Origin of the sequence: Psychrobacter sp. Ps2 (genome assembly GCF_022129405.1) — a bacterium.
In the GTDB taxonomy this organism is placed as follows: Bacteria; Pseudomonadota; Gammaproteobacteria; order Pseudomonadales; family Moraxellaceae; genus Psychrobacter.
In genome coordinates this window covers 1-57671 of record NZ_JADQAM010000061.1, presented here as the reverse complement: position 1 = coordinate 57671, position 57671 = coordinate 1, and the positions used below count along the sequence as shown (strand labels likewise).

Below are 57671 nucleotides of genomic sequence, written 5' to 3'. Positions count from 1 at the left end.
AAGTTTGGATTATTGATAAAGTAGGATAGCGGCATTTTTTTATTGAGTAATTTTTTCTTAAAGATCAGCTTATTAAAAGATAGCTTGTTTGACTTCACTCCCCATGGCCTATCTACTGGGTACAACACTCGCATGGCATGATGGTACGTTCGCATAATATCAGGGTGCGTGGTGGCCATCGCTTCAAAGACAGCTAACGTTGCATATAGAGGTTGCCCTGTATAGTACTGCTGTAAAATCTCAGGCTGATGATTGATAAAGCGCGCATCACTGATGACGTAACCAGCAATATCGGTAAACTGATGCTGCCCAACCAGGCTGATACTGCCATTAACAAAAATAGTAGGCGTATCTAGGAGCTCTGCTAACGGCAGCTGCTGTATAGATGGTCCTGAGGCGATAATATTGACGTCTTTTCCATGCAGGCTTTGTTCAGGTTCATTGGCATTAAAAGCATTGATAATGATGAGCTCATTATCAATGTTGAACCCAGCGGTAGCAGGTAATCTCAAATATAGCGCCATACTATTTTCCAGTCGTTTATTTCACCTATCTTATATCTTAATACACTGCCTTTACGCTAATTATAAATTGCCTACATATGGTTAATTACTAAGCATTTATTGCCAATGGTCTTTCAACCATGGGCTTGGCTTCACATGCCGATACCATTTACCGCCACTACCAGCAATTGCATCGGGCGGGTTAATCTCACCGTGGAAGATAACGATTTTTGCATCATCCGGCAGAGTAGGTGTGCGCACAAAGTTAAAAGGAATCGGCGCAATACATTGGTACTTAAAGCTGACACACCATGTTTTGTCCCAATACTCTAGGTGATGATGCTCACGCAAATAGTTAGAGAGGTAAGCCTGCTCGTGACGTACTTGGGTGCGAATGGTTTCAAAGTTCCGCTCAAAATTGGACAGCAAATCAGGATAGGTATTCATGCCAATATTAAAGCGGTAGACGGAGCTGTTGCCAATCATGCGCCAAGGTTTTTTCCAGTCGCGGATGATGACGACACTGTCCTCATGCTCAGCTTGATAAGTAAAAAACGCATCGATATTATCGACAATGACGATATCAATATCTAAAAATAGGGCCACACCTTTTAAATCATACAGCTCAGGCTTAAAGGTAGTCAGTTTTTTCCAACCACGTTCAGGACCTGCTGGTAAATCCATGTCAGGTATCGGATAGCAGGCAATCGTAGGGTCAATACCTGTGCTGTCATCGGTCAAGCAAACCATTTTAAAATCCAAGGTTAGATGTCGACTAACCATGTTGTAGAGACGATTGACATATTCAGGACCATATTTGTCGCCCCATTTCATACAGATGATATAACGCTGTTCAGCAGCATTTGTGATGGTTTGATGAGGGTCTATAGATGAGGTCTTAGTTACGTCAGATGTCATAATGCACTCGTATTGAGATAATAGTCAGATAAATGAAGGACTAATAAAAGTAAAAGAATATAGAGTTCAGCCAATATTAGCATAGCTGTGACTGATGGTACGTCTAAATAGTGCAACGCTAGGTTGGTTATGACTAATGATTGTCGAGCTTAGTGTTATCATTTTTAACAGTACTATCGTTTTCAACATTGTCGCTTTCAACATTGTCATTTTTAACGCTATCGTTGATATTACTATCAGAGCGACTAGAAACGTTAGAATGGTGAGATTGAATAAAGGCTGCTAAAGTCTCTTTATCTTTTCGGTAAGGATTGCCTAAGTCTGGTATACGCTTAAAACGTCGATAGCCCCACATATAATGACTGTAGTTGTCTGTAATCATACGCTCCATGGCCTGATTGAGAGCATGAGTTGCCACTTCAGCATTACGGTCATACAAGGCTGGATCGTTGAGTTTGTAGCAGTAAATATCAAAACCGCGTCCATCGGTACGGCGAATACAAGATAAGCCAACCAGCGCACATTTGGTCTTGCTCGCCAATTTTGAGGCAAGGGTACTGGTCAATGTTTTGATACCAAAGAACGGAACAACAACACCGCCTGATGGCTCTGGAACGTGGTCGGGCAATACAATACTAAAACCACCTTGCTTGAGTGTTTTAAACACGGCTTTAACGCCGCTCCCATCAGTAGGTACCAAAGTGGCATTAAGTCGCGCTCGACCCTGAAGGATAAACTCGTTAGCGAATTTGCCGTCAACTGGCTTATACATAATGGTTGGCGCACCAAACTGGTTGAGCCAAGCATTCATCATCTCCCAAGTGCCGAGATGCGGGACGATAGCAAGCATGCCATTTGGATTGTCAAGACCTTCTAAAAAAATGTCTTTATTATGGACATCACAAATCTGAGCGATACTCCACTCAGGAGGCATCGCCCAGCTTTTTATAGATTCAATACTGGTCAAACATTGATGATAGATGATGTCTTTGGTCAACGCACGTTTTTGCTGCTCAGACAGTGTGTGAGTAATCAGCGCCAGATTGATCTGAATGGTACGCATGATACTTAGACTGGGTATCTTAATGATAACCCACGCAACAAAACGTGCCAGCATCTGCAGTACAGACAATGGCACGACTTTGAAAATATGATACGGATTCATGACCACTCACATGGTAATGAATCACATAACAAGCACTGTAGACAGCAACCGCGCATCATCAAACGATTTATTCAGCAGGCTTGTTAGTATCAGCTTGTGCTTTTTCACGCACACGGATACCAAGCTCACGCAGTTGTTTGCTATCAACGCCAGCAGGTGCTTGGGTCAATGGGCAATCAGCTGTTTTGGTTTTTGGGAAAGCGATAACGTCACGGATAGAGCTTGCGCCTACCATCAACATAATCAAACGATCCAAACCAAATGCTAGGCCGCCATGCGGTGGTGCACCGAATTTTAGGGCATCAAGTAAGAAACCGAATTTGTCTTCAGCTTCTTGCTCACCAATACCCAAGGCTTCAAGTACAGCTTGCTGCATATCGTAAGTATTGATACGTAAGCTACCACCACCAATCTCAGTACCGTTCAATACCATGTCATAGGCGATAGAAAGGGCAGACTCTGGATTGTTTTTCAACTCTTCAACTGAGCCTTTAGGCTTAGTGAATGGATGATGCATCGACGTCCAGCGACCATCGTCAGTCTCTTCAAACATCGGGAAGTCGGTCACCCAAAGTGGGGCCCATTCACAAGTCGTCATTTCAAGATCTAGACCGATTTTTTGGCGTAATGCACCAATTGCATCATTCACGACACTGGCTTTATCTGCACCAAAGAAGATAATGTCGCCATCTTCTGCAGCAGTACGCTCGATTAAGCTCACAAGTACGTCATCAGTCATATTTTTGATGATTGGAGACTGTAGGCCAGACTCTTTATCCACACCATTGTTGATACTGCTAGCGTCATTGACTTTGATATAAGCCAAACCGCGTGCGCCATAAATACCAACAAACTTGGTATAAGCATCGATTTGCTTACGGCTCAATGAAGCGCCACCAGGAATGCGTAGGGCAGCGACACGACCTTTAGGATCGTTAGCAGGACCGGCAAATACCTTAAAGTCGACGTCTTTCATCAAGTCTGCAACGTCAACCAACTTTAGAGGAATACGTAAGTCAGGCTTGTCTGATGCATAGTCGCGCATTGCTTCTGCGTAAGTCATGCGAGGGAACTGCTCAAACTCAACATCCATCATGGTCTTGAACAAATGCTTGATAAGACCTTCGTTGATGTTCATGATTTCTTCTTCGTTCAAGAAAGAAGTCTCGATATCCACCTGAGTAAATTCAGGCTGACGATCGGCACGTAAATCTTCATCACGGAAGCATTTAGCAATTTGATAATAACGATCAAAACCTGACACCATCAATAATTGCTTAAATAGCTGTGGTGACTGCGGCAGGGCAAAGAAGTTACCTGGACGGGTACGTGATGGTACAAGATAATCACGCGCACCTTCAGGCGTTGCACGAGTCAAGATAGGTGTCTCAACATCCAAGAAACCATGATCGTCTAAATAACGACGAATCGCTGACGTTGCCTTGGCACGGAACACCATACGCTCTTGCATTTGCGGACGACGCATATCAAGATAACGATATTTTAGACGCAAGTCTTCAGATACAGTCGTTTTTTCGTCATTCAATGGAAATGGCGGTGTTTCAGACTTAGCCAGTACTTCAATTTCTTTGCCCAATAGCTCAATTTGGCCACTGGTCATATTATTATTTTCAGTACCTTCATAACGACGACGTACGCGGCCAGTTATCTTTAGCACGTATTCAGGACGTACAGCATCAGCAGTCGCAAATGCTTCAGGGGTATCAGGGTCGACCACGACCTGTAAGATACCAGCGCGGTCACGCATGTCTAAGAAAATCACGCCACCGTGATCGCGACGACGATGTACCCAGCCTACGATACTAATGGTTTGCTCAAGCAAGCTCTCGGTTACAGCTCCGCAATACTCGTCTCGGTATTCGCTATGCGTCATAGTGCTTTGCGTCATAATATGGTTATCCAGTTATCAGCCCAATTCGAAGTACAATAATGCAGCCATTGTTGTGCGTTTCAAGCTATTTGCAAAAAAAACACACAAACAACGCGATTAAGACATATGGTCATCACGTTGGCTGCAGAAAATTTGATATAAACGCATATTATGCCTAATCTGCCTTTGTTATACAACCGGCTGAGTTCAATCAAAGAACGGGAGTCTGCAAGTATCTGAGGTATTTATTCTGCGTTATTTATATTGGGTTAAATATTGTCATCATGCTTGAAAACACCACTTAGTGTGCACATATCAACCGCACGTTAATAAAAACAGCCATATCAATATATTTAATATATTTACTGACTTGAGGATTTGTAACCATGCTATTTCATCCCCCTAAAAACCCTGTTGAGCTTAAAATACGCCATTTGAATGATGCTCAAAAGCAGCGCCGTGAAGATTTGATGGAAGCCACCCAAGGTAAAGCTGCCCTCAAACAGTTCAAAAAAGTCATGGCCAAAAAAGCCAAGCAAGCATTAAAAGCAAAAACTAAAAATAAGAAAAAACATACTGATGACAAGGCACAAGTTTTTGTGCTCGATTTTGACGGTGATATCAAAGCAACTGCGGTCAAACATTTGCGTGAAGAAATCAGTACTTTAATTAGTACCGCAAATAAAGGTGACGAAGTTATCGTCCGTCTCGAATCAGGCGGTGGTTTGGTACACGGTTATGGTTTGGCCGCAGCGCAATTGGTTCGCCTAAAAGATGCTGGTTTAAAACTGACGGTCTGTGTTGATAAAGTGGCGGCAAGCGGTGGTTATATGATGGCCTGCGTTGCAGACAAGGTAATAGCCGCGCCATTCGCTATCATTGGTTCAATTGGTGTGGTGTCGCAATTGCCAAACTTCCATAAATGGCTAAAAAACCATGACGTCGATTATGAAATGTTTACTGCTGGTGACTATAAGCGTACGGTGACTGTATTTGGTGAAAATGATGCCGAAGACCGTGCCAAATACCAAGAAGAACTAGAGCAGACGCATGAGCTATTCAAGCATTTTGTTAATACATATCGTCCAGAACTCGATGTTGCCAAAGTAGCTACGGGTGAGCATTGGTATGGCGAAGATGCGTTAAAGCTTAACTTAATTGACAGTTTACAAACTTCAGACAGCTATATTTTAGAGCGTATGGAAGACAACGAAGTGTACGCACTTTATTCACGTCAGAAGCCGACGTTAGCAGAAAAGCTAGGATTGGCTCAAGCAGCAGAAGCGACACTGAGCATGGCTGTAGATAAATTACCTGATGCACTTGCACGTTTTGATTTGAACAGCCGCCTAAATATTCTGAAATAATGTTAGTTATCATTATGATAGTTAAATAATGGTATTTCAGCGCTCAGAAGTTTTTGGATACATTGTTTATATTTTGTAAAAGGCGTGGCCTAGCTGGTCGCGCCTTTTTGCTGTTTATTGACAATTGCTGTGTTATAAATGTAGCACACGGAAAACAGTATACGTGCGTGCACTAAAGCTCTAGTAGAGCTTTTTATCAACATTTGATTTAGAAAATCAATAAAGAAAAGGAAGTCATTTATGTCTAACGACAATTTAATGTTTACCGCAACAGAACATGGTCAAGCCATGCATGCCAAAGTCAAAGCGTTTATCGAAACGAATATTGAGCCTATCGAAGCCCAATTCTGGGAAGATTGTCATAAGAAAAACCCTGATGGTAATTGGGAAAACTGGGAATGGCCAGAAGCCTACGAAAACCTGCGCAAACAAGCACGTGAAGAAGGCTTATGGAATTTATTCCTGCCAGATGACACACTAGGTGCAGGACTGTCAGTCACTGATTATGCGCCTATTGCAGAATTGACTGGTCGTAGTTTGCTAGCACCTCATGTATTTAACTGTAATGCACCTGATAGCGGTAACATGGAGCTGTTATGGCGCTACGGTACTCAAGAGCAGCAAGACAAGTGGCTGACCCCAATCCTAGAAGGTAAGACACGCTCTGTATTCTGTATGACTGAGCCTGACGTGGCGTCAAGTGATGCAACCAATATGCAAGCAACCGCCGTAGTAGATGGTGATGAGATTGTCATCAATGGTAGCAAGTGGTGGTCATCTGGTCTTGGTGATCCAGCGGTTGATGTCCTGATTGTGATGGCATATACCGCGGATGAAAGTGCAGACCGTCATCATCAGCATTCGATGGTGCTTGTGCCAGTCAACACACCAGGTGTGAACATCAAACGTATGCTTAAAGTGTTTGGTGATTATGATGCACCGCACGGCCATGGTGAGATTAGCTTCGAGAATGTGCGTGTGCCAGTCAGCCACTTTATTGGTGGACCTGGTAAAGGTTTTGAGATTGCACAGGGTCGTCTAGGGCCAGGCCGTATTCATCATTGCATGCGCTGTATCGGTGCTGCCGAAAAATCTCTTGAGTTAGCGGTCAAGCGTGGTATGTCACGTACTGCCTTTGGTAAGCCATTACTACAATTGGGTGGTAACTTTGAGCGTATCAGCGAAGCCCGTATCAAAATCGACCAAGCACGCTTGCTCACATTGTACGCCGCCCAAAAAATGGATGCTCAAGGCACCAAAGCCGCATTGACGGAAATCTCTGCTATTAAAGTAGTGGCGCCAACTGTGCTACAAGAAGTCGTCGATATGGCGATTCAGATTCATGGTGGTATGGGCGTGTGTCAAGATACCTTGCTACCGAATTTCTACGCGCAAGCACGTGTACTACGTTTGGCAGATGGTCCAGATGAAGTACATAAAACCATGATTGCCAAACTAGAACTAAAACGTCAGGGCTTTAGTCGTTCTGCTAAATCTGACAAAGCTTAGTCTTAAGCTTAATCTTAACAAACGGTTGTGTGAGTTAGTTTTGATTTGCTCACGCAACTATCAAGAATAAGCCAATCAAAATGCTAATTAAGAATTCACTATTAACAACTTAGTAGTGAATTTTTCATCACTAGAGCGAGTCCTCATTTCAAAAATAGCGAGAAGAATGAGATAAATTGAATTGAGAACTGGCTCGCATATCTGTTATAAAAATAAATGACCACATGATAAGGAATGTCTCATGGCAACTGATAATAAAGTACTAGACAAAGGCGGTGCCGTACGCGAGGGTGAAGAGCTTGATGCTAAAGCAGTCAGTGAATGGCTTCGCGGTCAAGGTGTCGACGTGATAGGCGAGCCTACGGTCACTCAGTTCTCAGGCGGCGCATCAAACTGGACGTATCGACTACAGTATGAAGGTGAAGATAAAAACCAAGACCTCATATTACGTCGTCCACCAAAAGGTACCAAGGCAAAATCTGCCCATGACATGGTGCGTGAGTACACCGTTCAAAAAGCGTTAAAAGATGCATATCCTTATGTGCCTGAGATGATTGCGCTATGTACGGATGAAGCTGTTATCGGCGCTGACTTTTATGTGATGGAGCGGATGGAAGGTATTATTCCTCGTGCAGAATTGCCAGAAGGTATCGATCTAAATCCTGAGCAAACGCGTCTGCTTTGCACCAATGTATTAGACGCTCTGGTAGAGTTACATCAGATAGACTATACCGAGCATCCTGATTTGGTTAATTTGGGTCGCGGTGAAGGTTATTGCGAACGCCAGATCAGTGGTTGGGATAAACGTTATGTTAAAGCAAAGACGCCAAACGTACCAAGCTTTGCGCTGGTCAGACAATGGCTTGCTAAGCACACGCCTGCTGATAGCAAAACTTGTATCATTCATAATGATTGGCGCTTTGACAATGTCATACTTGATGCGGATGAGCCGACCAAAGTTATTGGCGTGCTCGACTGGGAGATGGCAACCCTTGGCGATCCATTGATGGACTTGGGTAGTGCGTTGGCTTACTGGATTGAAGAAGATGACAATATCATCATGCAGCAGTTCCGTCGTCAGCCAACACATTTAGAAGGCATGATGACGCGTGATGAAGTGGTTGAATATTATCTAAAACAGTCAGGTTTAGAGATAGATAACTGGACCTTCTATGAAGTGTTCGGATTGTTCCGCCTCTCAGGCATTATTCAGCAAATCTACTATCGTTATTATCATAAGCAAACCACCAATCCAGCGTTCAAAAACGCTTGGCTCGTTATACATGTCATGCATGCTAAATGTTTGAAACTGATTGCGCAATATGAAGGCGAAGCCTTATTCAATGCGCATGTGCAGCCGCATTTAGAAGACATAGGCGTAGATGCTGCTGCTATCGAGCAGTTGCCAAGCCCTGTTCAAAAAGTGGTCAAAAGTATTTTACCAAAAGGTTATTTTGCAAAAGCACCTGACTCTCCTGAAGCGTAAGCATTCAGCAAACCGTACTTTAGCAAATATGATAAAAGGTAAGAATTTATGACAACCATACTTTTAGCACGTCATGGCCAAGCGTCTTTTGGACAAGAAAACTATGATCAACTCTCAGAACTAGGCACTGTTCAGGCACAAATGCTAGGTCAGCACTATGCAGCTACGCAGCGCCGCATCGATGCCATATTTACTGGTAGGTTGGTTCGGCAGCAAGACTCAGCACGTCATTTTTGGGAGCGTTACCAATCATCCGTACATGTTAATAATAGCAATGGCACAGCTGTTGCGCCCGCAATCAACTTTGATCAGCCTGATAGTTATATTTTGCCGCAATTTGATGAATTTAATCATAAAGACGTGTTTGTTAAGTCAGCAGAGGCATCGGGAAATCGATCTGACATCTCAGCTGAAATCGCCAAAGCAGAATCGCCAGCTACCCGACTGGCTGAGCTATTTGATCAAGCGATGCAGCGCTGGCATGCTGGTGACAATGATCAAGACTATCTTGAAAGTTGGCCACAGTTTAATAATCGTGCACAGCAAGCCCTTGAACAAGTACGTACGAAAGTAGCAAGTATGAGCTTAGATCAGGACAGCACCGTACTCGTATTTACTTCAGGCGGTGTCATCGCTGCAATAACTGCACAGTTATTGCGACAAGGCAGTCAAACCGCTTATCAGCTGAATAAAAGCTTGGTTAATACGGGTGTGACCTCTATTACTTTAAAGAATCAAAGTTCTCGCTTATTGTCTTTAAATGAATACAGTCATTTATTTTCTGATGGTAAACCGTTTGTGACATGGCGGTAAATTTACACATGATTTGCGGATAATGTAGTGTCATATCTGCTTAAAGTATAAGCCTTATAGACGTTTATACTAAAAAGTTACCAATTTGATTCTGTACAATATCGATATACAAAGGACGGTACATGCAAAATAAATTAATAAAATTGGTTGCTAAAAGTGCGCGCCATAGCAAAAACCAGATAGTAGGCGCGGTTCGACCTGCAAGCTATCTAAAAGACCTGAGTAAGCAGCAAGTAGGCACAGGTAAAACGGTGCTTATCACAGGGGCCAGTTCAGGTCTGGGCGAGGGTATGGCCAGACTGTTTGCTAGCCTTGGCTACAACTTGGCCATATGTGCGCGTCGCATTGATCGTTTAGAGCATTTAAAGTCGGAGATGATGGACAAGTATCCTGATATCCGAGTCGAATACCAAGCGCTAGATGTGAGTGATTATGATGCGGTTTTTCAAGTGTTTGATGCTTTTTCAGATGACTTTGGTAGTATTGAGCGAGTAGTGGTCAATGCGGGTATTGGTGATAGCCGCCGCATTGGTAAAGGGCATTTTGAAACCAATCGTCGCACTGCTGATGTCAATTTTGTCGCCGCATTGGCACAGTGTGAAGCCGCCATGAATATCTTCCGTGCTCAAAACAGCGGGCATTTGGTCGTGATATCTAGCATGTCAGCCATGCGCGGATTACCTAGGCATCTGACGACCTATGGTGCAAGTAAAGCTGGCTTGGCTCACTTAGCAGAAGGCATTCGTGCTGATATGCTTTTGACCAATTTACCTATTAAAGTTTCTACAATTTACCCAGGTTATATTCGTACTGAAATCAATGAAGGCTCTAAGCCATTACCATTTGAAGTTGATACAGATACTGGTACCAAAGCAATTGTCGCGGCTATCGAAGCGGGTGTGGATGAAGCCTGTGTGCCGAGCCTACCTTGGTCCATGGTCAGTCACGCGATGAAGCACTTGCCATTACAGGTAATGAATAAACTAAGCTAATCAAATCAAATTGGTTTTCCTAAGGTAGAAAAGAAGAAGCCCACTACAATAATAGTAGGCTTCTTCTTTTATTTACTCTAAATAGCAGGACAAGTATTACAAGGTTTGAGGGTTGTTTGACATATGCTGTTCACGCAATTTTTGACGCAGTACTTTACCAACGTTACTCTTTGGTAGTTCACTAACAAACTCAATATGACGTGGACACTTATAACCAGTCAAATTGTCTAGCGCAAATTCTTTAATGACTTCTTTAGTGACATTGTTATCGGCAGGTACGATATAAATTTTAACCGCTTCACCTTGATTTTCATCAGGAATACCGATCACAGCACAATCGACGATGCCATCACAATCGAGCATAACTGACTCGATCTCATTCGGGAATACATTGAATCCTGAAACCAAAATCATGTCTTTCTTACGATCTAGTAGAGTAAAGTAGCCTTTCTCATCCATGCTAACGATATCGCCAGTGCGGAAGTAGCCATCGCGAGTAAAGTCATTGCTATTGTCTTTATTAAAGTATCCTGACATGACGTTTGGACCTTTGATACACATCTCGCCTGCTTGATGCATGCCAACACGCTCACCGTTTTCGTCAATCACGATAATATCGACACTCGGTACAGGTATACCAATAGTACCGTTGAACTTGCGGTCAGTGATAACGTTGGCAGTACCACCAGCCACGCCTTCAGTCATACCCCAACCTTCAACCATAGGGCAGCCAGTCACTTCTAACCAACGTGCTGCGGTTTGCTCAGTAGCAGCCATACCACCAGCTTGAGTGATACGTAACGAGCTAAAGTCCAAGTCTTTAAAGTTTGGCTGGTCAAGTAAACCTTTAAATAGAGTGTTCACAGCAGGGAAGATGTGGAACGGTTGTTTTGATAAGGTTTTGACAAAACCTGGCATATCGCGCGGATTAGGTACTAGAATAAAGGTATAACCTGAACGCATACCGAGCAAACTCAGCATAAAGGCAAAAATATGATACAGCGGTAAGGCCATAACCATATTGATGTATACTTCGTTGATACCTGAGGTCACAGGGCGATACCATGCCTCTGATTGCATAGCAGCAGCAACGACATTACGTTGTGTTAGGACAGCACCTTTAGATAACCCAGTCGTACCACCTGTATATTGCAAAATCGCTTTTTGTTGTAGGGTGGTTTTTGGTGCTTGAATCGGTAGGTTTTTTCCCTTTTTCAATACTTCAGGGAATTTAGTGACATTGTACTTAGGATCATTTAGATTGTATTTTGGAACCAAGCGTTTGACCTGACGAATGACCGTATTGACCAAAATACCTTTTAGACCCATCATATCGCCCATTTTCGATAGCACGATACGTTTGATATTGGTCTCTTCAATGACTTGCTCTAAAGCCTGCGCAAAGTTATCCACAACAAAAATAACCTGAGCGCCCGAGTCGTTCAATTGATGACGTAGCTCACGGCCTGTATATAGCGGATTGATAGGTGTACAAACGTAACCTGCACGCAGAATACCAATCATAGTCGGTAGGTATTGTGGAACGTTCGGCATCATGAGAGCCACTACGCTACCTTTAGGTAAACCTTGAGCTTGTAACCATGCTGCGACTGCCAGTGAAGCGTTATCAACATCACCATAAGTATGCGTCACACCCATACAGATAGTCATCGGATGCATACGAAAGCGGTTAAAACACTCTTCATATAACTCTATGAGGCTTTCATACTGATCAGGATTAATCGTCTTGGGTACATTTTCTGGGTATTGAGCAAGCCAAGGTTTATCTACAGTCATGATTAGCGTCCTTAAATATTAAAATAAATTAAGGCTCTATAAAAAAGTAGTCACATCCATGTCAACAATTTAAATCGCTGTTCCGTTAGCAAGAAATTGTCGAGTGCTATCCTATATGTTCACATACTGCTAAAATACGGGGCCCTTATAAAGTTTGATTTAATCACAGAGCATAAATAGCTCATCAGATTAAAAAACCAATTAATGTTTTGGTAATGAAAATAGCTACTAGTAATGCTGCTAATCAATCGATATGAATCATAATTGTATAAGATTAAAATAACAGAAAGTATAGTGACACATTTTGGCAATACATTAACATAACTACAACCGTGCCTGTTATTCTTATACAAGAACTTGATAGTTTACAGTTAAACTTGATAAATGAAATAATATATGTTGAATAATCAGAAAATACCTAGACAAATAATTTACTTTCTTATCAAGTAATTAACATGAAATTTATTCAAAAAATGTCATATAATTGGATATGAAAGTAGCTTTGTAGTAATTATAATAGAGAAATTTTATAGTTGAATGACAGAAAATAAATATACAAAAGGGCATCTTACAATTACTGTAAGATGCCTTTAGTAAAAATAAATTCATGTTTTTAGAATTTTTTAAAAATTGTCTCTATTTATACTTGAGGGTAGTCTGCATTGTGTTTTTCACGCAATTTTTGACGCAGTACTTTACCGACATTACTCTTTGGTAAGTCGCTCACAAACTCGATGTGGCGTGGACACTTATAACCCGTTAGATTGTCTAACGCAAAGTCTGTAATCACTTCTTTGGTAACATTATTGTCTTCAGGTACTACGTATATTTTGACCGCTTCACCTTGATGACTATCAGGAATACCAATGACCGCGCAGTCAAGAATACCATCACAATCAAGCATCACGGACTCAATTTCGTTTGGAAATACATTGAAGCCTGAAACCAAGATCATGTCTTTTTTGCGATCTAGCAGTTTAATATAACCCTTGTCATCCATGCTGACGATATCACCAGTGCGGAAATAACCATCACTAGTAAAATCAGCACTACTGTCTCTATTCAGATATCCAGAGGTTACGTTAGGGCCTTTAATACATAGCTCGCCCCCTTCGTTTAGATCTACATGCCTGCCGTCTTCATCGATAATAATAACATCGACACCAGGGGCTGGCACACCGATAGTACCGTTAAACTCACGATTGGTAATAACGTTGGCGGTGCCGACTGCAACGCCTTCTGTCATACCCCAACCTTCGATCATCGCGCAGCCAGTTACTTCTAACCAGCGATTCGCAGTTTGCTCGGTAGCCGCCATACCACCAGCTTGTGAGATACGTAAAGAGCTAAAGTCCAAATCTTTAAAATTAGGATTATCGAGCAGCCCCTTAAAGAGGGTATTTACTGCAGGGAAAATATGGAATGGTTGTTTTGATAAAGTTTTAACAAATCCAGGAATATCACGTGGATTAGGTACTAGTATAAAAGTATAGCCTGAGCGCATACCAAGTAAACTCAGCATGAATGCAAAGATATGATACAACGGCAGTGCCATCACCATATTGATATACACTTCGTTAATTTCTGATGTGATAGGGCGAGTCCATGCTTCTGATTGCATCGCTGCTGCTACGATATTACGCTGTGACAAAATAGCGCCTTTCGAAAGACCTGTGGTACCGCCTGTATATTGTAAAAATGCTTTTTGATCCAAAGACATTTTTGGTTGCTGAAAAGGTAAGTTTTTACCTTTTTTCAATACTTCAGGGAATTTAGTGACGTGGTACTTAGGATCATTAAGATTGTACTTGGGTACTAAGCGTTTGACCTGACGAATAATCGTATTGACCAAAATACCTTTCAAACCCATCATATCGCCCATCTTCGATAGGATGACACGTTTGATAGCTGTTTCTTCAATGACTTGCTCAAGCGCTTGGGCAAAGTTATCAACCACAAAAATTGCTTGAGCACCAGAATCGTTCAGCTGATGGCGTAATTCTCGGCCAGTATATAGTGGGTTGACAGGGGTGCACACATAGCCTGCACGCAGTATCCCAATCATGGTTGGTAGATACTGTGGAACGTTTGGCATCATGAGAGCGACGACACTACCTTTTGGCAAGCCTTGGTTCTGTAGCCAAGCAGCGACTGCCATTGAAGCGTTATCAATATCACCATAGGTATGAGTCACTCCCATACAGATGCTCATTGGGTGCCCACGGAAGCGATCGAAGCATTCTTCGTACAGCTCCATAATGCTGCTATATCTATCGGGATTAATGGTTTTTGGCACACCGGCTGGATATTGAGAAAGCCAAGGTTTGTTCGATATCATAGTTAGCATCCTTGCGATTTGATATAGGCTAAAGTATTTTGAAAAGGTAGTTATCAATCTATCAATAGTACAAACCACCACTTATTTAGGTGGTATATACCGTAATCAATAGCATCCCTGTCTATTGATTAATAGCTAGTTTTTTTGCTGCTATTACAGCATTCTATTTAATGAGTATTTATACAAAGCATTAAATAGAACAAATAAATAAAAAGTTCAATAATAAAAATAATGCTCGTTCTAAAGCTATTTATCTGCTGCTTACCAATAAAGTATCAAAAAAACGATACATTTGAGCAATACATTAGCATGAATTTAGTCCAAAACAATAACAGTAAGCAATACTGATCAGTACATATATTAACTTATAAGAATATACCAACTTTGTTGGCTGACAAAAGAAGGATTAGATAATTAACATTGATGAGCTAACAAAAAACACATGAATGTAGATGCTAAGACTATTGCGGTAAAATGAATTGATCTTTTTTATTAAAGAAACGTCGATAGATGAGTAATGCACTGATAGTGCAGCCAAGCGTGCTGCTGACACATATCAGGAACATAGTGACTATTTGGTAGCGTACGGCTTGAGTGGGATCGGCGCCCGCTAGGATTTGACCCGTCATCATGCCTGGTAAGCTAACAATACCGACGACTAGCATAGAGTTTAAAGTTGGAGTCATGCCATTGGTGATAGCTGCTTTTATCTGCTCATGGACGGCTTCGAATGGCTTAGCAGATAGACTGAGCATCATTTCTACGCGCCCTGATTGCTCATGAAAGGATTCAATCAATTGATTGCTCGTCAACGAAATGGCAGTCAGAGAGTTCCCTAATATCAGACCCAATATAGGAATAATGAATTGCGGTGTATACCAAGGCTGCACATTCAAAATCGCTATAATCGCAATCGCCGTTACTAGTATTGCTGAGATACCGACTGCCAATAACGTATCTGTTAATAACCCTTTATAGCTGCGTTTAACGCGATTTTTGGCGGCACTTCCTGCAATTAAAGTCATGACCGTTAAGATAAGTAGCACTTCATACCATTGTTCACGTGCAAAAATCCACGCCAGTATCAGCCCAATAAAGCTCAGCTGTATGATCGTACGAAATGCCGCTATCAAAAGGGTCTTGCTTAGTTTTAAACGTAAGCGCCAAGAGATGAGTAATACAATGATAATTAGGCTGCTAGCAAGAGCAATATCACTATAAGTGAGAAAAATTTGCATATCATTCGTACCACTCATATGAGCTTATTTAGGAAGTAATTATAGTAATAACACACGGTGAGGATTAAGGTTATTAACGAGCCAAATTTCTTAGCAACTAAGCGACGACTTAATCACTTGATTAAATATTTCTGAATAAAAGTTATTCAAGAGTCTGTGGTAAGTACACCTGCTTGCATATGCCAATGTCTATTTGCCAAAGGCATAATATCTTTTGTGTCGTGAGTTACCCATAGGAGTGTGCGCTGTGCATCTGTGTGCAACCAGTTGATAAGTAAATTGACTAGCTGTGCTGAAGTGTCCATGTCCAAAGCGGCAGTTGGTTCATCTAGCAATAGAACTTGTGGACTGAGTTGTAATAGACGCAATGTATTGACCAGTTGGCGCTCGCCACCAGATAAGTGCTTGGCGTCTTGTTGCAAAAAATCTGCACTTCTATCTAAGTGTTCAAGCTGAGCAATATGCCAGTCTCTATCAAAAGTCTGCGATTGATGAGCATGCAATTGATAAGGCATTTGTAAGTTTTCAAGGACACTGCCGTCTAGCAACTGTGGATGCTGAGCGAGTAGGGCAACTTGCTGGCGCCACAGTACAGGTGCAGTTTTGTGAATATCATAGTAATCACTACTCAACTTGCCATCATTGCGCAAACGAACAGTACCGCTGCTCATGGGAAGTAACCCTGCCAATATTCGCAACAGTACTGATTTACCGCTACCAGACGCTCCTGTCAAAACAGTAACTTGCCCTGACAATAGCGTACCGCTCGCACCGCTTATTAGCGTTCGATCAGGAGTTGATGGCTCTTTATCCAGTGAAGCGTCTGCGGTTAGCTTGCTTGCCCATTTTTGATAAATGCTAGACGGCATAGAGATTTTATTCGAGGCTTCTTTGCTATTTTTAATGCTTTGAGCATTTATCGTCCGTTGGCTATGTACCCATAGGTTATCAAATTCAAGCAACACTCTATCCGTATCTATGCTCATAGCGTTCTACTGCTGACCATTTACTTGCTCAGAGATAGCCTGTTCGATCGTAACGCGCAGTTTTTTTGGTACACGAATAGGACGCATTGGTGGGGTTGTCGCTGCAGTATCTTGTTTATCGCTGCCTATTTCATCATTACTCATTGGCTCTGGTTTGACGAGGTTTTGTACGCAGGCAATAACGATTTTGGTGCTGCTTAGGAGCTGGCTATCATCTGTTTCGTTAGTACTATGATTTGGTAGATTGCGATAGATACTTTGATAAAATATGATGCTGGCAGGTTTTAGCTCCACTTTATCAATACGTACGCTAATTACCTCATCTAATAGAATGGCTCTTTTGTATTGCAAGTCCGCCTGACTCACGACAAAATGCTGTACTTCACCACTATCAGTCTGTAAAAAATACCCATTTAATCCCAGTTCAGTAAACCAGTCGCGTCGGCAGTTTTCAAAAAACACCAAATGATTGGCGTGATAGACTATACCGCCAGCATCAGTATGGTTAATATAGACGTTATAATCTTTAGCAAATAATGGTTTGGTCTTATCATTCATGGTTGGTGTCGTATTTTTTTGCTTCATTGTTGTCATAGTGATGCTCGATATTTTTAATAAGTATTGTTGAATAAAAGTGTTTCAGATAGACCAATAATAGATAGTGCTTATAATAGAGTTACTCTAGCTCAAGATATCAGGCCATGCAACCGCTAGAACCGCTTACATTTGTTATCATAGCCGTTTATATTTCCCCCATTTATAGAGCGCTATATTCTAACCAATCAGTATAGGACAGTTTATGACCCGTTTTGTCAGTTTTAACATCAATGGTATCCGTGCACGTCAGCATCAGCTCGAGGCGGTGCGCGAGGTAATCGATCCTGATGTCATGGGCCTACAAGAAACCAAGGTGCATGATGATCAATTTCCGCTTAGCGATATCGAAGGGCTGGGCTACCACGTAGAGTACTTTGGACAAAAAGGGCATTACGGCGTTGCACTCCTATCCAAAGCTGCACCTGTATTTGTACAAAAAGGCTTTCCTGGCGAAGATGAAGAAGCCCAAAAACGCTTTATCCATGCACGTTATGAGTTTGAAGGTCGTGAAGTGGATGTGCTCAATGGTTACTTTCCGCAAGGAGAGAGCCAAGATCACCCGACCAAATTTCCAATGAAGCGCGCTTATTATGCCAATTTGATGGCTTATATTGATACGCTAAAAGCGGAAGGTCGTTCGATTATCGTCATGGGTGATATGAATATCGCACCAGAAGATATCGATATTGGTATTGGTGAAGTCAATGCTAAGCGTTGGTTGAAAAATAGAAAAACCTCATTTCTGCCAGAAGAGCGCGAATGGTATTCAGCATTGATGTCGCGTGAGCTGACAGATACTTACCGTCTGCATTATCCAGAGAGCACCGAGTTATACAGCTGGTTTGATTATCGCAGTCGCGGCTTCAATGATGAGCCTAAGCGCGGTTTACGCATTGATCATATCCTATGTACCTCAGATCTAATTGATAAATGTATCGATGCTGGTATCAGCTATGAGCTACGTGCTATGGAAAAACCATCTGACCATGCACCAATTTGGTCAGCATTTGACCTAAAGAAACCGTAATACTTATATACCGTGATACCTACATATAGTCAATTATCATGTCAATTAGATACGATGATTAGCTTGTTCAGTCTGCTTATTGTAGTGCTGCAGCTAGTTCTTCTTGGATCTGAACTGTCTTGAACTGACTGTAGTGTTTATCACTTAGTATTCCGTAAATAACGATAAAAATTGAAAAATAAGGATTTTATTATGGCTGTTGGAAATGTATCAGTACCTGACGTTATCTATCCTATCGATGGTATTAAGCTCAGTGCTACGGCGGCAGGCGTTCGCTATAAAGACCGCGATGATCTAGTCGTCATCGAAATATCTGACAAGGCTACTACCGCGGTTGTCACCACTAAAAATACCTTTTGCGCTGCGCCAGTGCGAGTATTGCGTGAGCACTTTGCTAAAGTTAGCCCACGCTATTTAGTCACCAATACGGGTAACGCCAATGCAGGTACGGGTGCTGATGGCAAGCGCCGCGCCCTTGATATCTGTACAGCATTGGCTGAAAAGGCCGGTGTAGATACCAATACGATATTGCCATTCTCTACTGGCGTGATTGGCGAGCCGTTAAATAGTGATGCGGTCATCGCAGGTCTGGATAATGCATTGGCTAATCTAACGCCTGATAGCTGGCTAGCCGCTGCTAATGGCATTCGCACAACAGATACCATTCCTAAATTAGCCAGTCAAAAAATTGATGTGGCAGGTACTAGTTATCATGTCACTGGTATGTCTAAAGGCTCAGGAATGATACGCCCAAATATGGCGACTATGCTGGGCTATGTGGCGACAGATGCTAATATCGCTGCTGACTTATTACAAGAAATGCTAAGCGCTATCAATGAGCAGTCATTCAACCGCATTACTGTCGATGGCGATACCTCAACTAATGATTGTTGTGTGTTGATTGCAACAGGTGCTGCTAGCTCAGAGGTGATTGATAGTCCAGAGCATCCACATTATCAGCCTGTATTCGATGCATTAGCCGACGTATTTGTCCGTCTGGCACAACTGATTGTGCGTGATGGCGAAGGCGCTACTAAATTTATGACAGTCAAAGTGACTGGCGGTCAAACCACGCAAGAATGCTGCGATGTGGCTTATGCAGTCGCACATTCACCTTTAGTAAAAACGGCATTCTTTGCCAGTGATGCTAACTGGGGACGCATATTAGCAGCAGTGGGCTATGCTGGTATCGAAAATTTAGATACAGAGCAAGTTGATGTGTATCTAGACGAGGTAATGATTTGCCAAAATGGCGGTGTTGCACCTGACTATACAGAAGAGGCGGGAAAAACAGTCATGAGCCGACCTGAGATTACCATTCATATAGACCTTGCACGTGGCGATGCTAGTGATACCGTATATACCTGCGATTTATCATACGATTATGTCAAAATAAATGCTGATTATCGTAGCTAGTCATTCTTAACAAAACAGAATTTGCATAGTTGTATAAGAGCTAGAACAAATATTGTTCTGGCTTTTTAATGTCAATCATCTCCTCAGTAGCAAATAACGCCGCTATTTAATACGCTTCATTAACATCAGTTGCAAAAGCTGACGTTACTTTACAAAGCAGTCATAGAGGGCAAGACGACTAGCGACCTATACTGGTTTCAGTAAAAAGCAAACAACCTTATTAGCTTGTAGCAAAGCAATAGAAGGTATTCAAAATAATAAGTTTATCTAAGTAACAATGAATTATTAGCTAAATCAATAGATAAGCCAGTAACTAAGCTATCAATAAAGAATCAATAACAATTATCTGAGGATTGAATAATGAAGAAATTAGCACTTGCAGCATTGATGACAACTTTTGCCCTTTCTGGTTGCTCTACGATGAGTATGGATGATGAGCGCACGATGGTTGTTGAAGGACAACCTATGAATGTAAAAGTAGTAAACATCCCAAGTTTTGAAGTAGAAATTGCACCGCGTAAAGCAGTATGTGACTTAACTGCTACTGATGGCAGCATGGTCGAATCACAGTGCTTGCAGTATCGTCAAACTTATCAGAAAAACTACACCACGCTAAACGGTAATATTCAAGGCTTTACCTATGAGCCGAACTATCGTTATGTCCTAGATGTACGCCAAGAAGCAGTAACCGCAGAAGGCTCAAATGTCGTACAGCCAGTTTGGATTCTAAATGAAGTGGTATCAAAAACTGCTGAATAATATTGATATCAATACATAGACGATAAACCAGTTGTACATGACAAAAAGGCCTCTAATTCGTTAGAGGCCTTTTTGTTGTTTTTGTTGTCAGTAAATCATTTTTAAGGGAGTCAACCTAGCACTGACTATAATTAACACTGACACCGCGTGTTGCCGTAGGGATTCTATTATCAGCATAAACCGCCAGGCCGCCTCGTGCCGTCTCTTTATATTTATCAGACATATCGGCACCTGTTTGCTTCATCGTCTCTATCGCTTTGTCTAAAGAGACGAAGTGTTGACCACTACCTCTACAGGCTAGACGTGCTGCATTGATTGCCTTGACTGCACCCATCGCATTACGCTCGATACAAGGCACTTGTACCAGTCCGCCAATAGGATCACAGGTAAGGCCTAGATTATGCTCAATTCCAATCTCTGCTGCATTTAGGCATTTGGCTGGCGTACCATTCATTATTTCTGCCAGTGCAGAGCCTGCCATTGCACACGCAGAACCAACCTCACCTTGGCAACCGACTTCAGCACCAGAGATTGAAGCATTTTGCTTGATAAGGCTACCGATAGCAGTGGCGTTTAGCAAAAACTTACGAACGCCATCTTGGCTGTAGTTGGGCAAAAAATCACGATAGTAGTGCAGTACGGCAGGAATGATACCTGCTGCGCCATTGGTTGGAGCCGTGACTACTTTGCCGCCATTGGCATTTTCTTCATTGACGGCGAGCGCGTACAAATCGACCCAGTCCATAGCGGCTAACTTATCAGTCTTGGTGATAGGTTGGTCTTTTTCAGCACACAGCTGCGTATGCAAATCTTGGGCACGGCGTTTTACATCTAATCCACCCGGTAGGATACCGCCATTTTCACAGCCTTGTTTGACGCAGTCTTGCATGACTTCCCAAATGCTATCTAAGTAAGCAAAGACTTCTTCTTTGGCATGGAAGTGACATTCGTTTGCCAGTACCAATTCGCTGATACTCAAATCATGCTCACGACATTGCTCTAGTAGCTCTGCTGCGTTATTGAACGGATAGGGAACTCTATCGATGGTCGGGCTGGCATGATCTTCGTCTGGGTTAGTTGCATCTTCTTCATTAATAACAAAACCGCCACCGACTGAATAATAAGTCTGCTGATAGCGAACGCCTTCAGTTGAGATAGCGCGTAGCGTCAATGCATTAGGGTGATAAGGCAGCACAGTATCGTCATACCAGTAGATATCTTGCTCTGTATCAAAAGCAATCGTATGCGTGCCTGATACATTGAGAATTTTGTCAGAGAAGATAGGAGATAGGTAGCTGCTGGTCATGCGTGTGTCTATCGTGCTAGGCGTATGTCCAAGCAGTCCTAATAAGATAGCCGTATCTGTTGCATGGCCTTTTCCGGTCGCTGCCAAAGAGCCATATAGTTCAATCTCAATGGTCTTAACCGCAGTCAGTTCCATCTGCTCAGTTAGCGAGGTCAAGAATAAGTTTGCAGCGACCATCGGTCCGACTGTATGCGAACTGGATGGGCCAATGCCGATTTTAAACAAATCAAAAACACTGATCATAATAAGTCACCAAAAATTTTAAGCGCTTTAGCCTATTTTATCTATGGCATTGGGCGCTTTTATGAAAAATATAATAGACAGCCATCGCTCCTAGTCACCATTGATAGGTGGGCGCGAGACACTATTTATGAAGGTTATAAGGTAAATGAGCACTGAGGGCAGTTGAATAATAACTTTTATTTATTTTGAAACTCCGTTATCATGCTCGCAGTCAACAACTATGTAACATCCTGTAAGTTGGTTATCATCGTAAAATAAGACGGATTAAAAAAAACTAAATTTTTCAGTCAGACATATCCGTATTCATACATCTAGCAAGATATGGCTATCATACCAAATAATACTTTTGGTTTGTCATATTACAACATAAATGAATGAATTGGGATGACATATTATAGATAGGAAGACTTAACGTTCTTCTATTTATACAAGCCCTTAGAAATATGTCCATTTATTAATATACTTATTTTATCAGTTATTCTAGCCTATTACTTTAGCTTAGCTCACATAGGACAAGCGCGCATGCCATCTCAAAAAGACCCTTCATCAGCGTCAGACAATAGCGCTCAAGATCTATCGACTCAAAATGCCTTGGAGTCTGCAGGCATTGATTCAGCCGCTATCAATTATCCGCACAATCCAGACTTTGAAAATGGCCGTTGGTTCCCGACGTGGCGTCCTTATAAGGGCGATTTGGATCGTGATCCAGTCGGTATCAACGACTATCTAACTCCGTCAAAAAGCGTATTGCTCGGTATACAGCATACATTTGCGATGTTTGGTGCAACCGTACTTGCACCTTTATTAATGGGGTTTGATCCTAACTTAGCTATCTTGATGTCTGGTATCTGTACGGTAATGTTCTTTATGATTACCGGTGGGCGCATGCCGAGCTACTTGGGATCAAGCTTTGCTTTTATTGGTCCAGTCATCGCGGTGACCGCTTATGCAGGCGCAGGGTTTAATGACAATCTAAATGTTGCGCTAGGCGGTATTATGGCCTGCGGTATCATTTATGCATTGATTGGTCTGCTAGTGATGAAGACGGGTACAGGTTGGATTGAGCGCTTGATGCCGCCTATTGTGACGGGTGCGATTGTCATGATTATCGGTCTTAACTTGGCGCCAGTGACCATTCAAGGGGTGTCTGCCAATCAATTTGATGCTTGGATGGCTACCTTGACCGTATTGCTCATTAGTGGTGTGGCAGTATTTACTCGCGGTATGTTGCGTCGTCTGTTGCTACTCGTCGGTCTGGTTCTATCGTACGTTGCTTACTTTGTCATGACCAATATTCTAGGCTTTGGTACAGCGATTGATTTTAGTACAGTAGCTGCCGCTTCATGGTTTGGACTACCAGGCATTCATACGCCTCGTTTTGAGCTGAGTGCTATTATCTTAATTGCACCTGTGGCCTTTATTTTGGTTGCTGAAAACTTGGGTCACTTCAAAGCAGTAGAGGGCATGACCAAGGCTCGTGTGACCCCTTATATGGGCCGAGCATTTTTTGCTGATGGCTTGGCAACGACTTTTTCAGCAGGATTTGGCGGTACAGGTGTGACCACTTATGCGGAAAATATTGGCGTTATGGCTGTCACAAAGGTATATAGCACGACGATATTTGTTGTCGCAGGTGTGGTCGCTATTATATTGGGACTGTCACCAAAATTTGGCGCAATTATCCAAACGATACCAGCCGCTCTATTGGGCGGTGCCTCTATCGTAGTATTCGGTTTGATCACGGTAGCTGGGATAAAAATTTGGATCGACAGTCATATCGACTTTAGTAAAAATAGTAATTTAATCATTGCTGCAGTGACCGTCATTATGGGTACAGGTAACTTTAGCTTGCACTTAGGTGGTTTTAATTTGGGTGGTATCGGTACTGCTACTTTAGCAGCTATCGTGTTAAATGCTTTGTTCAACCAAAGTTCTGAAGCGAAATAAGTAATGCTTATGAGATTGAAGTTTGTGCCTATCAAATAAAAATGGTCAAAGCATATCTCATCTAACAAAAAGCGCCCATACTATCGAGAGCATGGGCGCTTTTTTGTATGGCAGTGTTGAGCAACAGTAGTAGCGAACTACTTATAGTCACGCTTATAAAATCTTGAAAAAAAACGATAGCGGCGAAGGGCGCGTGGCTTTGGCTTCAATGAGCCTAAGTAAATAGCAAACATCGTTAATAGTGCGCCACTCCACTGTAGAGTGTTAATCGGTTTGTCCAGCCAACTATAGTCAATGACAAGGGCTGCAATAGGTTCAGTTAACAATAGCAGCCCAGTCAGTGCCAGAGATAGCTTAGGAATAGAGTAGGCAATCAATCCCCATGCCAGACACTGCATCACCGTACCATAGATAAGTACCCAGCCAATCTCAGACCATGTATTGGGTAGGATATTACCTGTGTCAAATACAAACATCGGTATAATCATGGCTAAGACGCCGCCGATACTGATCAGCTGCATTAGCATAAATATAGGCGTCGGTTCAGTGTCGTGCGTTTTGCGGATAAAGGTCATTGATGCAGCTAACATGGCACCCGATACAATACCAGTGACAAAGCCCCAAGTCGCAGCGGTGTTGTGTGCGAATTCAGGGCTACCTATCATTGCCACGCCTATCATGGCTAAAAACAAACTAATAAGCTGTACGATAGACTGACGCTCATTGAAATACATAAACCCAATCGCGGCCAAGAAAAATATTTGCAGACTATTAAGCAGCGTCGAAATACCAGGCCCAACCGCATAAATACTCTCATGCCACAGTGCCAAATCTAAGCCTAAAAACGCCCCTGATAGTAGCGCATAAAAAATGGCCCGTCTTGATTTGGGCATTCGTTGGCCCATTATCTTAGCCAATGCCGCAAATACAATACCAGAAACAGCCAATCGCCAAAACGACATGGCCCAACCACCAATATCGACGTGAGCGACAATTAAGCTGCCCAATCCAAAAATGATACAACCAATGACTAAGCCAATAGGTGCAGATCGCGTTGAAGCAATAGCCATAATTTGTCCTTATAACAGTATTTGAATAACAGCACTTTGAATAACAGCACTCTTATTATCATTGCATCATGTCAGAACTTATGTTGACATAGAGCCATATTGTCGTAGTTTTAAGTGCAAAATGAAATGGTAAAACCACAATTTATTACGGTGAATACAGATACTATCGCTATGCGGAAAATTATTGAGCATGTTAGACGTAAATAAATAATCAAAGTTTTTGATATGGCTGCGTTTTTCGCAATAGACTTATGACAGTTGGGCAATAGTATTTATATCAAAATATTTGTATCAGGGCGCCGATTCGTAGGAGTATGAAAGAGCATAATGTATGCAAGTGATATTTCTGCACGGAGGATATGTGTGTAGCACTTTAAGCGACATTAACGCTGCAACACATGTATAGTAGATTGACGATATAATGTACTTAACGTCTGATTTGTTATACCAAACAATCTATATTATTTGTCTAGGTTTATTTATGCTTCAACGATTGCTATCAAAAAAACAGCCACATACACTGTCTGGTTTGCTACCAAAAATATCGCAATACAGTGTCGTCGTGACGATGCTATCTAGCGCATTGTTTTTAATGCCTAGCGCACATGCGGCTAGTTGTAAAGTCCCAAAAAGTTATTACAAAAACGTCTCCTGCACGGCCAGTAGTAATTATTTTTTGGCGATTAAAGACTTTGGTGCGCCGGTGGCTTTAATTGATAAAAAAGGCAAACGAGTCGTTGATTTATCGCGTTATCAAAAAGTCGATGCCGATAAGCTATCGGGCGGTCTGTTGCCTGTACTGCGCAACAGTCGCGTTGGTTATCTTAATATGCAGGGCCGCGAAGTCGTGCCTGCCATGTACGATATATTGACAGAGAGTCAAGGTTGGGCGCGCCCTGTATCGGATGGACGTATCGTGGTAAAAAAAGAGGGTAACTATGGTGTGATTAACACAGCTAATAGTACTGTTGTCTCGTTTTCTGCAGTGATTGATGATATCGACAATTATCGTAATGGGGTGGCGCGTGTACGCAAAGGCCATGCAACCAGTTGGGTGGATAAAAACGGTAATGCAGCGAATGATCCGAATGCCCAGAACGACACTCAGGCAGTGAATAAATCCACTTCCTCTAACGAAAAATCTAGCGCAGCATCACAGTCTGTACCAGCGCGTTTTACGACGCTTCAATCGCGTCAGCAAGATGGTAAATGGGGTTTCGTCGATGACAATAATGTCACGATGATTACGTACTCATTTGATGAAGTGCGTCCGTTTTCTGAGGAATATGCTGGCGTGCGTATCGGTGAAGAGTGGGGCTTTGTCAATTTAGGCGGTGAGCTGGTGATTCCTTTTCGCTTTGCTAATAGTGGTGTGAACGCCAACGATAGCTATCAGGGTAAACCATCCTTTGTATTTACCGGTAGTAAGGCGTGGATTGGTAATCTAAAGAACGGAAATAAAATGTGTATAGATAAGGAAGGTGCTGGCGTTGCTTGTGATTGATGCAATTGCTAGGGCGTGTCCTCATTTGAAAAATGGTGATAAAAATGAGATAAATCGTAGTCAAACAAGGAAAATAGCGCAGATAATATCGAGATATTAGTCAGCTATTTGACACAATTTGGCAAGATTTAACCATTTTTAACCCATTTAGATAACTATCGATTGAATTGAGGACACGCCCTAGGATTAAATAGACAATAAAAAAGAGTGCAAAACCTGTGATTTTTCGCTAGGTTTTGCACTCTTTTTTCGACATCGATGCTTTTAAAGCTATTTGCTCGATAAATGATTACTGATTAAGTCAACCATATAAGGCTGATAATACTCTGGAATATCGTGTGCCATACCTTCGATGAGATGGAACGTAGCATTAGGAATGGTCTTGGCAACGACTCGGCCCTGCGAAGCCGGCAGGAGTCCATCAGCGCTACCATGTAATACAATCGTTGGTGCTTTAACTTGCTTACTAAATCGGCTGATAGAGCCTGATGCTAAGATAGCATTGAGCTGCTGTACTGTACCAAGCGGGTGGAAGTTGCGTTGATAACGAATCTTAGCGATTTCACGGACCATACGCACATTCACATGACCTGGTGTACCAACGGTCTTCATAAACCAAACGCTATGACGCACGATATCACGCTCAGAGTGGCTCTCTGGACGATTGATAAGGGTGTATAGCTGTTTGGGCTTTGGCGGCTTCAAAAACGCACGATTGGTCGTTGTAAACATAAGTGCCATTCGCTGCACTAAGCTCGGATAACGTGCTGCCACGATTTGTGCAATCATACCGCCCATCGAAGCCCCAAGCAGATGTGTCTTACCAAGCTTTAGTGCTTTAATTAGACGTGCGGTGTCTTCAGCCATGTCCGTCAAGTTATAAGCAACCTGTGTGCTTTTATTAGACAGCCCTGTTTGTAGACGTACCATCATTTTGAGTTGGCTAATACGCGGCAAGCCTTCTATCTGTACTTTAGAAGACAAGCCGATATCACGATTATCAAAACGAATCACAAAAAAACCAGCATCGATAAAGCGCTTAATAAAATTGTCTGGCCAAAATATCATTTGTGAGCCTAGCCCCATAATCATCAGTAGCGGCGGATTATTAGGATTACCGCCAGCTTCGACACACAACTCAATACCATCACCGATGTCAATCATTGCTTGACGAAGGTGCTTACTCAAGTCAGAGTCGCGCCATTGATGCTCCCCAAATTTGCGCCACTCAGGAGTAGGGTAGTTATTCAGATGATCTTCTAGATTGTTATCTAGCGTTTCAGGCAATTTGGCACTATTGATGTCATTTGATTTTGTCATGAAGTGTCCTAATTAGAGGGTCATCTACTACAGCTCAAGCATCTCAAAATCAAGCTTGCCGACACCGCACTCAGGGCAAGTCCAGTCATCAGGGATGTCTTCCCACTTAGTACCAGGTGCGATACCTTCTTCTGGGCAGCCAAGCGCCTCATCATATATCCAGCCGCAGACGATACATTCATAACGTTTCATAAATAGTCCTATCGATCATTACCAGTATTACAGTTACAGCGTGCTATAAACGCTCATTTTTAATATTACAGCTATTATATTAGACTGCAAAAACGCACGTAGTTTAGCATATAACCGCAATTTTCATAGTTAAGTTTACACTTGTATATTGAGATGACTTTTCTTTTATCAAGTCAATCACATACGTTACCTTATTAGCGCTTGATAACAAGACTGGACGCCCGCCCGCCATACGAAAACCAATTATGCTATAATAATCGCCGCTAAATTCACAGTAATGCTTAGCATTTATCGCTGATATATCATCCAGTTGTTGTCTTATCTAAACTAACTAAACCATCTAAATACATAAGTTAAGGGTCATCATGAGTACCAATGCCGCCGCCACATCCGCCACCAACAATGAGACGTCTCATGTGCTCAATACTGACCATCCGTTTTGGCAGATTATTCGCACAGTACCAGACTTTCCAAAAGCTGGCATTGATTTTTATGACATTACCCCGTTACTACGCAGTCATATTGACGCTGTCATCGATGCGCTGCTTGCCGCATTGCCAGAAGGGCTTATGGACGAGGTAGATTGTCTGGGCGCAGTAGAAGCGCGCGGTTTTGTATTTGCCAGTATGCTAGCAGGTCGTCTGGGCAAAGGCATGATCTTGCTACGTAAACCAGGTAAGCTACCACCCCCTGTAGCCAACAAGGCCTATGCACTGGAGTATGGTAAAGACACGCTTGAGATGCAAAACAATCTACCGCCTGAGCGCGTACTATTGGTCGATGATATCTTGGCGACTGGTGGTACGTTGACTACCGCTTACGAGCTGTGTCAATCGGCTGACCATACTGTGGTCGGTGCGCTAGTGTTATTGGACTTGGTCGATTTGCATGGCGAGTTCCCAGTACCTGTCTATACGGTACTAAAAGCTTAAAATGAATGGCTATGTTTTTGACTACTAGACAGGTTGTATTGTCGATATATAGTCGGTGAACTACTAAATCGCTACGGCGTTACCCTCCTTAGATGTATTATTTGTACAATCTGCAGTCGGCTGCCTTGTACCCATTTTAGAGTTCTTTGACTATAGTTAAACGATTCTCCAAATAAAAAGCGCCCTGATACTATGTCAGGGCGCTTTTTCGATACTGTATTGATGTTTTTTAGTATTGTGTTAAGTAGGCTGTATTTATTGCTCTTCGTCTTGTTCGTAGTCCTTACAAGACTGCTCTATCACCGTACGACCGACTGTCTTTGGGGTGGTGACTTTAAAATCTTTTGTGGTCAATATTGGTTTTTCTGACTGCCATGACTTGGTTACTTTACCTTCAGCATCGTAGTTAACAAAGGCTCGTCTATAGTAACTGGCATCTTTGCATGAAATGAGTAGTTGTTGCTCACTATTGTCAATACTGTTTTTTTCTTCCTTCGAGTCATCGGATTTAGTATCTTTGTCTTTAGGATAGGTTCTAAGGATAGATACCGTGATATTTTCGACGTCTTTTTCATCTATGATACTGATATCAGAGCTTTCAATAGAATCCAAATCTATACTAAAAATTGATCCAGAGCTGCTCTCGGACACCTCTACCCAGTTGACTGCCTGGGCACTGATCGCTAAAGCACTGCCTGCCAATAATATTGATAGCCGTTTCATATAAGCCTTGCTTCTTGTCATTTGAAGTAGGTAATGATAGCCAACTTACTATTAGTAGGCAAATATCTTTTGTGCCAGCCCAGTATCCGTCGTGCTCTGTCGTGTGGCTATTATTGGCCGCGAATAGCTGCCAATGTCTTAGCCAGCTCGTCACGCGCTCCGATAAAACCATCAATACCCTTAGGCAACAAGTCCTGTGTAACCTTGTCTTGCTGATACGCAGCACTAAACTCTTCATGCGTTAAGCTTACCTGAGTCATCGCCTTCATATCCATCGACATACTCGGAGACAGTTGGCGAGTTACCTCGGTATCCATGGCTGCCAACTCATCAATGAGGTTGGGAGCTATCGTCAACAAGTCACAACCTGCCAATGCCAAAATCTGCTCGGTAGAGCGGAAACTGGCGCCCATTACTTGCGTCTCGTAACCGTGCTGTTTGTAATACTGATAAATGAGCTTGACTGACTGTACGCCCATGTCATCAGAAGCTGGTACGTTTTGACGGCTTTGTTGGCGTTTTTGCCAATCTAGAATACGGCCAACGAAAGGTGATATCAGGGTCACACCAGCATCTGCACAGGCAATCGCTTGGTGTTGTCCAAACAGTAGGGTCAGGTTGCAGTGGATATTTTGAGTCTCAAGATAGCGCGCCGCCTCGATACCTTGCCAAGTTGCCGCCATTTTGATCAATACTCGCTCTGAATCGATGCCCGCTTTTTGGTAAGCATCCATAAAGGCCAGTGCCTTATCTATCGTCGCTTGAGTATCATAAGATAAGCGAGCGTCCACTTCGGTAGAGACTCGGCCTTCGATCAGCTCTAAAATATCGCAGCCAACCTGAATGGTCAGCGCATCGATCACGGCATCCACGTCACCATTGTGACTGCTCATGGTCTCTGACAACATGCCTTGGTTGTCAGGATGAATCAGAGCCTTGGTAATAAGGCTTGGGTTGGTGGTTGCATCGATAGGTTTTAAACGGGCAATAGCGGCAAGGTCACCAGTATCAGCAACAATCGTGGTCATAGTGCGTAGCTGTTGTAATGCGCTCATCAGGTATCCTTTTTTTATTAATCATATGATGCTCCTCTTATATATAACAGGGTAGGGAGCTGAACTGGAACTGTAACACAGTTTTGGGCAGGTGTTGCCTCATAGTTATGCTATGCGTCGCTGTTATCTGGCTCAGCTGTGCTAATATCAATAACAGTTGGTATATTTATACGCATTTACGCATGGGCACTGACCTTAGTTTTTGCTATAGTAGAGCCGGCTATGTATCAAGCTGCTGTATTTGGCAGTAAATATAGCATTAACGCCAAATGGCACTAGCAATATAGGGTGTTTTTGATAGACTGTTTTGAGGTTGATTTTGAATATAGTTTCTACTATCAGGCTCTAACTAAAAAAAACAGTCAGATTTGGCAATAGTGCTACCTAAGTAATAGCAATATAATAGTAGAGTTTAAATAATAGTAATATCTAACAGCGATAAAATCTAAAAAGGATGGGCGGTAATGAGCGAGCAGTCACCAGAGCAAACAATGGATAATCTAAATCAAACCACTACAGGCGCTAGCGATACCGCAACTGAAAAAGAGTTTTTAGACAATATTCGCCAAAATATTGACGCAGTAGACTGTGAGATCCAAACGTTAATCAATAACCGTGCAAAGCTGGCTCAGCAAGTAGCCATGGTAAAGAAAAATCATACCGCTGCTGATGACAATAGCAATCCTATCTTTTACCGCCCTGAGCGTGAAGCACAGGTGCTAAAAGCTGTCATGGAGCGTAATGCGGGTCCCATTGCTGATGAGAAAATGGCGCGTTTATTCCGTGAAATCATGTCAGTATGCTTGGATTTAGAAGCGCCGCAGCGTATTGCCTTCTTGGGCCCTGTCGGCACCTTTACGCATGCCGCTGCGCTCAAGCACTTTGGTAAAGCCGCTGATACTGTGCCAATGACAACCATTACTGATGTGTTCCGCGAAGTCGAAGCGGGGACAGCGATGTATGGCGTGGTTCCTGTCGAGAACTCTTCAGAAGGCGTAGTCAACCATACTCTAGATGGCTTCTTATCTTCTACTTTGAAAATCATTGGTGAAGTTGAACTACCAATTCACCAAAACTTCTTGGTTGCTGAGCATACTAAAATTGATGGCTTGAGCCGTATTTATTCGCACCAGCAGTCGCTTGCTCAGTGCCGTCATTGGCTAGATGTAAACTTCCCTAATGTCGAACGCGTTGCTGTATCAAGCAATGGTGAAGCCGCTCGCCGCCTCAAAAACGAATGGCATTCAGCTGCGATTGCAGGTGACGTTGCTGTTGCAGAGTATGGCCTACATAAGCTTTACTCAAATATCGAAGACAATCCAAGCAACACCACACGCTTCCTTATTATTGGTCATGAGGCGATTGCGCCATCTGGTCAAGACAAAACTTCTATCGTCGTCTCCGCTCACGACAAAGCAGGCGCACTGATCGAAATCTTGAAACCTTTGTCATACCATGGTGTATCGATGACTAGCATTGAGACACGTCCTGAGCGTCCTAACAAGTGGGCATACGTATTCTTTATCGATATGAATGGTCATGTTAATGATCCAAACGTTAGCGCTGCCATCAATGATATTCGTCCATTGGTCAAAGATTTGCGCATATTAGGCTCATATCCAAAAGCTGTCCTATAGACAACTATAGGCTTACTCACTGGTATTCATACATAATAGATGGGTCTTAGCTTTTGCAGATAGTATTCAAAAAAAGCATTTACAGACACCATCTAAGGATAAACCATGCAGACTACTCAATTGACCGCGTCAGATCTATCGCCGTTAACGCCAGCTTACGACAGTATTTTGGCATTAGCACCTTATCAAACCGGTAAGCCAATTGAGGAGCTGACACGTGAGTATGGTGTCTCAGACGTGGTCAAGCTGGCTAGTAATGAGAATCCAATGGGATGCTCCCCACGAGTGACGCTAGCAGTGACTGAGCAGTTAGGGCAGTTGTCGCGCTATCCTGATGGCAATGGTTACTATCTAAAGCAAGCGCTGGCTGATTTTAACGATGTCAATGCCAATCAAATTACCTTAGGTAATGGCTCTGATGATTTGCTCGATATTTTAGCACGCAGCTTTGTGGGTGCTGATGATGCCATCGTTTATAGCCAGTATGCTTTTGTGGTATATCCTATGCTAGCGAAGATGCAAGGTGCCACGGGAATTGAAGTACCTGCTCAACGCTTCGGCCATAATCTAAAAGCCATGAGCCAAGCGGTTCAAGACAATCCGAATACCAAAATCGTCTTTATTGCCAATCCGAACAATCCAACGGGTACGCAGCTAGAGCAAAAAGAGCTGTATCAGTTCGTTGCCAGTGTACCAAGCTCAGTCTTGGTGGTACTAGATGAAGCTTATATCGAGTATAGTCCTGAGAGTAACAACCGCGCCTTATTGGATGAATTCGATAATGTCATTATTGTGCGCACTTTTTCCAAAGCTTACGGGCTGGCAGGTTTACGCGTCGGTTATGCTCTAAGCTCGGTGGCAGTGGCGGATTTACTAAACCGAATTCGTCAGCCATTTAATGTCAGCCGTGTTGGTTTGGCTGCTGCTGCTGCTGCGCTTGCCGATCAAGACTTCATCGAAAAAACTCGTCTGATAAATGATGAGCAAATGCGTTGGTTAGAAAAGCAGTTTGACGCGCTAGGATTGGGTTTTGTGAAGTCGCATGCCAATTTTATTATGGTCGAAGTGCAGGTTGAGATGGAAGATATAACTGCTGCTTCTATCCATCAGGCACTACTTGAACAAGGCGTTATTGTCCGTCCGTTGGATGCTTATGGATTGCCTAACTGGCTGCGTATCACAGTAGGTGTGGCTGAAGACAATCTGCGTTTGATTGATACTTTGCGTTCTATTTTGACTGAAGACTAAGTGCATCCATTAATATTTTGTAATTTAAAAACTGTTCTTAATTAGCCATTAAAATTTATAACACTAAGACTGGCCCTATCTATGTCTTAGTGTGTCCAACGAGAAAAGCCGTGAGTAGTCAGAAAAATAATAAACTTCAATCGTCTCTAAATACTACGCCACCTATATTTAAACAAGTTTGTGTGATTGGACTTGGGCTGATTGGTGCCAGTTTTGCGCAAGCTATTAAAGATAATGACTTGAGCGAGCGTTTAGTAGCAGTCGATAGACATGCGCCAAGTATCACAGAAGCCATCGAGCATGGTCTGCTAGATGCAGGTAGTGCAAACTTACAGGACGTCATCGCTGGCAGTGATTTAATCATTATTGCAGTACCAGTACAGGCAGTCCAAGCAGTGTTTGTTGATATCAAGCAAGCGATGGATAACGGACAGCTTGCCAGTGACTGCATCATGACGGATGTCTGTAGTACTAAGGTCAATATCATTGATGCCGCTAAAGCAGTGTTCGGCTCGCTGCCGATAGGATTAGTGCCAGCGCATCCAATTGCTGGGGCTGAAAATTCAGGGTATCATGCGCGCCGCGCCAGTTTATTTGTCAATCATAGCGTCATTATTTGCGAGCTACCGACAACCAGTGCAACTGCTATTGCAAAGTTGCGACTATTATGGGAATCAGTAGGCGCAACTGTCATGTCAATGGACGCTGAGCATCATGATGCTATCTTGGCGCACACCAGTCATTTACCGCACCTGCTGGCATTTAATTTGGTTGAACAGCTGGCAAGTCATGATGATAATTTAGATATGTTTCGCTATGCTGCAGGTGGCTTCCGCGACTTTAGCCGAATTGCTGCCAGTGACCCTAAAATGTGGCATGATATATTTTTTGCCAATCAAAGCGCGATTGTGAGCGCCCTTGATGAGTATGGTGTTTATTTACAGACCATGCGCCAACTTATTATTGATAAAGATTCAACCGCCCTGATGGGACTTTTGGGCCGCGCGCAAGCCGCACGGCGACATTTCGGCCATATGTTAGCCAGCACCCCTTATACGGATACTTCTGCTATGTCAGCTTCTTATAATATTACCCCTAGCAATACTGTTTCTGGCACCATCGCGATTCCTGGTGACAAATCTATCTCGCATCGCAGCATCATGCTTGGTAGTCTAGCCACTGGCGTCACCAACGTCACTGGGTTTTTGGAAGGGGAAGATGCGCTGGCTACCTTGCAGGCGTTTCGTGATATGGGCGTGAGCATTGAAGGCCCTGACAATGGCAACTTGACCATCCATGGTGTCGGTATGAATGGTTTAAAACCTAGCAAAACGCCACTGTATATGGGTAACTCTGGTACCAGTATGCGCCTGCTGTCTGGTATCTTGGCAGCGCAATCGTTTGATAGCGTGTTGACAGGTGATACTAGCTTGAATAAACGCCCGATGGAGCGCGTGGCGGCACCGCTACGGTCTATGGGAGCTGTGATTCAGAGTACTGGTCATAGTGGTACGGCGCCGCTGAGTATCACTGGTCGTGACACGGTTGGCAAGCCATTACAAGGCACTGAATATGATATGCCAGTTGCTTCAGCTCAGGTAAAGTCTTGCTTGCTACTAGCAGGTCTATGGGCAGAGGGTACGACAACAGTCACACAGCCTGAGATCAGCCGTGACCATACTGAGCGTATGCTATCGGCCTTTGGTTATCCGGTAACCGTAGAAGGCAATCGCATCAGTGTCATCGGTGGCGGCACACTAACAGGCGGCGATATCGCGGTTCCTGCCGATATCTCATCTGCAGCGTTTTTTATGGTGGCAGCGGCCATCAGTCAAAACAGCGAGTTGACCTTGACCCAAGTAGGTATCAACCCTACGCGTACTGGCGTCATTAATATTCTAAAATTAATGAATGCAGATATTAGCCTAAGCAATGAGACACACGTGGGCGGCGAGCCAGTTGCTGATATTACGATTCGCAGCTCAAACCTAGTCGGTATTGAGATACCAGAGCATCTCGTACCACTGGCGATTGATGAGTTCCCTGTGCTGTTTATTGCGGCTAGCTGTGCACAAGGTCGGACGGTATTGACTGGTGCCAAAGAGCTGCGTGTCAAAGAATCGGACCGTATCGCTGTGATGGCAGAAGGTTTACAGACGCTTGGCATCGATTGTACTGTCACTGATGATGGGCTGATTATTGAAGGTAAAGGCGTGGCTACTGACAACGGCGACATAAATAATAGCCAACCTGTCTTTGGTAGCGGTCATATTGTCTCGCATCATGATCACCGTATTGCAATGAGCTTCTCTGTTGCCAGTCTGCGTGCATCCCAGCAAATTACCATTGAAGGGGTTGAAACGGTTAATACCAGCTTCCCAGGATTTGCTGAACTTGCCAACCAAATTGGTATGTCTATCCAAGTGGATACTGGTGCTGAGTAAGTCGCTAAGCTACCGTTAACTCTTAAAGATTTAATCTAACATCGTTAGCAATGTACTCATGTCACTATTGGCATGAGTACATTGCTTTTTACCTTATAATCTCACTGTAGTAACCCTGCGCTTTCACGATTCAATTGACAATAATAATTAGAATTAGGTGAGAGTGCGCTTTGCTCTAAAAAGTTGTCCTATATTATGACTACCCAAAATGTCATCAAAAAACCCGTTGCCCCGATAACCACAACCAGACGCGGCATTATTACTGCGCTTATCGCGTTCTTTATTTGGGGTGGATTTCCGTTATACTTCAAACAGCTATCTGATTATGATGCAACGGAGATCATTGGTCACCGTATCGTTTGGACGTTTTGTTGCCTATTGATTGTATTAGTGGCTACCAAACGCTGGGGGTGGATAGAAACACTCAAGCAAAACCCAAGATGGATTGCACTATCTCTATTGTCCAGTGTGATTATCGCAACCAACTGGCTGACTTATGTATGGGCGGTCAATCAAGACCGTATCCTTGAGGCCAGTTTGGGCTATTTTATTGGGCCATTGGTTGGCGTTGCACTATCCATGATTTTATTCAAAGAGCGTTTGCGTCCTTTGCAATGGGTAGCCATTGGCTTTGCATTACTGTCTGTGGTCATTCAAGTGGTGATGCTTGGTAGTCTGCCGTGGATATCGTTGATTTTGGCATTTAGCTTTAGTACTTACGGGACTATTCAACGACAAACGCCATTGACTGCTGTCGATGCTATGTTTGTCGAGACCGCAATGCTAGTACCGTTATGTCTGTGGTGGTTTTGGCAATCTGATGTAGCAAGTCATCAACTGAGCTTTTGGTTTAGCTCAAATATTTGGCTGCTTATGATCGCAGGTCCGATTACGCTAATACCACTTTTATTATTCAATAAATCTACCAAGCTCGTGGCATACAGTATTCTGAGCTTTATGAATTATCTAACGCCGACCTTTATTTTCTTTTTGGCGGTGTTCTATTATAAAGAACCATTCGATTTACATCGTTTAGCAGTATTTGGTTTGATTTGGTTAGGTCTGCTATTATTCAGCATCGACCTGTGGCGCCATCGTCCAAGTAAAGTGTTAAAAGCGGCGCGCCTACGTGAAGAAGCGCTAAAATCGGCTAAGTAAATATTAAAAACACGAAAAAAATTAGCAAACAAGGATGAAAGGATGTTTCATACTCAGTCTGATGTTGTATTTATAAAAGGTCTAAAAATTGAAGCGGTAATTGGCGTTTTTGACTGGGAGCGTGCTATCACTCAGCCATTACTCATTGATATCGCGCTTGAGACTGACGTTAGCCGTGCTGCTGTGTCAGATGATGTCAGCGATGCCCTGAGTTATAAAGAAGTCTGCGATGATGTGAGCGAGTGGTGCAAAGCGATTAAGGCACAGTTGCTTGAACACCTAGCCGGGCAAATCGCTGATAAGCTGCTGGAAAAATATGCGAGTCATAAAGTGACGTTAAGCATTGCCAAGCCGACTGCTATCACTCAAGCCGACGCGGTCGGGGTGCAAATAACACGCTATGCACCAGCATCAGCTAACGAGCCGGCTACTAAAGACGCTAATGACAGCCAAACCGATGACGCATAAAACGTCGATAGATTTAGAAACGCTAACACAGGGCGAGCCTGAGACTCTGCAGACACAGCCTGTGGTAGAGGTAGTGTTAGCGCTGGGTAGCAACTATCAAGCTGACAAATATCTTCCGCTTGCTCGAAAGCGTTTAGCAGCGTTAGGCAAAGTAGATCTGTCCACAGCGTTTCAAAATCCTGACTTTACCGCGAGTTTAGACCAGCCAAAACCTGACTATACCAATCAATGTGTCCATCTAGTACTGACAACGCCAATGAGCCTGCAGCGACTACAGCAAACCTTCAAATCTCTTGAAGGGGACTGTAATAGATGCCGAAAAACTGAACCGAATCAAGTGCGGCGGGTGACAATGGATATTGATATTCTGATGATTAAATTGGCTAACGTAGAAAATAGCCTAAGCAGAAAATTAGCATCCAAACCAATGCCTGATTGGATAGTAATGGCCGATCGTTATCCGTTTAAAGCGCATGAAAATGCAGGGATTCAAGAATTGATTTCAACCAAGCTCTAATTTGGCTAGTAAATGGCCGTATCTTAATCACCATTATATCTTTTTATCTGAAACCATCGCTGTTCAGTATTCACTCTGCCTCAACCCATCAGTTTCCTAGACAAAAATCTAATAAAAACTATGCGATTATCTAAGCAATTGTTAGTATAAGTGACGATGTAATCCTCAAGATACTACTACCTATGCAAAAACCAATGAACCTTTCGAAGAAAAAAATAATCAAGAGTTTATTAGTAATAATAACCTACACTTTATCAGCCTGCGATAGCAGTCCTATCGAACAAGTAAAATCACTCACCGCAGACAAATATCCTGTGGTAAATATGCCAGATGAGCCGTTAGAAACCCCACTTGAGATTAACATTGAACCTAAGCGCCTTGCGATGACCAGCTCATGGAGTGCAGGGGTAAAAGACGATGGTACGCTTTGGACATGGGGTACAGATGGTCTACTGCGCGAGACTAAGACAGGACAAGACCCAACGCCTAGGCAAGTCGAGGGCGTGAATGATGCGGTAGCCGTATCAGGTGCGGGTCATATGCTACTACTGAAAGATGATGGCACAGTATGGGGTTGGGGTAGTAACTATCATGGAGAGATAGACCCTAGTGATGGTGACATCTTTATTGAAGAATTGAGACAGATTAAAGGGATTGAGAATGTTGTAGATATCGCTGCTGGTGAAATGGACTCCATATTCTTAACTAATAACGGTGAAGTCTATGTATTAGGCAGTAATGAAGGTGGTTGGGTTAATGAAATCCCAAAGCAACTTATTATCCCAACTAAAGTTCCTAATCTTTCAGATATAATCCGTATTGAATTTAGAAATGGAGTTCTATTAGCGTTAGATAAAAAAGGCGAGTTGTACTCTACAGGAAAATCAGAACGTGCGTTAGGACGTCTTCTCTATCAATCACAAGAACCTGAAATAGAATATCATCCTGCTGCTAAAGTCGCATTACCTAAAAAAACTATCGATTTCTCAGTAACCTCTACAAGCGCAATGGCAGTTCTTGAAGATGGAAGCGTATGGAACTGGGGAAGCAACAGCTCTGATAACCTAGCCTTATCAGATTCTGAAGATATTAAAATGCCAGAAAAAAATCCATATTTACATAAGGTTGTAAATATTGGAATACATGCTGCTGTAACTTCTCAAGGTGACTTATATACTTGGAGTAAATACGGGTTTGGGAAGAATAAAAACTCTATTTCAGCGTATACATATAATAAACCTTTTTTAATAATGCAAAATATTGATCCAGACCAAATAGTTTATGGGTACTTATCATATGCTGTGGTCACAAATGATGGCAATGTCTGGTTTTGGAATTGGAATGAAAATGGGCAACGCGGCACGGGTGAAATTGTAGAAAGCATGGAAAAAGATTATGTATTAACCCCCGAAAAATCACTATTTACGTTAAATTAAACTTCTTAATTATCAGGAAACTTACTATGTCACAGTCCATCAAAGATATCTTTTATTATGCGCTACTAACTCGTGCTGCTTACTCTGAGATGGAAAGCAACGATTTGCTAAGTCAGAATTTGCTAGAAAATTAAGAAGGTTAACCTACCATGTATGCGGACATGGTAGATTCTATCCAATCCTGCTTTAATTTCATTGTTTCTTCACTAAAATCTATATAAGCATTTGTTATCAGTCTATACGGCAATAGTACTGCCTACATTTAACGACTGTCTTAGCGATTTTTCTCATTATCTACGTCATTGATATCAGCACGACCAATCACATCTAAATCCTCTAGACACAGCTTATCGTATTTTTTCTTGCAGAAGCTAGGGTCGATATCGCACATTGCTGACTGCAATTGATCTAGGCGATTCTCTGATTGCTGAATGTGCTCAAGCATTTTAGCAAATGCTTCTGCGACAGGGTCTTGCGAATAGGGATCGATACCATAAGCGCGGAAGGTATTGGTACGTTTCGCGGTAGGGGTGGTATCAGCTGTTTGATCTTCGCTGCTGTCACCTGCTTTCGCAATTTTCTCTTGCTGCTTGGCATCTTGTACCTTAGTCGTAAGCGGGTTGCCTTTTTCATCATGATAATCTGAGATCATACGAGCCGCACTACCGACCATCGTTGCACCTGCTGGTACCGGTTTGACCACCACTGCATTCGAGCCGATTTTAGCGTTTTTACCGACTGTAAATGGTCCCAAAACTTTTGCACCAGCACCGACCGTTACACCGTCTTCTAGCGTTGGGTGACGCTTGCCATTATTCCAAGACACACCGCCCAAAGTAACACCATGGTATAGCGTCACGTCGTTACCAATCTCAGCAGTCTCACCGATGACGACGCCAACACCATGATCGATAAAAAAGCGTCTACCAATCTTGGCAGCAGGGTGAATCTCGATACCCGTCATGATGCGCGAGCCGTAAGAGATCACGCGAGCGGCTAGTTTCTGTTCATTGTTCCAAAGGCAGTGTGCACCGCGATGCAAAACAAGCGCATGTATGCCCGGATAAGTTAGGATCACTTCCAGACTATTACGCGCCGCAGGATCTCGGGTGAATACTGCATCAATATCTTCTTTCAAATCGTTCTTGATGGTAACAAGTGATTTGAACAATTTGGATGGCAATGACATAAAGCGTCCTATCTATTCGTCGGTAGAGTGTCGTTGCGAAAACAGCGATGCCTCTAATCTGTGGTCATAAAGTTCGGATAATCAGGAATATATATTTTCGCTAAGCTTCTGCAAGTTATACCAGCTTTATACGGCAAAATATAGTAAAAAGCTGTCAAATAAAGGCAAGCTCATAAACTATGGCTTGTTTTAGTCTTTTGATAGTTTTGCAATCAAAGCGCTTAATAGCTGATATTCTTTTTGATCAAGCTGTAGGCGTGACCCAAGTCTAGACAAGCGTGATGGCAATGACTTTAGATGTTCGCTATTTGCCAGACCACGCTGCACCATAAGGTCAGTGGTGCGCTGAGTGAGCTGTTGCAGCTGCTGCTGATTAATAGCAGGCTCATCCCATTGCTGACGCAAATTCACATTGATTGTCGATTGGGCGTCTGTTCTTGTATCCGAATCTAAACTATCAGCTGTCTGAGTGTGCGTTTGAGCATAAGCAAAGATAAAGCTGGCGATGACTTGCACCGCTGATGCGACATTTAGCACAGGGTAAGCAGGATTGGCGTCAATTTGAATATGATAATCGGCATAAGCCAATTCTTCATTGGTCAATCCACGGTCTTCACGTCCAAACAATATAGCAATATTTGGTTTGTTAGAAGTAGCAACAGATGAGGTATCAGCATTACTATCGTCTACACTTAGAGCTGCCTGTGCATCGATAAAGTCGAACATAATCTTAGCGGCTTGCGTAGGTGTCACGACGGGGCGCGGCATATGACGGCTACGACTGCTAGCGGCAAACACCAACTGACAGCCAGAGATAGCAGACTCTAAAGTAGGTGCAATCAAAGCTGACGATAGTAACTCATTGCCACCCGCTGCATGAGACACACTGGTTTCGTCAATCGGTAATTTGGGATCGACCACCGTTAAGCGAGATAAGCCCATGGTATGCATCGCGCGGGCAGCCGAACCAATATTGGCAGGCAAAGTTGTATTGACCATGACTACTTGTAGGCAATCAAGGTAGTCGTTCACTGTGCGTGATGATACGGCTAATGAATCGTCGTTACTCATTATTGTCCCAGTCTCTGATTGATTTCTTGTTCAGCACGGTGTAATGCAATGGCAATCTCTTCGATCAGGACGGCTTGCTCATTGATACGGCGCTCACGGCAGTATTCTTGTAACTGGCTGCTAAGACGGACTAATTGAGTCGTACCTAAGTTGGCGCTGGCACCTTTTAAAGCATGAGCAGTTTCAAAACCATTGGCGTTATCGTCTTTTTGATGGGCAATTCGCAGCGCTGCAACTCTTTGCTTGCTATCAGCAAAATATACTTGTATCAAATCAACAAAGTCTTCTTCGAGCAGGTCACGCATGTCCTCGAACTGTTCATGATTGATAATTTCTTCATCAGTTTGTCCGAGCATATTATTATTTGTAGTGTCATCCATGGTGGTTGTCCAATTTATAAAAGTTAAAGCAATAAGATTACTATAATGAATTTTTAAAACGTAATGTACGTCTTAGCTGTAATGGAAATGTAAGTTCTCTTCACTGACCAAAGTCTTTAATGTCTGCAAGTTATCGTCATTTGGGTAAACGCGCCAGTGCTCAGAAAGTCCAACATTTGCGATGCCATAGACTTCATAAATGCTTAGTCCAAGTGGCAGACAATTATCATTGATAGAAGTGTCAGTATTACTTAGGGCATTATTGGCATAACTGGCTGACATACCGTTCTGATTGGCCGCATCATGGTTCATGTCGCTCTCTAATGCCAGTAAATCATTACCGTTTTCATCATACAAACTGCCACCCATTGCAGGGTCGTAGGTACTATTACTGCTACTACCTTGCTCGTCTTGATCTTGGTTATAAGCCAGACGCGGCTCGGGAATAATGTCAGCTTGGGCTGATTTGAGTAATGGCTGTAGACGTGTGAGCAAATTAATATCACTACCGTGAACTTTGATACTGATTTTTTTGAGCCAACGTAGTCTGGCATCTACCATGCTCATGGCACTATCAAGACGTGCAAACAAACGTCCATCACGCTCACGGATGCTGCCTTTGATGATGACGACTTCATCGATTTTCAACTGTTCTTTGACACGGTTAAAACGCTCAGCATAACAGCTGACCTCGAGTCTCGATGTACCGTCATCTAAAGTAATCACGTTGCGATTACCAAAGTTGGCAATATCTATAATAAGCCCCGAGAAATAGCAGCTGCCGTTATAGCCTGTATCGGTCAACTTGTCGAGACGCGCACCAGAGGTATAGCGTTTCAACTCATCCAAATACTCATTGATTGGATGTCCCGTTAAGTACAGTCCCAAGGTGTTCTTTTCCGCTTTTAGGCGGTGCTTGTCACCCCAGATGAGTTCTGGCGTCATCACTAACGGCGGGGCTGCAACCACACCATCCATTTCACCAAACAAATCCATCATACCGATTTCGCGGTTTTGACGATCTTGCTCAGCGGCTTGTACCGCGCTTGGCAATTGACTCATTAGCGCACCGCGAATCTCGTAAGCTTCGTCGGCTGGCAAGTCAGGTCGTAGCGTGGCGGCAAAGTCATCAAAACAGCCAGCGCTGACCAATGCTTCAAGTGTGCGCTTATTGACTTTTTTGATGTCGACACGGCGGCAGAAGTCATATAAGTCTTTAAAAGGACCTTCGCGGCGGCGTGCATCTACGATAGACTCTACCGCGCCTTCACCCACGCCTTTAATTGCACCAAGACCATAGATGATATTGGTCGGAGTATCGGCAACGAAATGCCATTCACTGCGATTGACTGAAGGATTGACTACGGTTAGCCCAAAGTTTTCACGGCAGTCATTGATAAAGAACACGACGTTGTCGGTGTTGTTCATATCTGAAGTTAAGACCGCTGCCATAAATTCAGCAGGGTAGTATTGCTTTAGGTAGGCCGTTTGATAAGCTAATACCCCATAAGCCGCAGAATGCGAGCGGTTAAAACCGTAACCTGCGAACTTTTCCATCAAGTCAAATACACCGCCTGACGTGACCTCATCGATACCTTGTGAGGTGGCACCAGTGACAAAAATATCGCGCTGCTTGGCCATCTCTTCAGGTTTCTTTTTACCCATCGCACGGCGTAGCATATCCGCACCGCCCAGACTATAACCTGCCATCACCTGCGAGATTTGCATCACCTGTTCTTGATAGACAATAACGCCATTGGTGTTTTCTAAAATCGGCTCAAGATTGGGATGATCATAAATGACTTCTTCGCGACCATGCTTACGGTCGATATACATCTCTACCATGCCTGCATCGAGTGGGCCGGGACGATACAGCGCACACATAGCGATGACATCTTCGATATTGGTCGGTTGCAGTTTGGCCAGATATTTTTTCATGCCCATACTTTCTAGCTGAAAGACCGCCGTGGTTTTGGCATCTTGCAGCAGCTTATAGGCTTTGCTGTCATCTAACGGCAAATCTTCCAAAACTAAGGCAGGTACGTTTTCTTTTGCACGGCGCAAGTTGATGTTTTCAACTGCCGCATTGATAACGGTTAGGTTACGTAAACCCAAAAAGTCAAACTTCACCAAACCAACAGCTTCTACATCGTCTTTATCAAACTGGCTGACACGGTGACCTTCGTCATCACAGTAAATGGCACTAAAGTCAGTGATCTTGTGCGGAGCAATCAATACACCGCCGGCATGTTTACCGACGTTTCGGCAGACGCCTTCAAGCTTAATCGCCATCTCCCAAATCTCGATGGCATCTTCATAATCCATATTGTCAGGATTAGAGATCAAGTCTTTGAGCTGTGGCTCTTGTTCAAGCGCTTGACTCAGTGTGATGCCAGGCGTTTTTGGAATCAGCTTGGATATTTTATTGGCCAAAAAGTACGATTTGCTTTGTACGCGTGCCACATCACGCACAACAGCTTTTGCGGCCATAGTACCAAAGGTAATAATCTGCGATACGGCATCACGACCATAGGTTTGCGCGACATAATCAATGACGCGGTCACGACCTTCGATACAAAAGTCGATATCGAAATCGGGCATCGATACACGCTCAGGGTTCAAGAAGCGCTCGAATAGTAGATCGTAATGAATCGGGTCAAGGTCGGTAATGTTTAGTGCATAGGCGACCAACGAACCTGCACCAGAACCACGTCCAGGGCCTACTGGTACGCCATTGGCTTTTGCCCAGCGGATAAAGTCCATGACGATTAGGAAGTAACCCGGGAAGCCCATGGATAGAATAATATCTAACTCATATGCAAGGCGCTCATCGTATCTCTGACGGAAGTCGTTCCAATTATCCGTACGTGCTTCGACAGGAAACAGCTTATCTAAGCGCTGCTCAAGACCGCGTTGTGACTCGGCACGGAAAAACGATTCAATCGTCTCGCCTTCAGGCACAGGAAAATCAGGTAGGACGTTAATACCAAGCGTTAAGGTGACATTGCAGCGTGTAGCGAGGCGCAAGGTATTGTCAATGACCTGCGGAATATCAGCAAATAATTGCTCCATCTGAGCTTGTGTTTTTAGATACTGCTCATCCGAGTAAGTCTGCGGGCGGTTTGGATCAGCAAGGACATAAGAGCCTGCAATACACACGCGGGCTTCATGAGCATCAAAATCATCTTGCTCTAAGAAACGCACGTCATTATGCGCAATGATAGGGATGTTGTGTTTGGCACCTGAATGGATGGCTGCTCTAATAAAAGCATCTTCGCCCGAACGATTGGTACGCTTGATCGCAAAGTACAAACGATCGTCAAATTTTGCCTGCCATTCAGTAAGTAGTTCATCGGCCTTTTCTGGCATCGAGCCGACCAATGCTTGACCCACGTCTGACTTTTCGGTGAGCAGTACAATCACACCTGCTGCATGCTCTAGTATATGACTGCGCTTAATAACCGGCGTACCATGATTGATAGGATCAGCACGACCTTCGGTAAACCCAAGCGATACGATACGGGTAATGTTTTGATACCCTTCGTTATTCATTGCAAGTAAAGTAAGGCGTGTGTCTTCATTGTCCATGATGACTTCACTACCAATAATAGGCTTGATACCCGCACCTAAGCAGGCACGATAAAATTTCACCGTGGCATATAAATTGGACAAATCAGTCAATGCCAACGCGCGCTGATTGTCAGCCGCAGCAGCTTTTACCAGCGGTTTGATACGCACGATAGAATCGGTGATGGAATATTCGCTGTGAATGCCAAGATGTACAAATGCCATAGAAGACTCTTACTGGTACGATCAAAGAAATAAGCTACCGTTAAAATAATTGATTATTATCAATCAATTATACTGATATCTAGAGGCCGACAAGACCTCGATAGCCATATTGATACGTTTTAAATGGGGTCGTCAATAATAGCATTATTTGCCGCAGACAGCCACAGGTTCAAAGGGTTTAATCTGAGTGAGAGGATTTGTTTTTCTTACTTATTAATATGAAATTTTGCTGCGTTTTCTCTCAATAGTTGTTAGCATAAACATTTGTTTTTAAATAATTGTAATGCTATGCCGATTTCACTATATTATTCACGCAATCAAAAAAGACGATAATACTATGAGTAATATTACTAAGCTGCCTGCATTTGGCGACATGTTAAATGCTGGAATACAAACTATAAAAAATTTAAGTACGCGAAATACTATTGGGCGCACTGTATTTTACAGAGAGTTTGAGAAATTAGCGCAAATCGTAAATGATCATAAAGACATCAACTATATGAGTAATTACGATATACGCCATGAATGTCATGATGGTTCGCCTTGCTACGACGAAATTATTGATTTGATCTTAGTATGCTTATCTGCAATGGGCTTGGTTAAGGAAGATAAATTTAGTTTGATTCCTAATCTAAATCAGAACTTTGCCAATTTTATTACTTTCGATGAGAAAGTAACGCCTAAAAATATCATACGTTTAGACCCTTTCGGTAAAGTTTATTTTTGGCTGGCGGGTAATAATTTTAATCAATATATTGGTGAAGGAATACCAAATGGTGATTATATTGCTAACTTTAAACGCTTCGATAGCAAATCTTTTGCTGATTTGCAAAAAGTTAATATTGCTGCTTATGGCAAAAATGGTGACGCACTTATTAGTCATTTGATTGACGAAACTAAACGTCGAACCTCTATATTTATGAATAATTATGCAGATGCTGCTGTTGGTAATGATTTTGTCAAAGTGACGCCTGATATGATCATGGCTCAGCTTGAAAGCTTATCACCTTTGCAGTTTGAGTGGTTTTGTTTGAAATTAATTGAGAGATCCTTAGAGATAGAAAGTCCTGAAAGTAATCTAACCTCTCGTCATACAGGGCGGTCTAACGATAATGGTATTGATGGACTAATTATTCAGGACTTTCCAGATGGTGAGGTGCACAATTATTATATACAGGCCAAGCTCTATAGTAATGGCAATAATATATCTAATGGCGACTTGAGAAATTTCATAGGTGCATATCCTCCACAAAAAACCAATCATCATGGCATCTTTATTACTACCACTAGCTTTACTAAGCCTGCTCAAGACTATGCTAATTCGACTGATTCGCACAGTCTTATTCTCATTGATCAGATGAACTTGATCGAGTTAATGATGCAACATAAAGTCGGTTTAAAAGAGGTGAATGCCAGACCAAAATTATTATTGGACAATGACTTTTTTGAAAGAATCAAGCTATATTAAAGCAGGTCAGTATTTACTTATTTATACAAGAAAAGCTCTATGAGTTATAGCAACACATAGAGCTTTTTATAATGACTAGAGGCATATATTCATAACTTAGTAACCAACCACCGCTGCATCGACAATACGTGGGTCTGAAGATCCGTAAACACCGTTTGGTGTGAGCATGATCGATTGTGTAGATCCCATTGCAGATTTTGGACTGACCGTATGACCCATTGATTCGAGCTTTTTCACTGTGTCGATATTCAGTGCTTTTTCGACTCGAATTTCATCAGGTAACCATTGATCGTGGATACGCGGCGCATGTGTTGCCTCAGCGATATTCATATCATGGTCGATGACGTTGGAAATAATCTGGGTGACAGTCGTGATGATACGGCTACCACCTGGGCTACCAGTAACGATGTAAGGTTTACTGTCTTTGAATACAAGCGTTGGACTCATAGAGGACAGTGGACGCTTATTGGCTTCCACCGCATTGGCGTCGCCACCAAGTAATCCGTAGCCGTTTGGTACGCCAGGTTTGGCAGAGAAATCATCCATTTCATTATTAAGCAGAATGCCCGTGCCATCCGCAACGAGACCAGTACCATAAGAGAAGTTTAACGTATAAGTATTGGCTATCGCATTGCCATCTTTATCAACGATAGAGAAATGCGTGGTCTGATCACTTTCGTACGGCACAGGATTGTTTGCTTTGATAGTGGCTGCTGGCGTGGCTTTATTGGGGTCAATCAATGTACGCAGTTTGTCCGCATAGGCTTGTGACGTTAAGCCGCTGGCAGGTACATCGATAAAGTCGGCATCTCCCAGATACTCAGCTCGATCTGCATACGCCAACTGCATCGCTTCAGCCATTAGATGAATAGTCTGTGCGCTGTTTTGTCCGTAGTCTTTGAGCGGATAGCCTTCTAAGATATTCAAAATCTGCACGATATGAATACCGCCAGAGGAAGGCGGTGGCATAGAGACAATCTCATAGCCACGGTAGTCGCCTTTGACAGGTTCTCGAGCAATGGCTTTATAATTGGCCAAATCTTGCAGGCTCATGCTACCGCCTGCTTCGTTGACTGCTTTGACCAGTTTTTGAGCGGTTTCACCCTTATAAAACCCATCGGTACCCTGTATCGCAATCCGCTTTAGCGAACGCGCAAGCTCAGGCTGCTTTAAACGTTCGCCCGGCTGATAAGCGCTGCCATCAGGCTTAAAAAACACTTTTTTGGTACTTGGCCATTTTTGCAAGCGATCACTCAACGCCGTGAGTGACTCGGACAAGCCAGCGGTGACTTCTATGCCGTCTTCAGCCAGTGCTATCGCTGGTGCCATGACTTGCTCGCGGCTCATCGTACCATGCTCTTCTAGCGCTTTTAGTAGTCCTGCTACTGTCCCTGGCACGCCAACGGCCAAGCCATGATAGCGAGATAAGTCGCTGACAGCATTGCCTGCTTCATCGAGGTACATATCGCGCGAGGCGCTACTCGGTGCTTTCTCACGGTAATCAAGCGCCACCGTTTTGCCTTGCTTGGCATCATAAATCATCATAAAACCGCCACCACCGATATTACCTGCACGCGGCAAGGTTACTGCTAGGGCAAAACCTACTGCAACGCCAGCATCTACCGCATTACCGCCGTCCTTTAGAATCTGTAAACCGATATCAGAGGCAAGCGCTTCTTGGGTAGCGACCATGCCGTTTTTTGCCCAAACGGGATGATGAATGGCGTCTTCAGAATAGATGGCTTGGTCACTATTAGTATTGTTAGCATTGTTCGATGTGGTGCTAAGGGTATTTGTCTTCGCTCGCGTGATGCGCTTGGTTTCAGAGAGTACCATTGGACTATCAGCCATGATGGCCAAGTTTATAGCACTGGTATTGATTGATGTGTTGTTGACCGTGGCGTTACTTGTTGAGGTCGTTGGCTCTACAGCCTGTGCGGATATAGATAGCAGTAGCGTACTGGTAATGAGCACGACGCTAGATTTGAGTAAGGTATTAATTTTTGGTTTACGCTGCTGAGCGGTTCGATGGTGGCGAGATAATAACTGTGACATCGCAAAGTCCTTTTTACGCGAGTGGAGAGAATAGAGCTAGGAAATAGATAAGCCTAAATAGTAACGAAAATATGAAATAGTAGAAAGTTGTTTATTATCTTTTGTGGTGTACGCTTTTATAGCGTTTAGCTGTATTTCAAATAAACGAAGCTAATTTTCAAGTAGATGAAGCTAATGATAAGACAGCTGTTATGCAGAGAAAATTATTTATGAATGAAGAAATTCTTTAAAAATATTCGCTAATATTACTAAATTGTAACGTCTTGTGATATAAATAACGGTACCAATGCACACTCATTATCGACTGTCTATTCATACAAAGAGATTACTATGTCATCACACCATATTAATAACCGCAATCGACAGCGCTACTCTGAGACTGCGCCTGCTTGTTTATCTAACACTGATCATAAAAACTATAATGGTAAAAATAATAACGGTCATCTATATCCAGCCGGTAAATTCACTTCTATCGCCTTGATGGTTGGTAGTGCTTCACTTGTACTCGCAGGTTGCCAATCAACTCCAGCCAGCTCATCTTCCAATCTGTCGTCGAATAGCAGCGTCTCTAGTACCATGATGGACTTTAGTGTCGCAGATGCCGCGCAGAGCCAACGTCAGGGTCAAGCTTTTACTGCCAGTCAAAACGCTCAGGCCGCGCGTTATGAGCAGCTGTTTGATCAAGAGAAGTATCCAAATACCGAAAACCAAGCCAAATCACACTTGCTTGCAGCCATTCGTCAACACTTGGCGACCGAGCATGTCGCAGTCGCTACAGCCAACTATCGCTCAGCACCATTCATTGACCCAGATAGTATCGATGTAGGATCGAGTAGTTTGCTCAGAACGATTATAGAAACCTATGCGTATCAGCCTGAGAGTGCATATAGCGAAAGTGATGATGAGCCATACAATGATGACTATAACGATTATGATGACGCAAAAGATTCGATAGAGTCCGACTATCCTAGTGACTATGATAAGTCTAAAGCAGAAGCTGAAGCAGAGAGAAGAGCGATTGCTGCTATATTGGCTGAAGCGGGGGAGAATGAGCCGACGAGCAATGACGCTAGCAGCGATAACGAGTATGCTTACGATACAGCAGATGACTATAGTAGCGATAATTATAGTAGTGACGACTATGATAATTATGATGAATACAGTAGCGGTACTGAAGGTATGCTCTCAGGAATGTCAGGGTTAAGTCCCAAATCAATGGCTGCAAAGTATGAAGCCATGCAAATGGAAAAACAGCAAGCTAAGACAGAGACGGTAAATCGTGGCAGCCTACCAATGTCATCTACAGGCATGATTGGCAATATACTTGATATGTTCCACCGCACTCCTGAGCAAATAGCTGCATCCAATGCTTATCAGTATGAGCATTTAACATTCAATAGTGTCAGTCAATACCGTCCCAAGCAGCGCCAATTACAAAGCGTCTATAGCTACGACTACGCCACACCAACGATTAGCTCATCGATACAGATACCGTTAGCATTTGATTTTAATAACAGCAGTGTCGTAGTTGATCCATCGGCCATTATGCCGATTGTTGCACTTGTCAACCCTGAAAATACGCCATTACCAGCACAGATGACCTCGCACACGGTGAGCTTTGGTTTGCCTGAAAGTATCACGGCGCAGTTGCCACCAGCGGTGCTCTATGATGCGGTGCTCAACGCAATACAGAACAGCATGGCTGAGCTCGCGCCTGAGCATTTTAGCGCAGTCGATATCAGTGGTGACACGTTTGCCAAAGAAGTTGGTGCGACTCGCGCAGTAAAAGTCTATTTTGGTAGCCAGCAAAGCGGTGAAGTAATTGGCAAGATGCTCAAATATGTGACGAAATCACTGCAAGAATACGTAGATGCCAATCCAGAAAAATATCCTGATGGTGCTGCACTGAAGACAGCACTGGCTAAAGTACAATTGTACAATAAAGGCTATCAAAGCGCGGATGTCGGTTCGCTATTGCAGCTTATCGAAGCTATCGGTCCTATCTCGTTTAATCAAATCAACTACTATTACTTAGACAGCTCAGATCGACTGCTGGCCAAGCAGCAACGTGTCAATATCGGTAGTGATTTTATGGGGTCGACCACAACCATGCTAAACCAAGTACGTTACGATAAAGCCAGCTTTAACCATAATGCCTTGACACCGCTACTTGCTGAGTCTTTTGGTTCAGATGCTACGCCTCCTATCGATGGCAATGCATGGATAGCTACGCAGCGCGAGAAAAAAGACAGATTACAAACGGCTCGCTATGCACGTTACGACTATCAAGATAGCGGTGTCGAAGGTGCTTATAGCAGTGATGAGTATGGCAGCGATGAATATGGTAACGATAATGGCAATGGCGCAGACGCTGTCGATGAGAGCCGAGTTGACGATGCTCAAGATGATATGAATGAAAAATAGAAATCAAATGACCTCATCTTATTGCATTTACGCTCATATCTATTAAGGATAAAAAATGAAAACAGTACATCACACCATTGCACAACGTCTGCCATTTAAGACTAAAAATAATCTGCTAATAACCAGCGCATTTTTGACAGGGGTGCTGTTGTTAACAGGTTGCCAGTCTACCAGTTTGGGCCAGTCCAACACGGCGGCTGTAAAACAAGCACCTAGCATTGCCAAAAAAACACTAGAGACAGCCCTGAAAAAACAGCGACGTCAGTCCTTTAGCTATCATAGCAATCTTGAGATTGGCAATAACCAACAATTTACAGATGCTGATGCCGATGCCGATGCTGGTACTGGTACTAGTACTAGTACGGAGAAAATGGCGGCATCAGACTATGTAGATGAACACTGCGAAGAGGCACATGACCAAGCGTACGCCGCTCTAATCCTGCAAGCCGAACAGCAAAACAAAGATATCTCGGCTGTAGATTACGATACTAAGCGTGACAGCATAAGGCAGTCGTATTTTGAGTGCGTAGCTGCCTATCATGCATGGGATGACCATCAATACGATAGCGATGTAAAAGTAGCACCAGATTATCAAGCGCTATTTGATAACTATGAGGATAAACAAAGACCGTTAGATAGGAAGAAAGCACAGTTATTAGATGAGTACCTACTAAAGCCTCTCTCTATCGACTCTCAAGGGGTCTATCAACCGATGGCAGGCAAGGCTACGATGCTCGCTAGTGCGCAATATCAAGCACGTAATCATCACAGCAGTATCAACCAGCCTATTTATATGGATTTTAAAAACGGTGATATTTACCTATGGGCAGATAATTTTGCGATTCTAAACTCAGAATTGTTAGATGATAAACTCGGTACAAAATGGCAAAACAAGTGGTTAAAAATAGCCATTGATGATGGTACGTTACCTAAAGGATTTGGTGGTGAAGTAATCAAAAGCCACTTTGCGGCGTTAGATGCGACTTATGACGCGGCTCCTGTCAGCCAGTTTAATTATGTTGCTCCTAACTCACTTGCTTCACTGTCTCCAAAGCTGCCCGCGCACCAGTTATCGGCTATGCTACCAAGCGATCAAATCATTCGCCGAGTACAACGCTTTGGGGACTATCAAGCGTCGCAACAGAAATATATGCAGATTTTCTACGATCGGATCAGTGAAAAATACCCAGAGCTGGTACAAGAACCCGAACCGATGACAGCGTTTGAGTCGATTCAAAATCCAAAGGCATTCACCAGTAAGTCTGTTGTACAAAAAATACTGGCTATGATAAAAGATCAAATGAATGAGGAAGCAACGACAGGTGAGACTGTTGTCAATACAGAAGTACAGGAACTGTACGGGTTTGATAAACGCGGTCAACTCAAATGGGAGCACTTACGTCGTCAGTTAGATAACACTAGCGAAGCGAATAACAACAAAGGCATGAGGATAGATGTGTTGCAGCAGTATTCTGCTATCAGCACCAAGGACTTGGCGTTTCCTAACCTACCAAGTAATGTGCAGTCGCCGAACGATAGCAATAGCATTGATTTACGAAAGTATGCTCCAGAGCTGCTGCAATACTACCAAGATGGTAATGGCACGGCAGTAGGTAAAATGGTATTTAACATGTTGCCGATGGTCAGAGAGCGTTTTGGTTCGGTTGAGTAACTGATTAGAGTATTAATAAGTAAATAGAAAGCATTACTAGTTTTTGAACAGGATAATTTTGCATTAAAAAAAGCGCACCTATTAACGGCGCGCTTTTTTAGTTTATACGTATACAGCTGGGTAAAATAACACTTTTCCGGAGTGGTTTATTACATACCTTGCTGTGCACGATCACCACGTTGCTCACGATGGTCTGGACCACGACGGCCTTCGTCGTCACCTTTTCTATCTTCTTTCATTTGTGCAAGTTTTGCACGTTGCTCAGCAGTCAACACTTGAGCGATGGCGTGTTGTGTTTGTACACGTTCGATAAAGCGTTGCTTTTCTTTTGCCGCACGTTGATCAGCCAGACGGTTCAAAGCAGCAGTATTCAAAGTGCTGGCATTGGTCAGTGCTTGTATTTGCTGATCCATTTGCGCGCGTTCTGCTTGATGTTCTGCACGGTCAGCAGTGCGATCGCCACGTTTGTTTTGCATGATGGCTTTGATTTGCGCTTGCTGTGTCGCTGTTAGATCCAATTTTGACATTGGGCCTCTCATCTCACCTTTTTTCATGCCATCTTTGTGGTTCTTGTGCATTTGTGCAGTTGGCGTTGTATCAGTAGTCGCGTTAACACTAGTGCAAGCCGTTACTGTAAATATGCTAGACGCTGCTAATACTGAGCCTAATAGTAATTTTTTCATCATAATATCCTTGATTACATTGAGTTTGGTTTAATAAACACTAAATTTTTATCTCGCAAGTACCATCTGTTGAACGTTATCGCTCGTTATGGTCAGCCATCTTAGAAATGCAATACTTGCTGTTGATAGGAGTATATTACGACAGTTAAAGGTTACGAACATTTATGAAGTATTAAGAAAGGTAACGTTTCTGGTGAATTGGCAAGTACTTGCCTGATAATATGGTTAACTACCGTCTACCGACAATAAAAATGCCACGGCGGCAATTTCGCTAACCATATCAAAATGACACTTGTACGCGGACTTATTGCGCCATGATTACTATAGATTGAGTAAATAGAGATAAATAAAAATTAAAGGAGAGAAGCATGCCAAACATCCTGATAGGCGATGACGACGAAGAGTTGACTCAGTTATTGCAAGAGTACTTGGACAATCACGGCATTCGCTGTGACTGCGTGCATGATGGTGCAGCAGTCATACAAAGACTCAAGGCAGTAGCACACGAAGATACGGTCTATGATTTACTCGTACTCGATATTATGATGCCAAAATTAGATGGATTAAGTGTGCTGCGTCAATTACCAAATATTATTGATATTCCTGTCATTATGTTAACGGCGAAAGGGGAGGAGATTGATCGTATTATTGGTCTAGAGCTTGGGGCCGATGACTATATCACCAAACCTTGTAACCCTCGAGAGCTGCTAGCGCGTATCAATGCAGTGATTAAACGTACCAATACGACCGCATCAGAGCATACTCCGTTGCCAGAGAGTCGTTTGCATCTCGATCAAAACCAACGCGCCTGTCAGATAGATGGGGTAACGCTACAAGTCACTGGTACAGAGTTTGATCTACTTGTTGCCTTACTCAAACAAAAAGGGGAAGTGGTGAGTAAAGCATGGCTGTCAGAAAATATCTTGCAGCGTGAGTTGCAGCCGTTTGACCGTAGCCTTGATGTGCATGTATCTCGCTTACGCAAAAAACTTCAACCTTTCCACGATGAGCCAATAAAAGCGGTGCGTGGCAAAGGTTATCAACTGGTGTTGTAATGACGGACATATCGATGAAAGCTTCTGAGCAGACCCTCAAAAAAGCACCTAAGTTTAAGGTGCGCATTACCTTGTTTTGGCGTATGTTTCTGAGCTTATTACTAACGATTCTAATCACCTCTGTATTGTCTATCGTGGTAGAGCGCTGGCTGGCTGAAAAAGAGCTGACCTCTCGTATGGACGTAAAAATCGATAGTCTATTGATAAAGCGTGAAGAGATGGTCGCGGCGCTACGGGCTGGTGATGTAGACTCTGTCAGGCAGATGTATCGTCAAGACCGCCAGCTGATGAATCAAATCAGAGTCTATGATGAGCAGGGCGCTATTATATTCCCGCGTTACCGTGACCAAGACGATCGTGCGCAAGGACAGTTGCAAAGTGGTCGGCGGCTAATGGATCGTGCGATACAACCGTTGCAGCAAATACCACCTAGGCCACCTAGAGTAGAGAATAACGTTTATGGTCTAGAAGGTCGCAATGCTGACAATAGACTTCGTGAACACGACAATGAAATACCGAAAATTGAGCCGTCTTTTTGGCAAAAGTTCCTAAGACCAAGAACAGCAAGTAGTGCAGCAGTAGCTGATATCGATACTCGTCCTGAACTGGCTGATATGTCTGTTGAATTACCTGATGGTCAGTCAATTATCATACAGTTGCGTCCGCACTTGCGTTTTTCAGACGTGGTAGAGCTACAGCACGGTAATTTTCCAATACGTTTGCTATTGATCGTTATCTTTAGTGTATTGGTCTGCATATGGCTCAGTCGTACGCTAACCCAGCGAATTGGCCGTGTACAAAATACCGTACACCGTATGATTGATGGTAATTATCAAGCCAACCCAGAACTGTCTAAGATGGGTGATGATGAGTTGGGGCTACTTGCCAAAGACGTTGCCCATCTCTCGACCAGACTGGTTGACAGTGAGCTGGCACGTAAGCAAATGCTCAGTGATATCTCACATGAGCTGCGTTCGCCACTTGCTCGTCTGGATGTAGCGACTGAGCTGACTCGAGATTTTGCGCCCAATGCTAACCGTTATCTAGACCGTATCGATAAAGAATCCACACGAATGAATGAGCTAATTGAGCAAATCATTCATATTCAATCCCTGCAAATGCAGCAATATACCGTCGATAATTTGGAGAGTGAGGCAGTCGATATATCCGACACTATTAGTAATATCGGAGAGGATGTCTGCTTTGAATTTCAACATAAAGACGTGCATTGGCAATGGCAACCGCCTGTAGCCTCAGCGCTAGATGATTTGGCAGGATTTTGGACAGTCCAAGGTAATGCCGAACAGTTGTATAGTGCACTTGAAAATGTTATTCGCAATGCCTTTATGCACACGGCAGCGGGTTCGACAGTGATTGCGGAAATCAAAGCAATACAAATGGACAATAAGGCACCAGCTGTTCAAATTAATATAACAGACGAAGGTGGCGGTGTCGCAGACAAAGACTTAGAACGTATTTTCCATCCCTTTGTACGGCTCGATACTGCTCGGCATCGTGATACTGGCGGCTATGGTCTTGGATTGGCCATTGTTCATGCTGTAGTCATGGCGCATAAAGGATATATCAATGCTCATAACCGGCAAGATGGTGTTCAAGGGTTAGTGGTTCAAATAGTGCTACCTAGCAGATAAAAAGATAAATAATGCAGAAATAATTTATGTAACCAATATGCGCTTATCATGTATTTTTAATGTGAACCGCCCCGGGATTGTCGGAGACTCAATTTTCTGAGAGAATATGACAATGAAAACACGAAATTATACCCCTGAAATGAAAGAGAGCGCCGTCCGTATGCTGATTGCAGCTAAAGACGATTACCCATCCACCTGGTCAGCCATCAAAGCCATAGCGCCAAAGAT

General features: G+C 43.1%; 44 protein-coding genes (1 of these 44 running past the window's edge). 23 read left to right on the top strand and 21 right to left on the bottom strand.

Annotated elements, in window-relative coordinates; all coding sequences use genetic code 11:
- The 4 genes from I3254_RS11950 to aspS all read right to left on the bottom strand — a co-directional run.
- On the bottom strand, window positions 1–512 hold the 5' portion of the coding sequence (locus tag I3254_RS11950) for a hypothetical protein (protein ID WP_238053012.1). Its footprint begins 334 nt before the window's first position; 512 of the gene's 846 nt are visible here — the first part of the coding sequence; it begins with the start codon at window positions 510–512; the stop codon falls past the left edge of the window.
- Window positions 513–620: 108 nt separating this feature from the next.
- Entirely contained in the window at window positions 621–1421 is an 801-nt protein-coding gene (locus I3254_RS11945) for a glycosyltransferase (protein WP_102092860.1), read from the bottom strand.
- Window positions 1422–1554: 133 nt separating this feature from the next.
- Window positions 1555–2586, bottom strand: a complete 1032-nt coding sequence (locus tag I3254_RS11940; protein ID WP_102092861.1) for a lysophospholipid acyltransferase family protein — start codon at window positions 2584–2586, stop codon at window positions 1555–1557.
- Between the two features lie 67 nt (window positions 2587–2653).
- Window positions 2654–4480, bottom strand: coding sequence for an aspartate--tRNA ligase (gene aspS / locus I3254_RS11935; RefSeq protein WP_102092879.1), 1827 nt, complete (start codon window positions 4478–4480; stop codon window positions 2654–2656).
- A 383-nt stretch (window positions 4481–4863) separates the two neighbouring features.
- On the opposite strand from aspS, the gene sohB reads away from it, so the two are divergent.
- The 5 genes from sohB to I3254_RS11910 all read left to right on the top strand — a co-directional run bounded on the left by sohB (window position 4864) and on the right by I3254_RS11910 (window position 10644).
- Window positions 4864–5844, top strand: a complete 981-nt coding sequence (sohB, locus tag I3254_RS11930; protein WP_160021877.1) for a protease SohB — start codon at window positions 4864–4866, stop codon at window positions 5842–5844.
- Window positions 5845–6102: 258 nt separating this feature from the next.
- Window positions 6103–7353, top strand: a complete 1251-nt coding sequence (locus I3254_RS11925; protein WP_227526716.1) for an acyl-CoA dehydrogenase family protein — start codon at window positions 6103–6105, stop codon at window positions 7351–7353.
- Between the two features lie 241 nt (window positions 7354–7594).
- Entirely contained in the window at window positions 7595–8839 is a 1245-nt protein-coding gene (locus I3254_RS11920; RefSeq protein ID WP_238053011.1) for a phosphotransferase family protein, read from the top strand.
- Between the two features lie 48 nt (window positions 8840–8887).
- Window positions 8888–9652, top strand: coding sequence for a histidine phosphatase family protein (locus tag I3254_RS11915; RefSeq protein WP_102092865.1), 765 nt, complete (start codon window positions 8888–8890; stop codon window positions 9650–9652).
- Between the two features lie 122 nt (window positions 9653–9774).
- A complete protein-coding gene (locus tag I3254_RS11910; protein ID WP_269117548.1) occupies window positions 9775–10644 on the top strand; it encodes an SDR family oxidoreductase in 870 nt (289 codons plus the stop codon).
- Between the two features lie 96 nt (window positions 10645–10740).
- On the opposite strand, the gene I3254_RS11905 is transcribed toward I3254_RS11910, so the two are convergent.
- From I3254_RS11905 to I3254_RS11885, 5 genes are all read right to left on the bottom strand, one after another.
- Window positions 10741–12441 carry an AMP-binding protein gene (locus I3254_RS11905; RefSeq protein ID WP_238053010.1) on the bottom strand — a complete coding sequence of 567 codons (1701 nt, stop codon included), beginning with the start codon at window positions 12439–12441 and terminating at the stop codon, window positions 10741–10743.
- A gap of 640 nt (window positions 12442–13081) precedes the next feature.
- On the bottom strand, window positions 13082–14779 hold the full coding sequence (locus tag I3254_RS11900) for an AMP-binding protein (protein WP_102092208.1): 1698 nt from the start codon (window positions 14777–14779) through the stop codon (window positions 13082–13084).
- Window positions 14780–15240: 461 nt separating this feature from the next.
- Window positions 15241–16017, bottom strand: coding sequence for an iron export ABC transporter permease subunit FetB (gene fetB / locus I3254_RS11895; protein WP_238053009.1), 777 nt, complete (start codon window positions 16015–16017; stop codon window positions 15241–15243).
- Between the two features lie 146 nt (window positions 16018–16163).
- Window positions 16164–17003, bottom strand: a complete 840-nt coding sequence (locus I3254_RS11890) for an ATP-binding cassette domain-containing protein (RefSeq protein ID WP_238053008.1) — start codon at window positions 17001–17003, stop codon at window positions 16164–16166.
- A gap of 6 nt (window positions 17004–17009) precedes the next feature.
- A complete protein-coding gene (locus tag I3254_RS11885) occupies window positions 17010–17588 on the bottom strand; it encodes a thioesterase family protein (RefSeq protein ID WP_238053007.1) in 579 nt (192 codons plus the stop codon).
- A gap of 214 nt (window positions 17589–17802) precedes the next feature.
- Between I3254_RS11885 and xthA the strand changes: the two genes are divergently transcribed.
- From xthA to I3254_RS11870, 3 genes are all read left to right on the top strand, one after another.
- Entirely contained in the window at window positions 17803–18627 is an 825-nt protein-coding gene (gene xthA, locus I3254_RS11880; RefSeq protein ID WP_057759777.1) for an exodeoxyribonuclease III, read from the top strand.
- 192 nt (window positions 18628–18819) lie between these two features.
- Window positions 18820–20043, top strand: coding sequence for a bifunctional glutamate N-acetyltransferase/amino-acid acetyltransferase ArgJ (gene argJ, locus I3254_RS11875; RefSeq protein ID WP_238053006.1), 1224 nt, complete (start codon window positions 18820–18822; stop codon window positions 20041–20043).
- Between the two features lie 360 nt (window positions 20044–20403).
- On the top strand, window positions 20404–20802 hold the full coding sequence (locus tag I3254_RS11870) for a DUF4377 domain-containing protein (RefSeq protein ID WP_101204449.1): 399 nt from the start codon (window positions 20404–20406) through the stop codon (window positions 20800–20802).
- 115 nt (window positions 20803–20917) lie between these two features.
- On the opposite strand, the gene I3254_RS11865 is transcribed toward I3254_RS11870, so the two are convergent.
- On the bottom strand, window positions 20918–22351 hold the full coding sequence (locus tag I3254_RS11865; protein ID WP_238053005.1) for an L-serine ammonia-lyase: 1434 nt from the start codon (window positions 22349–22351) through the stop codon (window positions 20918–20920).
- 522 nt (window positions 22352–22873) lie between these two features.
- Here I3254_RS11865 and I3254_RS11860 point away from each other — a divergent pair.
- Window positions 22874–24298 (top strand): solute carrier family 23 protein, encoded by a 1425-nt coding sequence (locus I3254_RS11860; RefSeq protein ID WP_238053004.1) that lies wholly within the window; start codon window positions 22874–22876, stop codon window positions 24296–24298.
- A 137-nt stretch (window positions 24299–24435) separates the two neighbouring features.
- Here the strand turns inward: I3254_RS11860 and I3254_RS11855 are convergent, their stop codons facing one another.
- Window positions 24436–25368, bottom strand: coding sequence for a DMT family transporter (locus I3254_RS11855; RefSeq protein ID WP_101204452.1), 933 nt, complete (start codon window positions 25366–25368; stop codon window positions 24436–24438).
- Window positions 25369–25849: 481 nt separating this feature from the next.
- Here I3254_RS11855 and I3254_RS11850 point away from each other — a divergent pair, with 481 nt between their 5' ends.
- Window positions 25850–26872 carry a WG repeat-containing protein gene (locus I3254_RS11850; RefSeq protein WP_238053003.1) on the top strand — a complete coding sequence of 341 codons (1023 nt, stop codon included), beginning with the start codon at window positions 25850–25852 and terminating at the stop codon, window positions 26870–26872.
- A gap of 270 nt (window positions 26873–27142) precedes the next feature.
- Here the strand turns inward: I3254_RS11850 and I3254_RS11845 are convergent, their stop codons facing one another.
- Together I3254_RS11845 and I3254_RS11840 are read right to left on the bottom strand one after the other, a co-directional pair.
- Window positions 27143–28192 (bottom strand): alpha/beta hydrolase, encoded by a 1050-nt coding sequence (locus I3254_RS11845; RefSeq protein WP_102092481.1) that lies wholly within the window; start codon window positions 28190–28192, stop codon window positions 27143–27145.
- A gap of 27 nt (window positions 28193–28219) precedes the next feature.
- Window positions 28220–28384, bottom strand: coding sequence for a rubredoxin (locus I3254_RS11840; protein ID WP_057759803.1), 165 nt, complete (start codon window positions 28382–28384; stop codon window positions 28220–28222).
- Window positions 28385–28749: 365 nt separating this feature from the next.
- Between I3254_RS11840 and I3254_RS11835 the strand changes: the two genes are divergently transcribed.
- Window positions 28750–29316, top strand: coding sequence for an adenine phosphoribosyltransferase (locus I3254_RS11835; RefSeq protein WP_057759806.1), 567 nt, complete (start codon window positions 28750–28752; stop codon window positions 29314–29316).
- 255 nt (window positions 29317–29571) lie between these two features.
- Here I3254_RS11835 and I3254_RS11830 read toward each other — a convergent pair whose 3' ends face one another.
- Window positions 29572–30039 (bottom strand): hypothetical protein, encoded by a 468-nt coding sequence (locus I3254_RS11830; RefSeq protein WP_238053002.1) that lies wholly within the window; start codon window positions 30037–30039, stop codon window positions 29572–29574.
- A gap of 110 nt (window positions 30040–30149) precedes the next feature.
- On the bottom strand, window positions 30150–31094 hold the full coding sequence (locus I3254_RS11825; RefSeq protein ID WP_238053001.1) for a transaldolase: 945 nt from the start codon (window positions 31092–31094) through the stop codon (window positions 30150–30152).
- A gap of 464 nt (window positions 31095–31558) precedes the next feature.
- Between I3254_RS11825 and pheA the strand changes: the two genes are divergently transcribed.
- The 7 genes from pheA (at window position 31559) to I3254_RS11790 (ending at window position 40002) form a co-directional block, all read left to right on the top strand.
- A complete protein-coding gene (gene pheA / locus I3254_RS11820) occupies window positions 31559–32731 on the top strand; it encodes a prephenate dehydratase (RefSeq protein WP_102092477.1) in 1173 nt (390 codons plus the stop codon).
- A gap of 105 nt (window positions 32732–32836) precedes the next feature.
- Window positions 32837–33979 carry a histidinol-phosphate transaminase gene (gene hisC / locus I3254_RS11815; protein WP_179797212.1) on the top strand — a complete coding sequence of 381 codons (1143 nt, stop codon included), beginning with the start codon at window positions 32837–32839 and terminating at the stop codon, window positions 33977–33979.
- A gap of 110 nt (window positions 33980–34089) precedes the next feature.
- Window positions 34090–36423 carry a bifunctional prephenate dehydrogenase/3-phosphoshikimate 1-carboxyvinyltransferase gene (locus tag I3254_RS11810; RefSeq protein WP_238053000.1) on the top strand — a complete coding sequence of 778 codons (2334 nt, stop codon included), beginning with the start codon at window positions 34090–34092 and terminating at the stop codon, window positions 36421–36423.
- Window positions 36424–36618: 195 nt separating this feature from the next.
- Complete coding sequence (rarD, locus tag I3254_RS11805; protein WP_238052999.1) at window positions 36619–37581, top strand: EamA family transporter RarD; 963 nt, start codon at window positions 36619–36621, stop codon at window positions 37579–37581.
- A 42-nt stretch (window positions 37582–37623) separates the two neighbouring features.
- A complete protein-coding gene (gene folB / locus I3254_RS11800; protein ID WP_238052998.1) occupies window positions 37624–38049 on the top strand; it encodes a dihydroneopterin aldolase in 426 nt (141 codons plus the stop codon).
- Window positions 38024–38566: a 2-amino-4-hydroxy-6-hydroxymethyldihydropteridine diphosphokinase gene (locus I3254_RS11795; protein ID WP_238052997.1), complete on the top strand. Its 543-nt coding sequence runs from the start codon at window positions 38024–38026 to the stop codon at window positions 38564–38566. Before folB ends, I3254_RS11795 begins: the two co-directional genes overlap by 26 nt.
- Before the next feature lie 182 nt (window positions 38567–38748).
- Window positions 38749–40002 carry a hypothetical protein gene (locus I3254_RS11790; protein ID WP_238052996.1) on the top strand — a complete coding sequence of 418 codons (1254 nt, stop codon included), beginning with the start codon at window positions 38749–38751 and terminating at the stop codon, window positions 40000–40002.
- A gap of 274 nt (window positions 40003–40276) precedes the next feature.
- Here the strand turns inward: I3254_RS11790 and cysE are convergent, their stop codons facing one another.
- From cysE to dnaE, 4 genes are all read right to left on the bottom strand, one after another.
- Window positions 40277–41191, bottom strand: a complete 915-nt coding sequence (gene cysE, locus I3254_RS11785) for a serine O-acetyltransferase (RefSeq protein ID WP_238052995.1) — start codon at window positions 41189–41191, stop codon at window positions 40277–40279.
- A 189-nt stretch (window positions 41192–41380) separates the two neighbouring features.
- Window positions 41381–42262, bottom strand: coding sequence for an RNA methyltransferase (locus tag I3254_RS11780; protein ID WP_238052994.1), 882 nt, complete (start codon window positions 42260–42262; stop codon window positions 41381–41383).
- Complete coding sequence (locus tag I3254_RS11775) at window positions 42262–42642, bottom strand: Hpt domain-containing protein (protein WP_057759831.1); 381 nt, start codon at window positions 42640–42642, stop codon at window positions 42262–42264. Before I3254_RS11775 ends, I3254_RS11780 begins: the two co-directional genes overlap by 1 nt.
- Window positions 42643–42714: 72 nt before the next feature.
- Window positions 42715–46434: a DNA polymerase III subunit alpha gene (dnaE, locus tag I3254_RS11770; RefSeq protein ID WP_238052993.1), complete on the bottom strand. Its 3720-nt coding sequence runs from the start codon at window positions 46432–46434 to the stop codon at window positions 42715–42717.
- A 337-nt stretch (window positions 46435–46771) separates the two neighbouring features.
- Between dnaE and I3254_RS11765 the strand changes: the two genes are divergently transcribed.
- Window positions 46772–47902, top strand: coding sequence for a restriction endonuclease (locus tag I3254_RS11765; protein WP_201579632.1), 1131 nt, complete (start codon window positions 46772–46774; stop codon window positions 47900–47902).
- 96 nt (window positions 47903–47998) lie between these two features.
- On the opposite strand, the gene ggt is transcribed toward I3254_RS11765, so the two are convergent.
- Complete coding sequence (gene ggt / locus I3254_RS11760; protein WP_238052992.1) at window positions 47999–49957, bottom strand: gamma-glutamyltransferase; 1959 nt, start codon at window positions 49955–49957, stop codon at window positions 47999–48001.
- A 330-nt stretch (window positions 49958–50287) separates the two neighbouring features.
- On the opposite strand from ggt, the gene I3254_RS11755 reads away from it, so the two are divergent.
- Both I3254_RS11755 and I3254_RS11750 read left to right on the top strand, forming a co-directional pair.
- On the top strand, window positions 50288–52381 hold the full coding sequence (locus I3254_RS11755) for a hypothetical protein (RefSeq protein ID WP_238052991.1): 2094 nt from the start codon (window positions 50288–50290) through the stop codon (window positions 52379–52381).
- Between the two features lie 55 nt (window positions 52382–52436).
- On the top strand, window positions 52437–54053 hold the full coding sequence (locus I3254_RS11750) for a hypothetical protein (RefSeq protein ID WP_238052990.1): 1617 nt from the start codon (window positions 52437–52439) through the stop codon (window positions 54051–54053).
- 149 nt (window positions 54054–54202) lie between these two features.
- On the opposite strand, the gene I3254_RS11745 is transcribed toward I3254_RS11750, so the two are convergent.
- The gene (locus I3254_RS11745; protein ID WP_238052989.1) at window positions 54203–54736 is read right to left on the bottom strand and encodes a Spy/CpxP family protein refolding chaperone; all 534 of its coding nucleotides are present in this window, start codon (window positions 54734–54736) and stop codon (window positions 54203–54205) included.
- Window positions 54737–55104: 368 nt separating this feature from the next.
- Here I3254_RS11745 and I3254_RS11740 point away from each other — a divergent pair, with 368 nt between their 5' ends.
- Together I3254_RS11740 and I3254_RS11735 are read left to right on the top strand one after the other, a co-directional pair.
- Window positions 55105–55791, top strand: coding sequence for a response regulator transcription factor (locus I3254_RS11740; RefSeq protein ID WP_102090591.1), 687 nt, complete (start codon window positions 55105–55107; stop codon window positions 55789–55791).
- A 14-nt stretch (window positions 55792–55805) separates the two neighbouring features.
- Window positions 55806–57443: an ATP-binding protein gene (locus tag I3254_RS11735; protein WP_238052988.1), complete on the top strand. Its 1638-nt coding sequence runs from the start codon at window positions 55806–55808 to the stop codon at window positions 57441–57443.
- The last annotated feature ends 228 nt before the right edge of the window (window positions 57444–57671 follow it).

Excerpts from the sequence above, each read along its gene's own strand:
- I3254_RS11945 (WP_102092860.1), bottom strand. The coding sequence starts at position 1,421 with ATGACATCTGACGTAACTAAGACCTCATCTATAGACCCTCATCAAACC.
- I3254_RS11940 (WP_102092861.1), bottom strand. The coding sequence starts at position 2,586 with ATGAATCCGTATCATATTTTCAAAGTCGTGCCATTGTCTGTACTGCAG.
- aspS (WP_102092879.1), bottom strand. The coding sequence starts at position 4,480 with ATGACGCATAGCGAATACCGAGACGAGTATTGCGGAGCTGTAACCGAG.
- sohB (WP_160021877.1), top strand. The coding sequence starts at position 4,864 with ATGCTATTTCATCCCCCTAAAAACCCTGTTGAGCTTAAAATACGCCAT.
- I3254_RS11925 (WP_227526716.1), top strand. The coding sequence starts at position 6,103 with ATGTTTACCGCAACAGAACATGGTCAAGCCATGCATGCCAAAGTCAAA.
- I3254_RS11920 (WP_238053011.1), top strand. The coding sequence starts at position 7,595 with ATGGCAACTGATAATAAAGTACTAGACAAAGGCGGTGCCGTACGCGAG.
- I3254_RS11915 (WP_102092865.1), top strand. The coding sequence starts at position 8,888 with ATGACAACCATACTTTTAGCACGTCATGGCCAAGCGTCTTTTGGACAA.
- I3254_RS11910 (WP_269117548.1), top strand. The coding sequence starts at position 9,775 with ATGCAAAATAAATTAATAAAATTGGTTGCTAAAAGTGCGCGCCATAGC.
- I3254_RS11905 (WP_238053010.1), bottom strand. The coding sequence starts at position 12,441 with ATGACTGTAGATAAACCTTGGCTTGCTCAATACCCAGAAAATGTACCC.
- I3254_RS11900 (WP_102092208.1), bottom strand. The coding sequence starts at position 14,779 with ATGATATCGAACAAACCTTGGCTTTCTCAATATCCAGCCGGTGTGCCA.
- fetB (WP_238053009.1), bottom strand. The coding sequence starts at position 16,017 with ATGCAAATTTTTCTCACTTATAGTGATATTGCTCTTGCTAGCAGCCTA.
- I3254_RS11890 (WP_238053008.1), bottom strand. The coding sequence starts at position 17,003 with ATGAGCATAGATACGGATAGAGTGTTGCTTGAATTTGATAACCTATGG.
- I3254_RS11885 (WP_238053007.1), bottom strand. The coding sequence starts at position 17,588 with ATGAAGCAAAAAAATACGACACCAACCATGAATGATAAGACCAAACCA.
- xthA (WP_057759777.1), top strand. The coding sequence starts at position 17,803 with ATGACCCGTTTTGTCAGTTTTAACATCAATGGTATCCGTGCACGTCAG.
- argJ (WP_238053006.1), top strand. The coding sequence starts at position 18,820 with ATGGCTGTTGGAAATGTATCAGTACCTGACGTTATCTATCCTATCGAT.
- I3254_RS11870 (WP_101204449.1), top strand. The coding sequence starts at position 20,404 with ATGAAGAAATTAGCACTTGCAGCATTGATGACAACTTTTGCCCTTTCT.
- I3254_RS11865 (WP_238053005.1), bottom strand. The coding sequence starts at position 22,351 with ATGATCAGTGTTTTTGATTTGTTTAAAATCGGCATTGGCCCATCCAGT.
- I3254_RS11860 (WP_238053004.1), top strand. The coding sequence starts at position 22,874 with ATGCCATCTCAAAAAGACCCTTCATCAGCGTCAGACAATAGCGCTCAA.
- I3254_RS11855 (WP_101204452.1), bottom strand. The coding sequence starts at position 25,368 with ATGGCTATTGCTTCAACGCGATCTGCACCTATTGGCTTAGTCATTGGT.
- I3254_RS11850 (WP_238053003.1), top strand. The coding sequence starts at position 25,850 with ATGCTTCAACGATTGCTATCAAAAAAACAGCCACATACACTGTCTGGT.
- I3254_RS11845 (WP_102092481.1), bottom strand. The coding sequence starts at position 28,192 with ATGACAAAATCAAATGACATCAATAGTGCCAAATTGCCTGAAACGCTA.
- I3254_RS11840 (WP_057759803.1), bottom strand. The coding sequence starts at position 28,384 with ATGAAACGTTATGAATGTATCGTCTGCGGCTGGATATATGATGAGGCG.
- I3254_RS11835 (WP_057759806.1), top strand. The coding sequence starts at position 28,750 with ATGAGTACCAATGCCGCCGCCACATCCGCCACCAACAATGAGACGTCT.
- I3254_RS11830 (WP_238053002.1), bottom strand. The coding sequence starts at position 30,039 with ATGAAACGGCTATCAATATTATTGGCAGGCAGTGCTTTAGCGATCAGT.
- I3254_RS11825 (WP_238053001.1), bottom strand. The coding sequence starts at position 31,094 with ATGAGCGCATTACAACAGCTACGCACTATGACCACGATTGTTGCTGAT.
- pheA (WP_102092477.1), top strand. The coding sequence starts at position 31,559 with ATGAGCGAGCAGTCACCAGAGCAAACAATGGATAATCTAAATCAAACC.
- hisC (WP_179797212.1), top strand. The coding sequence starts at position 32,837 with ATGCAGACTACTCAATTGACCGCGTCAGATCTATCGCCGTTAACGCCA.
- rarD (WP_238052999.1), top strand. The coding sequence starts at position 36,619 with ATGACTACCCAAAATGTCATCAAAAAACCCGTTGCCCCGATAACCACA.
- folB (WP_238052998.1), top strand. The coding sequence starts at position 37,624 with ATGTTTCATACTCAGTCTGATGTTGTATTTATAAAAGGTCTAAAAATT.
- I3254_RS11795 (WP_238052997.1), top strand. The coding sequence starts at position 38,024 with ATGACAGCCAAACCGATGACGCATAAAACGTCGATAGATTTAGAAACG.
- I3254_RS11790 (WP_238052996.1), top strand. The coding sequence starts at position 38,749 with ATGCAAAAACCAATGAACCTTTCGAAGAAAAAAATAATCAAGAGTTTA.
- cysE (WP_238052995.1), bottom strand. The coding sequence starts at position 41,191 with ATGTCATTGCCATCCAAATTGTTCAAATCACTTGTTACCATCAAGAAC.
- I3254_RS11780 (WP_238052994.1), bottom strand. The coding sequence starts at position 42,262 with ATGAGTAACGACGATTCATTAGCCGTATCATCACGCACAGTGAACGAC.
- I3254_RS11775 (WP_057759831.1), bottom strand. The coding sequence starts at position 42,642 with ATGGATGACACTACAAATAATAATATGCTCGGACAAACTGATGAAGAA.
- dnaE (WP_238052993.1), bottom strand. The coding sequence starts at position 46,434 with ATGGCATTTGTACATCTTGGCATTCACAGCGAATATTCCATCACCGAT.
- I3254_RS11765 (WP_201579632.1), top strand. The coding sequence starts at position 46,772 with ATGAGTAATATTACTAAGCTGCCTGCATTTGGCGACATGTTAAATGCT.
- ggt (WP_238052992.1), bottom strand. The coding sequence starts at position 49,957 with ATGTCACAGTTATTATCTCGCCACCATCGAACCGCTCAGCAGCGTAAA.
- I3254_RS11755 (WP_238052991.1), top strand. The coding sequence starts at position 50,288 with ATGTCATCACACCATATTAATAACCGCAATCGACAGCGCTACTCTGAG.
- I3254_RS11750 (WP_238052990.1), top strand. The coding sequence starts at position 52,437 with ATGAAAACAGTACATCACACCATTGCACAACGTCTGCCATTTAAGACT.
- I3254_RS11745 (WP_238052989.1), bottom strand. The coding sequence starts at position 54,736 with ATGAAAAAATTACTATTAGGCTCAGTATTAGCAGCGTCTAGCATATTT.
- I3254_RS11740 (WP_102090591.1), top strand. The coding sequence starts at position 55,105 with ATGCCAAACATCCTGATAGGCGATGACGACGAAGAGTTGACTCAGTTA.
- I3254_RS11735 (WP_238052988.1), top strand. The coding sequence starts at position 55,806 with ATGAAAGCTTCTGAGCAGACCCTCAAAAAAGCACCTAAGTTTAAGGTG.